Here is a 55898-nt window from a genome sequence, read left to right as displayed (position 1 = left end):
AAGGAGACCTTCGGATGCAGGATCACCCTGCTGGCGGCGTCTGCTTCCGCGGACATCGCGTCCCTTACGGGCCTCATCGACGCCGTTATCGTCTTCAACGCGCCGTGGAACCGCGAGGATACCGATCCTGCGGAAATCTTCAGCGTGCTGGAAGAAATAAGGTCCCGTCGTTTTGATGCGGCGGTGATCTTTACGGTATACAGCCAGAATCCCCTGCCTGCCGCCCTTTTTGCCCTGATGGCCGGCATTCCGAAACGCCTGGCCTATTGCCGGGAAAATCCCTACGGACTGCTTACCGGCTGGATCCCCGACCAGGAACCCTATACTTTTATCCGGCATCAGGTAAAACGCGATCTCGACCTTGTCGCCAGCGTAGGGGCCGTCACCAGTCGTCAGCAGCTGAGCCTCTGTGCCGGACCGGATAGCTGGAAGGCGGCACGGAACAAAGCCCTGCGTCAGGGTATCCGTTTTGAAGCGCCCTGGATGGTGGTGCATACCGGTGTGAGTGAAAAGAAAAGAGAATATCCCACTGCCGAATGGGTAGCTGCCGGCCGGAAGATCCGGGAAGAGCTTGGCCTGCAGCTGCTCTTTACCGGCACCGCCGGAGAATGCGGGCACGTTCGCTTCCTCATCCGCGAGATCGGAGAAGGCGCTTTCTCCCTGGCGGGCCTTCTTTCCCTTGATGAGCTTGCCGCTCTCATCGGGCATGCCCCGCTGTTGTTGTCGGTAAACACGGTCACCATTCATATGGCCGCCGCCCTGGGCACGCCGGTGGTGGTGCTTTATGCCCTTACCAATCCCCAGCACACGCCCTGGAAGGTCAGCAGCCGGGTGTTGACCTTTGACGTTCCCCCTTTCCTGCGGAGCAAAAATGAGGTGGTGCGGTATGTTCATCAGCATCACCTGAGCAACATATCCGGGCGCGCCACGCCGGACGATATCCTGCAGGCTGTCCGGGATCTGCTGTCTCCCTGACGGAAGCAGCAGATCGTATTCCCTTCTCCGTTGGGGTATCCTTCTTCTCTCCGGACCGGTTTGGCTGTGCTGCAAGCGGCGGCTGCCGTATTACGGTGACGGCTACTTTAAACTCTCCTGTATAGCCTTGGCGGAATCGAGGTGCGTCCTCAGCACCGGCAGGGTCTGGGTGATAAAGGCCTGGATATCGGGGTCCTTCACATTTTGTGCACCCTTTTCAAATTCATCGATATCCTTTTCGTGGTCTTTTACCATATCGTCGATATAGGCCTTGTCGTATCCCTTGCTCATACTACTCAGCTTATCCACATCCGAACGGTGGGCCTGGTCCAGCGAGTCGGGCAGGGTAATGCTTTTCCGGGCCGCCAGGGTCTTCAGCGAATCGTTGGCCTTGCTATGGTCGTTTACCATCATGGCCCCAAAGGCAGATACACGGGGATTGGTGGCTTTCTGCTGGGCCGTTCTGCCCATTTCCACTTCAGACATGCCCCCTATAGCGGCGGATACCATAAAGTCTGCATCCGATTTTTCTACCGGCGCGCTTGCCGCGTTCATGGAATCCGCGGTGTCCACATTGGAGTTGCCGTTTCCGGTCCCGCTTCCGTTATTGCAGGCCTGTGTCAGCGTCAGTAGCAGCACGGACCCTCCCAGGACAAAAATCTTTTTCATAATATACGGTTTTATATCAGAAAATAAATTTGAAGGGCTTTCTGTCCCCTCGTTTTATGAAGTATAAAAATCAAGCCAAGTCACAGCGCGTACGACCGGGAGGCCTGTACTTGTTGTCTGCGCCGTAAAGGGCTCCGGCAGGGCGATACAGCGGCCGCGCTTCCGGCCGGGGAGAGAGGGTTTTTTAATGAGGCCTGATTTCCACAGGTTGGGGAAGGAAAATCGGTATTTGTTTTTTTTATCCGGCGAAAGAAGTAGTTTTAGAACAAATACGACATATGGCCCTGACCGGAAAAAGCGAAGTGGCGCAAGCCACGGCAAAAGGAATCAGGCTGACATCCCTGGATTTTTTCAGAGGCTTGATCATGGTGCTGCTCATGCTGGAGAGCACAGGCCTCTATGAGCATCTGCACGATATGACCAGGGGAAGCCTTGCAGAAGGGTTTTTCCGGCAATTCTCTCATCATCCCTGGCATGGCCTGCATTTCTGGGACCTGATACAGCCGGGCTTTATGTTCATCGCCGGCGTTGCCCTGGCTTTCTCCCTGAACAAGCAACGCGCGCATGGCAGCACACGGCAACAGCAGCTGAAAAAAGCCCTGAAGCGGAGCGCCTGGCTTTTTTTCTGGGGGGTGCTGGATTATGCCGTCAGGGGCGATCATCTGTCTTTCGAGCTTTGGGATGTGCTCACCCAGCTTTCCTTTACCATGCTGGTGGCTTTCTTTATCTTTCCCTGGAAGGCGGGGTGGCAGCTGCTTTTCAGCATAGGCCTGTTGTTGCTTACGGAATGTCTTTACCGGCTGATCCATATCCCGGGGTTCGATCAGCCGTTTACCGATCAGCACAACTTTGGAAATTATGTGGACCTGCTGCTGATGAATAAGATCAATCACGGCGGGTGGGTGGCGATCAACTGTATCCCGACAGCCGCCCATACCATCTGGGGAGCTGTGGCCGGTAAGTGGCTGTGCACACTCCCTGACCATAAAAGCAAGATAAAGCGTATCGTGCTGCTCGGCCTGGTGACGCTGGCTGCCGGATATCTGCTGGACTGGACCGGCGTCACCCCCATTATAAAACGCATCGCCACCAGCTCCTTTACCCTGGTGTCGGGCGGATGGTGCCTGCTGGCCCTGGCCTTGTTTTATACCTGGATCGACGTGCGGCAGCACAAACGCTTCCTGCAGTTTTTTCTGATCGTGGGGATGAACTCCATTTTTATTTACCTCTTTTTTGAGATCGTGGTGAGCCGCTGGCTGCGGGAGTATGTGGAGGTAATTGTAAACGGCATACTGACATGGACCGGGATCGGGCAGGGCGTTATCGCCGTTATGGCCGCCCTTGCCCTGTTTGCCCTCCAGTGGTTTCTCTGCTTCTGGCTGTACCGGAAAAAGATATTTTTTAAGCTGTAAGCTCCGGCTTAAAAGCTTCTGTCGTCTGCCGAAGGACCGTAGATAGACGGCACGGGAATGTTGTTGAGCCGCATATACACGGTAAGCTGTCCGCGGTGATGCACAAGATGATTGATGGAAGAGAAAATGTTTTCCTTTTTGGGTGAGGTGTAAAGCACCTGTCCCTGACTTTTTAGCGAGAAGGGGGCCATGATTTCTTCGTTTGAAATATCCTGCAGCGCATTCTCCGCCTCCCGCATGTTTTCCTCGAAATGGCTGACCAGCTCCGCCGTGGTCTTGGGCCGGAAATGTTCAAAAGTGGCCAGATCGAGGTCCGGCTTTTTGGCCATGTGGGCGATCCATTTGGGGATCTCTGCCACCAGCAGCGCCAGATAGCCCATGGTCATTGACTTCTCATGGGGTTTCCAGTCAAACAGGCTTTCCGGGATGCTTTCGAGGCATTTCCGCGAAGCCCGGGCTTCGCTGTTGAGTTCTTCCCGGTATTCGAGACCGAATCTGATGTCTTCCATGGTTTGGGTTTTTAAAAAAGGGTTATAAGATATCGCAATATAAACCGCCTGACCCGGATTACCAAGTCGGGCGGCGGTGCCGTCCGGGACCGGCCCGGCATATCATAGTACCCGACAGTATCATAGTAAAAGTATGTCCGGAATTGTTGTATATTAACGGCGGATTAATACATCCATTCCACGACGCATAACATGGGACAGACACGTTCAGGTATCATTCACTTTGTTTTGCTGATTGCTTTTGCAGCGGCTATCGTGGTGGCTATCGATCCGTTCCATCCGTTCAGCAGTCCCGATCCTAACTTCAGGGGTCTGAACCTTTTCAGCTTCTTTACGGTGCAGAGCAATCTGATCGCGGCGGCTACCCTCCTGGCGGAAGCCTGGATGCTGGTTACCGGCAGGCGTCCGGGTCCGGGCTTCGGGATGTTAAGGGGAGCTGCGGTACTGTATATGCTGCTAACGGCGTTGGTCTATGCCCTGCTTTTACAGGGGGTGGTGGATGCGAACAGCGCACTGGCCTTCAACTGGAAGAATTTTATCCTGCATCAGCTTGCGCCGCTCTTTGTACTCGTGGAATGGCTGCTATGGCCGCCGGCCCTGAGCGTCTCATCCGGCAGGTCCCTCACCTGGCTGATCTTTCCCATTCTGTGGCTGGTATATACCCTCACGCGTGCCGCGCTGACCGGCTGGTATCCTTATCCTTTTCTGAATCCTTCCTGGGCCGGCGGCACAAAAGGGGTTATTATATATGTGGTTTGTATCACCATAGGTCTTGTGCTGATGTGTCTGATCCTGGCCTGGGTCAGCCGGGAAAGAAACCGGGGGAACAAAGCCGGGCCGCGATATGTATGAGCCGTAAAAAAATAGAATATCATGGATAAACAATTTGCGCATGTGGTTAATTTCTGGTTGCGGGAAGGTCTCAGCACAGCGGAAAGGCAACAGTTTGAAGCCGGGGTCCGCTCCCTCGGCACTATTGGTACGATAGCCCGTTTTCATATAGGCACGCCAGCCTCTACCGACCGGGAGGTGATTGACCGGAGCTATGACTACTGCCTGCTTTGCCTGTTTAAAAACCAGGAGGACCACGATGCCTATCAGGTCGATCCCGTGCACGACCGTTTCCGGGAAACCTGTTCCCCCTTTTGGGAAAAGGTGGTGATCTACGATTCGGTAGCATGCTGAGCTGTGCGGGCGCACCTTCCTATAACCATGTCCGTTACCCGGGTTAAACCCCTGTTCCATAAACAGGCATGTCAATCCGGCGATCCTTTATCCCTTTGTTGCTGATGAAGTAGTATATGGGAAGACCTGTAAAAAAATATTGACGGATGAAACCGATTGTCCAGATATCGCTTGATCTTACCCACATCGACGAAGCGCTTGAAACAGGCGCAATGGCGCTCCGCGCCGGGGTGGACTGGCTGGAAGCCGGCACTCCCCTTATCCTGGCCGAAGGCCTGCATGGGGTGAAAAAGATGCGAAAGGCTTTCCCCGGAATTCCTATCGTGGCGGATCTCAAGACGATGGACGGAGGCTACCTGGAAGCCGAGATGATGGCCCGTGCCGGCGCCACGCATGTGGTGGTCATGGCCAGGGCGCATGCGGAAACCATAAAATGCGTGGTACAGGCCGGGCGCGATTTTGGTATAAAGGTGATGGGAGACAACCTGGGCTGTTCCGACAAGATAGCGGCGGCCCGCCGGCTGGAAGAGCTGGGCTGTGATTTTGTGATCCATCATATCGGTTATGACGAACGGCGCGGCATTGCCGCCCGCGGAGAACGAATGCCGAGCCCGCTGGATCAGCTGCGCGAGGTGGTGGAGGCGGTGCAGGTGCCGGTACAGGCTGTCGGAGGACTCAGCCTCGAGCAGGCTATCCTTTGTCCCGCCTACGGCGCTCCCCTGGTAGTGCTCGGCGCCCCGCTGACCATAGATGCCGACGCCTTTAAGACGGCAGACGGTAATCTGGAGGGCGCGCTCCGGCTGATCTGCGAAAAGGTACATGCCGGCGGAAATTCCTGACGCAGGGGCGGCGCCGGTTTTAAAAAAACGATAAATAACCTGTTAAGATGAAATCTGCAGCGGTGGTTAACTATGCCCCCGAAAAGGGAGCGGTGGAATTGCGGGAAATGCCCCGTCCGGAAATCGGGGAAGACGAGGTGCTGCTTGAGGTGGCCAATGTAGGCGTCTGCGGCAGCGATCTGCACCAGTGGACGGCCGATCATAGCTGGCCGGTGAATTACCCGGTGGTGCTGGGTCATGAATTCGGCGGCCACATCGTACAAACGGGAAGCCGGGTTGCCGCATGGAAGGAAGGGGACCGTGTGGTGAGCGAAACCGCAGCCATCATCGATCCGCACAATCCCATGACGCGTGCCGGGCTGTATAACCTGGACCCCACCCGCAAGGGGTTTGGCTACGGGGTCAACGGGGCCATGACGCGTTATGTATCCGTGCCGGCCCGTTGTCTGCATGCCGTCCCTGCAGCGCTGCCTTTTGAGGAAGCCTGTCTTACTGAACCCTGTTGCGTTGCCTTTAATGCCGTAGTGGAAAATAGCCGGCTGCGGCCGGGCGACCGGGTGGTGGTACTCGGGCCCGGCACCATCGGCATCCTCTGCGCAGCCGTTGCCCGGCTTTGCGGCGCCGAGGTAGCCGTGGTGGGTCTGGAAGCGGACCGTCGCCGGCTGGACATTGCCGCAGGATACGGTTGTACGGCCATTGCCGGCGATGCCGGGACATGGGCCCGCGAACGGGACGGGTTGGGCGCCGACTGTGTAATCGATGCCGCCGGTACCAGCATTACCCTGAAGATAGCCATGGACCTGGTACGCCCCAACGGCAGGATCACCAAGGTAGGGTGGGGGCCTCAGCCGCTTCAGTATTCCCTGGACCCGCTGGTGCAGAAAAACATCACCCTGCAGGGGAGCTTCAGCCATAACTGGCCCGTATGGGAAAGGGTCATCGCCCTCCTGGCAGGAGGGCAGCTGGATGTAAAGCCGATCATCGGCGGCGTCTGGCCCGTTACCGAATGGAAGGAAGCCTTTGAAAAAATGCACGGTGGGGAGGTGGTAAAAAGCGTGCTAAAACCGGTATAACCTATGCGGTTGCAAGATAAAGTTATCATTGTTACGGGCAGTACCACCGGCATCGGAAAGGCCATTGCGCTGCGTTGCGTGGAGGAGGGCGCCCGCGTGGTCATCCACGGTCTGGAGCAGGAGGAAGGCGAGGCGGTGGCAAAAGAGATCGGTGCGGACAAGGCCACGTTATTGATCGGGGATATTACCATGGAGGACATGCCGCAGCGGCTCACCGAAGCGGCCCTGACCGCCTTCGGCAGGCTGGATGCCGTAGTGAACAATGCTGCGCTGGTGGTCTCTTCCAATATCCATACAACGGATAAAGATTTCCTGCGCCGGGTCCTGGAGGTGAATACCCTCGCGCCCTACGCGCTTATCCGCGCCGCCCTGCCGCACCTGAGCGCAGCGCACGGCTGCGTGCTGAACATCGGGTCGGTGAATGCCTGGAGCGGCGAGCCCAACCTGCTGGCCTACAGCATTTCCAAAGGGGCGCTGATGACCATGACGCGCAACCTCGGCGACAGCCTGCACCGGGAAGAAGGCGTCCGGGTAAATCAGATCAATCCGGGCTGGGTGCTGACCGAAACCGAGATGAAACGGAAGCAGGAACACGGGCTGCCGCCGGACTGGTATACGAAGGTGCCGAAGGTATACGCCCCGGCCGGCCGTATCCTGATGCCCGCAGAGATCGCTGCTGCCGCCGTGTACTGGCTGGCCGATGAAAGCGGCCCCGTAAGCGGGCAGGTCACCGATCTGGCCCAGCATCCCTTTCTCGGGCGCAACCCGCCAAAAGATACCACTACCATCCCTGTATAAAAACATTTGCTATGCCCAGATTGGCCGCCTTCCCCAAAGCCTTTATGCATGCCCTTTGCAAGGACGGAACGATGAAGGTTTCCGAATGGATCGGTCTTGCCGCCGGGCTGGATATCGACGGGCTGGAGTGGTATGCCGGCTTTCTCGAAATGGAGGACCGCTCCAATTGGCCGCTGTTCCGCCGCCAGGTAGAAGATAATGGCATGGTCATCCCCATGCTGTGCTGCTCCCCCGACTTTACCCATCCCGATGCCGCCTTCCGCAAACGGGAGATCGACAAGCAGAAAGGATGGATAGAGATGTCCCGTATCCTTGGGGCCGCCTATTGCCGGGTGTTGTCCGGACAGCGGAGACCCGGCCTGCTCGTGGAGGAAGGCATCGACCTGGCAGCGGGCTGTATCGAAGCCTGTCTGCCTTATGCGCAGGAACGGGGCATCACCCTCATCCTGGAAAATCATTATAAGGACGATTTCTGGGAATATCCCGAATTTGCCCAGCAGATGGATGTGTTTTGCGCGCTGGTATCCCGTATCCACCATCCCAGTTTCGGCGTGAATTACGATCCCAGCAATACCTATCTCGCCGGTGAAGATCCCCTTGAGCTGCTCAGCCGCGTTGCCCCCCGGGTGGTGACGATGCATGCGAGCGACCGCTTTCTGACGGAAGGTACGCTTGAAGACCTCCGCCGGGAAGAAGCCGGGGTGGCCGGCTATGCCCGGCGCCTCAGCCATGGAGAGATCGGGAAAGGTCTCAATGATTATGATGCCATCTTTACCCTTCTGAAAGCAGCGGGCTTTGACGGCTGGATCAGCATCGAAGACGGTATGGACGGTATGGAGCAGCTGGCCCGCAGCGTAACTTTTCTCCGGGACAAGATCGGTCAGCACTGGCCCGGCTTCTGACCCCGCCTTTATACCGCCATCAGGCTGCAGCCCCGCAGCGCGCTGTTGTCCATCCGACCCAGCACTTCAAAACTACCGTCAGGGTACAGCTTCCCGATGTCCTCCGTGGACAGGAAGGCGCAGGAGTAAATATTGGCCAGGTCGATCACGTTGATCAGGCCCCGTTGCGCCGCGCCCTCCTGAGGTGGAGAGGAGAGGGGGTCGTTTTCATCCCGCAGGGTGACCCGCATCCAGGGCGGGCAACGAAAGATGCCCTCCTGCGCCGCATAAGCCTGGCTCAGCAGCTCCGTCATGCCATACTCGGAATGGACCTGCTCCAGGCCGAGCCGTTCCTTCAGCAAGGCATGCACGGCGGGACGGGTCAGCTCTTCCCGCCGGCCTTTCATTCCGCCGGTTTCCATCACGAGGGTATGCTGTAGCTGCATCCGGTATTTTTCGGCAAAATCCAGCAGCGCAAAGGTCACCCCGATCAGCAGGGTGCGCCGGCCCTGTTGCTCCAGTTCCAGCAGCCGCAGATGCAGCTTTTCGTGCTCGTACAGATAAAAGCCGCTCTCCGGCCGTCCGCTGTATTGGATCAGCTTATGCACCATATATACCAGCGAGGAATGCTGTCTTTCCAGGTAGGAAGGTAAAAGTCCGATAACCGCGTAGCCGGACACCGGTCCGTAAAACCGTTCGAAGGCCTGCAGAAAGCTTTGCTCGTAGAGCCTGGGTTCCCGGACCAGGTGCCGGCTGTTGACCGTGCCGGTGGTACCGCTGCTTTCGAATATCAGACCGGGTTCCCCTTCCCCGCTGTACACCCGGTGGGTCTTGAAGAACCCTATGGGCAGCCGGGGAATGGCGGCGCTATGCCGTATGCTGCGGGGGTCGATGCGCAGCGCATCCACATAGGAACGGTAGCAGCTGTTGTACCGGTACTGATAAAAAAAGAGCTCCAATGCTAAAAACTCAAAATCTGCGTTATTGGACAGGGAGAATATCCTTTTTTCGAAATCTGTATTTATTTGCATGTCGGAATACATGGAAACATTAAATTTGTACGCATGAAGCATAGGATACTGCCGGCCCTCCTGGGCGGTTTGCTGCTCACCTCCTGCGGGAAGGATAAAAATTTCCCTTCCACGCCGCAAATTACATTCAAATCCATTTCCCCGCTGGAATATCATGGCAAAACGGATCAGCTCTCCATCGTTGTGGGGGTAAAAGATGCAGAGGGGGATCTGGGGGACAGCGTGTTTTATCGACAGCATATTTCATCCGACACGCTGCCCTGGGGATCATTGCTCATGCCTCAGGGATTTCCCAAACAGGAAAACCTGGAAGGTAATATTATCCTGCAGCTGCAGTCCCAGCTGATTACACTCCCTACTAATCCGGGCGTTCCCGATACGGGCTATTTTGATGTTTTCGTAAGGGACCGGGCGGGCCATATCAGCGATACCATACAGACCGACAAAATTCTGCTGATTCTCGATCAATAACATTTCTCAGGGTAACAAAGCCGTTTTCGATATTCCGAATAAGAAATGGCCTGCGTTTATTGAAGAATAGCGGGGAGGAAATCTGTTTTTGATTTACCTTAGATAAAAAATTCCGGCCGCGTTGTCGGCGGCCAGGGTATTACATGCGCTCGCTGATCCACACCCTTGTTTACGGGTCTTTTTTCATATCCTGCTGCGCCGTGGCCTTTTGTATGGAAACGGCCTGGCTGCTGGGTCTTCCCCTGCAGCGGCCCGCTTTCTATATCCTCGTTTTCTGCACTACCCTCGTACAGTACAACCTGCATTACCGGATCAAAAAGACCGCCAATCCCGGATCGGAACGTTTTCGGTGGTCGCAGTCCCATAAGCACCTGCATCTGGCTTTTATGCTGACCGGCCTGGCCGGTGCGGCGGTGGCGCTGTGCTTTCTCAGCCTGCGGCATTTCCTTGCCCTGGCGGCGATCGGCTGCGTCAGCCTGCTTTACTCCCTGCCCCTGCTCCCTTTCCGGCAGCGGAAACGGATCAAGGATTTCGGGCTGCTGAAAATCCTGGTGCTTTCGTTGGTATGGACGCTCATCACGGTATGGTTCCCTTATGTAAATGTGCGGTCGTCGTTTAACACCGAATTCTGGCTGGTGTTCGGCCGGCGCTTTGTCTTTATGTTTGTATTGTGCCTGGCCTTTGACATACGGGATGCGGATACCGACCGGAAAGACGGTATCCATACCCTGCCGGTGATGTTGAGCCGCCGGTTCTGTTACCGGCTGATAGGGGTGCTGTTGCTCCTGTTCCTGGCCCTGTCGGTGTGGGAGCTCCGGAACGGCGGGGGACTGTTGCGTTTTAATGCCATGCTGCTTTCCATGTTGGCCACCTGGCTGATCATCGGCTATTCCCGGAAGCAGGACGGAGACATGCTTTACCTGGCGGGTATAGATGGAATGATGCTGTTGCAGGCGGTTTTAGTGGGAATAGGAACATTATAATCCTTACTTTTGACCTTCAATTCAAGGAAAATGGCAAAAAAAGACAAAAAGGAAAAAGCTGTACTTACCCCCGCATCGCGTGAATTTCTGAAAACATATCTGAACAATCCTTCTCCCACCGGCTTTGAAAGCAAAGGCCAGAAGCTGTGGCTCGAATACCTGCAGCCGTATATCGACGAATACCTGACCGATCCCTATGGTACCGTAGCGGGTATCATCAATCCCGGCGCTCCTTTTAAGGTGGTCATCGAGGCCCATGCGGATGAAATATCCTGGTTTGTAAAATATATTACCGCTGACGGGCTGATTTATGTCTGCCGTAACGGCGGATCTGACCACCAGATCGCGCCCTCCAAGAGGGTGAACATCCATACGGACAAAGGCGGTATGGTAAAGGCGGTCTTCGGATGGCCGGCCATCCATACCCGTAACCGTACCGACGGAAAGGAGACCCAGCCCAAGATCGAAAACATTTTTCTCGACTGCGGCGCCCGTTCGAAAAAAGAAGTGGAAGCCCTGGGTATTCACGTAGGCTGCGTAATCACCTATGAGGATGGCTATGAGGAGCTGGCCTATAATAATGTGATCTGCCGGGCGCTGGACAACCGCGCCGGGGGCTTTATGATCGCCGAGGTGGCCCGCCTGCTGCATGAAAACAAGAAAAAGCTGCCTTACACCCTCTATATCGTCAACGCGGTGCAGGAGGAAGTGGGTCTCCGCGGGGCGGAGATGATGGCCCGGCGCATCCGTCCTGATGTGGCGATCATTACCGATGTAACGCACGACTCTACCACCCCCATGATCAACAAGGTGCTCGAAGGCGAGATCGCCTGCGGAAAGGGGCCCGTGCTCAGCTATGCGCCCGCGGTGCACAACCTGCTGCTGGAGCTGCTGAGGACTGCGGCGGACAAAAACAAGATACCTTACCAGCTGCTGGCCTCCAGCCGCTACACCGGTACGGATACCGATGCCTTTGCCTATGCCAACGACGGCACCCCCTCTGCGCTGATCTCCCTGCCCCTGCGCTATATGCATACAACAGTGGAAATGATCAACATGGACGATGTGGAGCAGACCATCCTGCTGATGTATCATGCCCTGCTGCAGATCACGCCAAAGACAAAGCTGAGTTATTTCTGATCGTCTGAAACCGACACAGGGAGCGCATGATTGTGCACTCCCGGAACCATATCATTTTGTAAAATCAATTATTATGTGCGAAGCCATCCGTCATGACTGGACCAAGGAAGAGATCAGCGATATCTATCATACTCCCCTGCTGGAGCTGGTATACCGGGCTGCGACCGTCCATCGGCAGTATCAGGATACGGCGGAAGTGCAGGTATGCACATTGCTTTCGGTAAAAACAGGCGGTTGTCCGGAAGACTGTGCTTACTGCCCCCAGGCAGCCCGTTATCACACCGATATCCGTGTTCATGGCCTGATGAAAACCGAAGAGGTGCTGGAATATGCCCGTCGTGCCCGGGAGGCCGGCTCCACGCGTTTCTGCATGGGCGCCGCCTGGCGGGAAGTACGGGACAACCGTGATTTTGACCGGGTACTGGAAATGGTCCGGGGTGTGAATGCCATGGGCATGGAGGTATGCTGTACCCTGGGCATGCTGACGGAAGACCAGGCCCGGAAGCTGCATGATGCGGGTCTGCATGCTTATAATCATAACCTGGATACCTCGCCCGAATATTATGACGAGATCATTCATACCCGTACCTACGATGAGCGGCTGCGTACCCTGGAGCATGTACGCAATGCCGGGGTAACGGTCTGCAGCGGCGGCATCATCGGATTAGGAGAGACCCACGAAGACCGTATCGGCATGCTGCATACCCTGTCCACCCTGCCGCGTCATCCCGAGTCGGTGCCCGTGAATGCTCTGGTACGGGTAAAAGGCACGCCTCTTGAAGACCAGCCCCGCGTGGATGCCTGGGATATGGTAAGGATGATCGCCACCGCCCGGATCATTATGCCGGGGTCTATGGTAAGGCTCAGCGCCGGTCGCACGGAAATGACTATAGCCGAACAGGCCTGGTGCTTCATGGCCGGCGCCAACTCTATCTTTACCGGCGATAAGCTGCTGACCACGCCCAATCCTTCCTTCGACGAGGATCATGCTATGTTTGAATTGCTGGGTTTGAAGGCCCGTAAAGCATTCAAAAACGATCCGGTAAGCGAACCTGCAGTTACCGAAGCCGGATAAAAAATCCTAAAGAAAAGTTAAAGGCAAAAACCGCTTTTCAGGAGTGGTTTGAAGGAATTGTGTTTCATAGACATAACACTATCTTGTTGGAATAAGTCTTTGGGTGAAAAGTAGTGATTATATCACCGAAAAGGCCGTTTGACAAGGCTTTACGGCCGCTCTTCGCGGAAGGTGGTATAGTATTTGCACTTTTCAGGGTGAAATTATTTTTTATCATATTGTCACCCTAAAAGTCCTTTGTCATGAAAAAATTATTTGTAGCAGCTTTTATCGTTGCAGGCTTTGGCATCACCGCCTTTGCCCAGTTACAGCCCAATCAGGTAGCCAATCAACAGGCAGTTCTTACGGACACCGTTCCTACGGACAGCAGCAGCAGTATAGGTGTGCCGTCGGGTACGGATACCACAGCAGCACCCACGGACCAGGCCGCTCCTGCTGACCAGTCAGCACCTACGGATCAGAGCGCTCCTGCTGACCAGGCTCCTGCAGCACCGGACGCATCCGGACAGTAATATCGTATATCCGTAAGCGTTAAGCTTACCCTAACGGTTATTTTTACATGCGGGCGGGTACCCGTATGCCGAGAAGCATCAAAGCTGCTTTCAACACATGAGCAGTGAACATGCAGATGAGCATACGGAGTACCCGTTTCGCATTATTTTCGGCTTTGCTCACCGAGTGTTCGGCATAGAATGAATTGAAGGTCTTGGCCAGGGTATACGCATAGTTGGCTATGACCGACGGGTCCATTTCCGCTGCCGCTGTGCTGATGGCGGAGCGGAATTGCTCCAGCTGGATCAACAGGGCCTTTTCGAGCGGCTCAAGCGGATAATAAGAATCGCCGGTTTTATCGGCGGTGATTCCGGTTAAATCATTATCCGCCGTCTTTCTGAAATCTTCCAGTTCTTCTGCAGTGGGAAGCGGACCTCTTCTCAGGATCGATTGTATCCGTGCATAAGTATATTGTATAAAAGGGCCTGTAAATCCGTGGAAGTCGATAGAGGCCTCCGGGTTAAATACCATTTTCTTTTTGGGGTCCACCCGCAGGAGGTAGAACTTCATCGCACCCAGCCCTATCGTTTCGTAGAGACGTTCCAGCTCCTCTTCCGTGAAGTCGCTTACTTTCCCCAGCTCCCGCGTATGGCGGGCGGCGGTCTGGATCATTTCATCCACGAAGTCGTCAGCATCCACTACGGTGCCCTCCCGGCTTTTCATCTTGCCGGTAGGTAGCTCTACCATGCCGTACGACAGATGATACAGGCCTTCGGCGCCCGGTTCCTGCAGCTGCCGCAGGATCAGCTCCAGCACCCGGAAATGGTAATTCTGCTCATCGGCCACCACGTAGATGCTCTGTTCCATGTGGCAATCCTCGTATTTCACCCGTGCCGTACCCAGGTCCTGCGTGATGTAGACCGAGGTGCCATCTGCCCGGAGGAGGAGCTTTTCATCCAGCCCTTCCCCGGTGAGGTCGATCCATACGGAACCGTCTTCTTTTTTATGCAGGACCCCTTTTTGCAGTCCTTCGGTCACCAGCTCCTTGCCCAGCAGGTAGGTATTGCTTTCATAGTATACCTTGTCAAAATCGATCCCGAGCCGCCGGTAGGTTTCGTCGAACCCTTCGTATACCCAGCTGTTCATGGTTTCCCAGAGCTCCCGTACCACGGGATCGTGCTGTTCCCACTTGCGGAGCATTTCCTGCGCGGCCTTCATGATCGGCGCTTCTTTTTCCGCCGTATCGCCATCCATCCCCCCGGCCGTAAGCTCCGCCACCTGCTCTTTGTATACCTCGTTGAACTTTACGTAATAGTCTCCCACAAAATGATCGCCTTTGATGCCCGTAGAGGCGGGTGTGGCCCCGCCGGCAAACATCTCCCAGGCCACCATGGACTTGCAGATATGGATGCCGCGGTCGTTGACCAGGTTGGCCTTGATGACCTCGTTGCCGTCGGCTTTGAGGATTTCCGCCAGGGCATAGCCCAGGAAGTTGTTCCGCAGGTGACCGAGGTGCAGCGGCTTGTTGGTATTGGGGGAGGAGTATTCGATCATAATCCGGCGGGCGGGCGACGGGGATACGCCTTCCTGCCCGGAGCGGCCCCCGTCAGCCGGCGCTTCTGAAGGCTTCCGCCCGAAGCGCTCCTCATCAAAGTTGTCCCATAGCAGCTTCAGCCAGTAGTCATCGCTGACGGTAAGATTCAGGAATCCCTTTACCACATTATAATGGCTGAACAGGTCGCCATGCTGCCCGGTCAGGTAGTCGCCCAGCTGCCGGCCGGTTTCTTCCGGGCTTTTCCGGCTAAAGCGGGTGAGGGAGAACGTCACAAGGGTGTAATCGCCCTCAAATTCGGGCTTGGTGGTATTGACGGTCAGGTCCACGGCAGGAATGGCCTGCCCGAACAGGGCGGTTATTGCCTTGGCAGCGGCTTCCCGTATCTCCTGAATGAGTGTCATGCGTCGTTTTATTGAGCTGCAAAAATAAGGATGTCGCCCTAAAGATGCCTATAAATAAAGAAAGCCCCGGGATTTTTTGAGGCTAAGCGATTAATCAGGATATTTGTATATATACCTTAATTGCTGAAAGCCATGAGAAGAAATGATCGGAAAGCCCCTGGGGCGGGGGGGACGGGCTTGCTTATTGCCGCCCTGTTTTGGGTTTCCTGCGGTCAGGGAGGACCTTCGGACAATAGCTCCCTGGCTTCGGCGGGTCAGCAGGGCATGGATTCGATCGCCTGGCCGATGGACAGCCTGAGCGGGGCCGGGATGAGGGCGGAGCTGAAATCTGTGGAGATCAGCGTCGATACCGGGGGCACCTATCTTCAGGGAAAGGCCCTGGAGGGCAAAAGCATGCACCTGGACAAAGTGCTGGAGCAGCTGCTCGTGGCGCAGTGGCAGCGCTACGGATCCCTGCCGGATACCCTGAAGCTGCATTTCTCCGACGATATCCTCATGGGCGGGCGGGGAGCCGTGCAGGATAAAATAGACCAGGCCCTGGAAATCCTGCGCGATACGGTTTCGCTGAGCCGGTACCAGATGACCTACCGGAAGACGGGAAACAATCAGAAAGCCCGCCTCCGGCGCGAATACCCCCTGCTTTTTCCGCGGAAAGCCGGGTACTGACAAAATTGCAGCAAGCGGGGCGTTGGCATAATGATTGACGAACCAAGAGAAACAACATTCTTTTATAGGAGGTAATAAAAACTATGGGAAAAATAATTGGCATAGACTTAGGAACTACAAACTCTTGTGTGGCAGTGATGGAAGGCAATGAGCCGGTCGTCATTGCAAATGATGAAGGACGCCGTACCACTCCTTCTGTGGTGGCTTTTCTGAAGAACGGGGAACGCAAGGTGGGGGACCCCGCCAAGCGGCAGGCGATTACCAACCCGGTAAACACCATCACCTCGGTAAAGCGTTTTATGGGGCGGCATTTTGATGAAGTAGGGAACGAGATACCGCACTGGAGCTATAAAGTAGTACGGGGGGATAACAATACCACCCGTATCGATATTGACGGCCGGCTGTATACGCCGCAGGAAATTTCCGCCATGGTGCTGCAGAAGATGAAAAAAACGGCGGAAGACTTTCTGGGACAGGAAGTAACGGAAGCGGTGATCACCGTGCCCGCTTATTTTAACGATGCGCAGCGACAGGCCACCAAGGAAGCCGGTGAAATTGCCGGTCTGAATGTACGCCGTATCATCAACGAACCTACGGCCGCATCCCTGGCCTATGGCCTGGACAAAAAGCATAACGACAGCAAGATTGCCGTGTTTGACCTCGGCGGCGGCACCTTTGATATCTCTATCCTGGAGCTGGGCGACGGGGTATTCGAAGTAAAGTCTACCAGCGGCGATACGCACCTCGGTGGCGACGACTTTGATAAGGTGATCATGGACTGGCTGTCCGAAGAGTTTAAAAAAGACGAAGCGGTGGACCTGCATAAGGACCCTATGGCCTGGCAGCGGCTGAAGGAAGCTGCAGAAAAGGCCAAGATAGAATTGTCCTCTTCGCATGAAACGGAGATCAATCTGCCTTATATCACGGCGGTGGACGGCGCTCCGAAACACCTGGTGCGGAAGCTGACCCGTGCAAAGTTTGAGCAGCTGAGCGACAGCCTTATCGAACGTACGCTGGGTCCCTGCCGTCAGGCTTTGAAGGATGCCGGCCTGAACACTTCCGAGATCGACGAAGTAATCCTCGTGGGCGGTTCCACCCGTATCCCCAAAGTACAGGAAACGGTAGAGCAGTTTTTCGGTAAAAAGCCCAATAAAGGGGTAAACCCCGATGAGGTGGTCGCTGTGGGTGCCGCCATCCAGGGCGGTGTGCTGACCGGGGAAGTAAAAGATGTGCTGTTGCTGGATGTGACCCCCCTGAGCCTGGGCATCGAAACGATGGGCGGCGTGTTCACCAAGCTGATCGAATCCAATACCACCATCCCGAGCAAGAAATCGGAAACCTTTTCCACTGCCTCGGACAACCAGCCCAGCGTGGAGATCCACGTGCTGCAGGGCGAACGGCAGATGGCAAAAGATAACCGTACGCTGGGACGTTTTATCCTGGACGGCATCCCCCCCGCTCCGCGCGGCATGCCCCAGGTGGAAGTAACCTTTGACATCGATGCCAACGGCATCCTGCATGTGACCGCCAAGGATAAGGGAACCGGAAAATCCCAGAATATCCGTATCGAAGCCGGCAGCGGCCTGACCAAGGAAGAGATCGAAAAGATGAAGAACGAGGCCAAGGCCAACGAAGAAGCCGATAAGAAGCAGCGGGAGCAGATCGAAAAGCTGAATCAGGCCGACGGTCTGATCTTCCAGACCGAAAAGCAGCTGAAAGAATATGGCGATAAAGTGCCTGCCGATAAGAAATCGGCTATCGAAGCTGCGCTGACCAAGCTAAAAGATGCGCACAAGCAGCAGGATGTAGCCGCGGTGGATACGGCCATGAACGAGCTGAACCAGGCCTGGACCGCCGCCTCCGAAGATATTTACAAAGCTTCGCAGCAGGCGCCCGGCGCTGAACAGGCCGGTCCTGAACAGGGCGGCGGTACCGATACGGCCGGCAATAACGGAAACGACGGCGACAATGTTACCGATGTGCCTTTTGAAGAAGTGAAGTAAGTATTTTTTCAGCCATATATTATCCAAAAAGCCGGTCCTGCCTGAAGCGGGACCGGCTTTTTTATTCGTTTGGCTTTTCTCTATTCTTCAGCCACCAGCGCCGACAGGGATAACAGCTCTTCATATTTATAAGCTTCCTTTTCGGCGGTAAAGCATTTGGCGGCTTCTTCCAGCAGCGTGCTGATGATCTGCCGGTTGTCCAGGGGGTGGAAATAAGCGGAATCCGGCACCATGGAGATACGTTTCAGGTATACTTCCACATCTTTTGGGGTATATATCTGTCCCTGAAGCGGATCAATATAAAACCGGGCATGGGAAGAGGCAGTTCCGGCGCTTCCACCCATATCGGCCGCAGGCAGGTCGAAATATCCCAGGATGAACTGCCGGGGGATGTTGACCGCATACACGGGCAGATCCAGCATCTCGCAGAGCACCTGGTAAAGGATGCCGATGGTAACGGGATTGCCCTTACGGGATTCGATCACCTGGTTGATAAAAAAATGATTGCGGTGCTGGTAGGATATTTCGGTTCCCTTGATGCCGAAATAGCTATAGACCATGCTGTTGAGCACATTCACCTGTTCCAGCGGGGTCAGGTAATTGTTCAGCTCCAGCCATATGTTGCGCTTGATCTTGTCGATTTCGTTGCGGACCTGGCTGACCGAAAAATCCGGGAACTGGTAACGGGCCATCAGCAGCGCGCCCTGCAGCAGGTCCGGCTGCTGCCGCCAGGAGCGGAAGCCGGCCTGCAGATCCTGGTAGTGCACCCGGTGGATCAGCAGTTCGATGCGTTCCTGCACGGTCTCCTCGAGGGTATGCTCCCAGAGGTCTTCCAGGTTGGGAATGATCTCTTTGCCGTAGTGCAGTATCTTATCCGATACGGTATCAAAAACCTCCTGGTCCGGGTCGTCGATCAGGTGAAACAGCGCTGATATTTCCTTATTCTGCTGCACGTTATTCCACTTTCTTTTTTCTGGGCGCCTTCCGCTTGGGCGGGTTGGCTTTTGCCTCCTCGATAATGGCCTTGCATTCTTCCAGGGTCAGGTCGGCGGCCTGCTCGATCCGGTCCTTCGGTATCCTGTAGTTCCGGAGTCCCTGCTTGATGTAAGGGCCGTAAGGACCGTTCAGTATCTGTATTTTCTCTTTTTCAAATACCTTGATGGTACGTTTGTCCTTGGCTTCCCGCTTTTCGGCAATTAAGGGGGCTACCTCATCCAGCTCCACCGAATAAGGATCCATGTCCTTACGCAGCGAGTAGAATTTTTTGTCGTGCAGGGCATAGGGTCCGAAGCGTCCGATATTGATGGTTACCTCCTGTCCTTCAAACAATCCGATGTTGCGCGGCAGCTTGAAGAGCTCCATCGCTTCGTCCAGCGAAATGGTTTCGATGCTCTGATCCGGTTTCAGCTTGGCAAAGCGGGGCTTCTCCTCGTCTGTGGCCTGGCCGATCTGCACCATGGGGCCATAGCGGCCCATCCGGGCAAAGACGGGTTTCGCGGAAGCGGGATCTTCGCCGAGCAGGCGTTCTCCCTTGACCCGTTCGGCCTTCTCGAGCGTGTTTTCCACATCGTCATGGAAAGGGTGATAGAATTCGTCGATCATCTTGTTCCACCCTTTTTTACCGCGGGCGATCTCGTCGAATTCTTCCTCGATCTTGGCCGTAAAGCCATAGTCCATCACCAGGTCGAAATACTGGTTCAGGAAATCCGTCACCAGCATGCCCAGGTCGGTGGGGAACAGCTTGTTCCGCTCGGCTCCCGTGGTTTCGGTAGCGGTTTCCCGGGTGATATCGTCTTCCTTCAGCTTCAGGATGTGAAAAGTACGTTGCACGCCTTCGCGGTCTTTCTTTTCGACGTATTTTCTTTTCTGGATGGTAGAGATGGTAGGGGCGTAGGTGGAGGGACGGCCGATGCCCAGCTCCTCGAGGCGTTTTACCAGGCTGGCTTCCGTAAGACGGGGAGCGGGACGGGTAAATTTTTCGGTAGCGGTCATCTCCCGGAAGTCCAGGGTCTGGCCTACCGTCATCGGCGGCAGCATACCTTCGTTGTTTTCCTCGCTTTCTTCCTCTTCGTCTTTTCCTTCGAGATACACCTTTAAGAAGCCGTCGAACTTCATCACTTCGCCCGTGGCGCTCAGTATTTCGTGGTTGGTGGAGATGTCGATCTGGGCGATCGTTTTCTCCAACTCGGCATCGCTCATCTGGGAAGCGATGGTGCGTTTCCAGATCAGGTCATACAGCTTGCGGGTATCCGAATCGGCGATGCTGCTGGTACCCATATAGGTCGGGCGGATGGCCTCGTGGGCTTCCTGGGCCGACTCATTCTTGTTTTTGTACTTGCGGGCCTGGTAGTATTTATCCCCGTAGCTTTCCCGGATCACGTTTCTGCAATCCTCCATGGCAGTATCCGACAGGTTTACCGAATCGGTACGCATATAGGTGATCTGCCCGTTCTCATACAGCTTCTGCGCCAGCAGCATGGTTTTTGAAACGCTGTAGCCGAGCTTGCGGCTGGCCTCCTGCTGCAGGGTGGAGGTGGTAAAGGGTGCAGAGGATGACTTGCGGGCGGGCTTTACCTGTATGTCCTTAACGGTATAGGCGGCTTTCCGGCAGGATTCGAGGAAGGCTTCCGCAGACTGGAGGTCGTCGAAGCGGCGGGGGCCTTCGGCTTTAAAGACCACCGGCTTGCCGTTGATATCGCTGGCCGTGAACCAGGCTTCCACGCGGAAGCTGCTGACGGGTTTGAAGGCGTTGATATCCCGTTCCCGTTCCACGATCAGCCGCACTGCCACCGATTGTACCCGTCCGGCGGACAGTGAATTTTTGACGCTCATCTTCCGCCACAATACGGGAGAAAGCTCAAAGCCCACGATACGGTCCAGCACCCGGCGGGCCTGCTGTGCATTGACCAGGTCCATGTTGAGCAGGCGGGGTTCCTGCACGGCGGCCTGGATGGCCGGCTTGGTGATTTCGTGAAAAACGATCCTTTTCGTGGTGTGGGGATCCAGCCCCAGTACCTCGCAAAGATGCCAGGAGATGGCTTCCCCCTCCCGGTCCTCATCCGTGGCCAGCCAGACTTCCTCGGCGCTTTTCGAAAGCTTTTTCAGCTCTTTTACTACTTTTTCCTTTTCTTCGGGAATGATATAAGAAGGGGTATAATTATTTTTCAGGTCAATGCCCATATCGCCCTTTTGCAGGTCGCGGATATGACCGTAACATGATTTTACCTCGAAATCCTTGCCCAGTATTTTCTCAATCGTCTTTGCCTTAGCCGGCGACTCCACGATCAGCAGGTTTTTTGCCATTTTTTGCCATTCTGTTTGTGCAAGTATATAATAATACCCTCAAAATAAAAAATCAGGTTGACCAGCGGCGCCCGCTCCGGTTCCCCCGGCCGCGCATTTGACATAACAATAGTATATTCGTCCTCAATTCTTTTGTTTATGGATATTGTAATTATCGGCTCGGGTAATGTAGCGCATTGTTTCAGCCACCGGCTGCAGCTCAACGGTCACCAGATCCGGCAGGTGATCAGCCGGAACAGGGAACATGCCCGGGAGCTGGCCGAGCAGCTGAATACGCCCTACAGCGATGATCTGCTGGATATTGACATGAATGCGGACGTATACCTTATCGCCATACAGGACGACGCCATCCCGGCGGTCAACCAGGAGTTGCGGCTGGGCAAGCGCATCGTGGCCCACACCGCCGGAGCGGTGCCGCTGGATGCCATCCGGAACATATCGGTAAACACCGGAGTGATCTATCCCCTGCAGAGCCTGCGCAGGGAGATGCGTGAGGTGGAAAAGATCCCGCTGCTGCTGGAAGCCGCCAATGAAATGACGCTCCGGCGCCTGGGAGCGCTGGCGGAAGCCCTCTCGGAACAGGTGGTGACCGCCGATTCCGAAAAAAGGCTGCAGCTGCATCTTGCCGCCGTATTGTCCAATAACTTCACCAATCACCTCATCGCCCGCTGTGAGGACTATTGCGAAAAACGGGGACTCGATTTCGGGTTGCTGCGGCCCATCCTGCACGAAACCTTCCAGCGGATAGAACGCAATGATGCCCGGCAGGTGCAGACCGGACCCGCCTACCGCAACGATGTCACTACCCTGGAGCTGCACCGCGGTCAGCTGAAGGATAATCCGGATCTTTTACAGCTTTACGAAGTATTGAGTAACGACATCCGTCAGTTTTACGACGTGGAGCGGAAAGCGCCTTAAAGCGTTCTTCCTGCATTTGGGATTGGCCGTTTAACCGTGGCATCGTAATTTGCAGCCGGTTCCGGCGATATCCGCCGTTTACCGATGAGCCTGCTGTCTTTTGCTTTAAGTATTTCTGAATGAACGTACTGGAACTTTTTCGGACGGTCCGCACTTTTGCTTTTGATGTGGACGGCGTAATGACCGACGGCACCCTGCAGCTGCTCGAAAACGGGGCGTTGTCGCGGAAAATGTATATCCGTGACGGTTATGCACTGCAGCTGGCGGTGAAGAAAGGATACCGGGTAGTAGTGATCTCCGGGGGAAGCGCCGGCAGCGTCAGGAGCAGGCTTGAGAGCCTGGGGATAAAAGACATTTTCCTCGGTGTTCAGGATAAGGCTTCGGTGCTGGCCGGCTATGTGGCGGAGCACGAGCTGGAATGGTCTTCCCTGCTCTATATGGGCGACGACGTGCCGGACTATACCGCCATGCAGATGACCGGTATACCGGTATGCCCTGCGGATGCGGCGCCCGAAATAAAGGCGATATGCCGCTATACATCCCCCTTCAGCGGAGGAAAAGGATGCGTCCGGGATGTGATCGAAAAGGTGCTGAAGCTGCACCATCACTGGGAGGTAAACTAAAAAAACGAATTTAGGATGAACCCGTTGTCCGCCTTCCTGAAACTGATCCGGTATCCCAACCTGATCTATATATTCCTTACGCAGTACCTGCTGCAGTACGCCGTTATCCGCCCCGTATATCTGCGCAGTGACATGCAGGCGACGCTGGGCCACGGCGCTTTTTTTCTGCTGTCTCTGGCCACCGTGCTGATTGCTGCCGCCGGCTATATCATCAATGATTATTTTGACGTCAATATCGACCAGATCAATAAGCCCGATAAGATCATCATTGACAAATACATCAGCCGCCGCTGGGCCATGCTCTGGCACACCTTGCTGAACGTTGCCGGCGTGGGGCTGGGGTTTGCCATTGCCTGGTCCATCGGCCGGCCTTTGCTCGGCTTTACCCAGCTGATGTGCACGGGGCTGCTGTGGTTTTATTCCACGGCTTACAAGCGTCAGTTGCTGATCGGGAATGTGGTCATCTCGCTGCTGACGGCGCTTACCGTAATGGTGGTAGGCTTTTACGAACCGCAGCTATACAGCGGGGTAACGCCACAGTCGGCGGTGCCGGCTTATCTTTTACTGCGGGTCATCCTGGCGTATGCTGTTTTTGCCTTCCTGCTGTCGCTGGTACGGGAGATGGTAAAAGACCTGGAGGATATAAAGGGCGATGATAAGGAAGGCTGCCGTACTTTTCCGATCGTATACGGGGTGAATGCCAGCAAAGACTTTGCCGCTGCATTGCTGTGGCTGCTGATCGCTGCCATCGTTTATGCACAATTCAGGGTCGTTCAGTGGGGATGGTATGCCGCCGCTGCTTACCTGCTGGTACTGGTTCAGCTGCCGGCAGCCGCGGTCATCTACCGGCTCCGCCGCGCGTCCGGCCCCGCAGGGTTTCACCGGGTAAGCAACCTCATCAAGCTGGTTATGCTGACGGGTATCCTGAGCATGTTGTTTTTTAAAATCCATTTTTAATGCGTCAGCGCAGCGTTATACTTGCGTCGCAATCGCCCAGGCGCAGCGCCCTGCTGGAACAGGCAGGTATTGATTTTACCATTCGTGTAAAGCCGGTTGCAGAAGTTTTCCCGCCCGGCATGCCGGTGACGGAAGCCCCTGCTTATATTGCGCGAAACAAGGCAAAGGCGGTGGAGCCGCTGTGTCTGCCGGAAGAGGTTATCCTGGCGGCGGATACGCTGGTGGAGCTGGAAGGGCAGCCGCTGGGCAAGCCCCGCGACGGACAGGAAGCCCTGGAAATGCTGACGCGCCTCTCCGGAAAAACCCACCGGGTGATTACCGGCGTATGTCTGTCGTGCGGCGGTAAGGAAAAGGTATTTTCGGAGATCACGGCCGTTACCTTCCGGCGGCTTTCCGAAGCGCAGATACGTTATTATGTCGACCGTTACCGTCCTTTTGATAAAGCAGGGGCCTATGCTATCCAGGAGTGGATCGGGCTGATCGGCGTGGAGCGGATTGACGGGGATTACTACAATGTCATGGGCCTTCCGGTGGGCCGGGTGGCGGAGGAGCTGCGGGCTTATCGCTGAGTTCAAATAAAAGTTTCACTTTAGGGCAACTTTTTGTACCTTTGCTGTACATTAACCTATAGCGCTGTGCCGAAAAGGCGAACGATTATTTTTTACAAAGACTATTTCCAAACTTTCTTTGAAAAACAGCGGGACAAGGTAAAAGATAAAATTATCTGGACCCTTGAGCTGATTGAAGAAATGGAAAGGATTCCGGAAATTTATCTGAAGCATATTGAACAAACGGAAGGACTTTTTGAAATAAGGGTACAGCAAGGCAGTGATATTTTCCGGATTTTCTGTTTTTTCGATAAAGGACAACTGATTGTCCTGACAAGCGGTTTTCAGAAGAAAACGCAAAAAACACCCAAAAAGGAAATAGAAAAGGCCCTTAAAATAAAAGAAGAATATGAAAGCGAAGGCAAATAACCGGACGACCCTTGAGCAGTTTAAGGATAAGAACTATGGAAAACGGGGTGCGCCCCGACGTGAGGAGCTTGAGGCAGGCTATAAAGATTTTAAAATCGGAGCTTTAATTCAGGAAGCCCGTCTTGAGAAAGGATGGACACAGGAGGAACTTGCTGAGCGGGTAGGTACCACCAAATCGTATATTTCAAAAATAGAGAACAACATAAAAGAGGTACGCATCTCAACGCTTCAGCGGATCGTGGAGCATGGATTAGGCGGAAAATTACAACTCCAGATCAAGCTCTGACCATTTGGTTCGCGCTGAGTAAATTCATCACTCCAGCACCAGCAGGTTCACCCCTTTGTTTTGCAGCCAGGCGGCATTTTTCAGCTTTTCCAGGTTGATCATTCCCACCACGTAGTGGTTGTCCGGCGATTCATATTTCTCGCTGATGGTATAAAAATCCGCCAGGTCCACCTGCCCCGTTTTTTTATACCGCAGATAGATCTTTAGCTGGATATCGTTGGTCAGGGCGAGAGAGTTGCGCTGGGCGATCTTTTTGTATTCGTAGTGGTAGTTGTAGGTCAGCGCCGAGATGTCCGACAATACCGCGCTGCCGGTGGCGGTGCCGCCGGCCCCCTTGCCGACGAAAAACTGGTTTTCCGAGAAAGAGCTTTCCACGAGTATGCCGTTGTATTCGTTGGATACGTCGCTGAGCAGGTGATGCCCGGTGATCAGGTGGGGCAGCACATAGGTGACCACATGCCCGTTCTGCCGCCTGCATTTGGCGATCAGCTTGATGGTGCCGCTGCGCTGCCGCGCATAGTTGATGTCAAAATCGTTGAGGTGGCTGATGCCGAAGTTGAACACCTCGTCCGGTTGTACAAAGGTACCGAAGGCATGCAGCAGCAAGATGCAGATCTTGAACTTGGGGTCAAACCCCTCTATGTCCAGCGTGGGATCCGTTTCGGCAAATCCCTTTTCCTGTGCCTGCCGCAGGGCCGTATCGAAATCCAGCTGCTCTTCAAAGATCTTGGTAAGAATATAATTCGTAGAGCCGTTGCAGATACCTTCCACGGCATTGAGCAGGTCGTTGTCGTAGTATTCCTCCAGGTTGCGGATAATGGGTATGCTGGCGCAGCAGGCGCCTTCATACAGAAAGGGTACGTGGTATTGCTGCTGCAGGGTGTACAGCGTGCCCAGATTCTCGGCGATCATCCGTTTGCTGGCGCTTACCACCGCTTTGCCGTTCCGCAGGGCAGTGGCCACGATGTCGAAGGCGGCCGCGGTATCGTTGATCAGCTCCACGACCACGTCGATGGAAGGATCGCTGAGGATATCTTCCTTGTCGGTGGTAAAATAGCTCTGGTCTATGGGCCGTGGCTTGTCGGGATCCTTGATGCAGATCTTTTTGATTCTGGCATTGATGCCCCGGGTTTTGTTCAGCACTTCATACAGTCCCTGTCCTACACAGCCAAATCCGAATATGCCCAGGTTGATCAGCTTTTTTTCCATAAAATCGTTTTTATGCGGTAGTCTTTTTATGGCTTTTATAACTCTTCTTCAGAGGTGGAATAATCCTTCAGCAGCTGCCGGTAACGGTTCAGGAGACTGGACTTGGATACAAAGCCCAGGAATTTCTTTCCATTGGTCACAGGAAGGTTCCAGGCTCCTGTTTCATCGAACTTCTTCATCACCTGCTGCATCGGCTCCTGTACGTCTATGAAGGCCGGCGGATTTTTCATCAGCTGCCGGATATGGGTGGAATCATACAGTTCGGTGTTGAACATTACCTCCTTGACGTCGTCCAGTACAATAATTCCTTCCAGCTCCCCGGCGTCGTTTACCACCCCGAAAAGATTACGGCTGCTGATCTTGATCAGCGCTACCAGCTCCCGCAGCGTGGCTTCGGGGGAGATGATGCGGATATCCTTTTCGATGATATCGCCGGTATGCAGCAGGGACAGCAGGTTGCGGTCGTGCTGCCGGGTAAAGACCTGTCCTTTGTCCACCAGCCTTTTTACCTCCAGCGAATAGGGGGAAAAGCGCCGCACGATCAGGTAGGAGGTGGTGGATACGATCATCAGCGGGATAAACAGATCGTACCCGCCGGTGGCTTCCGCGATCAGGAAGATGCTGGTCAGCGGCGCATACATGATGCCGCTCATGGCGCCGGCCATGCCTACGATGGCAAAATTGGCGATGGGCAATTCCACCCAGCCGGCCATAGAAAGGGCATAAGCAAAGCAATAGCCGAGAAAGGCGCCCGCAAAAAGGGAGGGGGCAAAGTTACCCCCGTTGCCGCCACTCGAGATGGTAACGGTGGTGGCAAACACCTTGGCCAGGCAGATCAGTCCTACAAAGACCAGGACGGCCCAGGAATGCTGGATCAGGTTTACATAAAGGCTGCCCGTCAGCAGGCTGGCCCCGCTCTGGTCCACCAGCACCTTGATGCTTTCATAGCCGTCTCCGAAAAGCGGCGGGAAGAAGAAGCAGAGCAGCGACAGGGCAGCGCCTCCGATGATGCCCCGGAGAAAGACCCGCCCCCGGTACCGCTCGAAAAAATGATCCACGCGGTTGGCCATCAGCATATAGTAGCGCGAGTATAAGCCGCTCAGCACCCCCAGCGCCAGGTAAAAGGGAACATTCCAGTAGTTGAAGTCCTGCTTGAGCCGGAAATGCAGGATGATCTCATCGCCCAGGATGATCTTGGACAAGAGGGCGCCGCAGACCGAGGCGATGATCAGGGGGATAAAATCCGAAAATACCACGCCGGCCAGCAATACCTCCATGGCAAACATCACACCGGCAATGGGAGCGTCGAAGGCGGCGGCGATACCTGCCGCTGCGCCGGCGGCCAGCAGGAGGGTGCGCTCTTTGTAATTCAGCCGGTAGGTGCGGGCATAGTTGGAGCCGATGGCGGCGCCGGTAATGGCGATCGGGCTTTCCAGGCCCGCAGAGCCCCCCAGTCCCACGGTCACCGCCCCCTGGATGATCTGCGAATACATCTTTCGCGGGTCCACCATACTCGATTTCTGCGCGATCTCCGAGAGCACTTTCGGGATGCCTTTACCATCCTTTCCCTTTAACACAAAACGTACGATCACCACCGTGAGGAGGATGCCGAGAAAGGGAAAGATCAGGTAAAAAAGCAGCTGATAGGGAAGGTGATAGTCCTGTGTGATAAACAGGTGGATGAAATGGACCAGCGCCTTCAGCAGCACCCCGGCCAAGCCGGCCGTGCATCCGACCAGGATACCGGAAAGGGTGAGGAACTGGTTGCGCCGCAGCTTTTTATGGAGCCATTCCAGGGGCACTTCGTGGTGGCGGATAACTTCGGCGCTTTTTTCTTCCAGATCGCGGAAGCTGCGCAGAAACCGGTAGTATTTTCGGATGTTTTGCAAGACGGCATTGTAGGTGAATGCCTTGCAAAATTACAGGGAATGCGCCAAACGGACAATCGGACGGGCATAAATTTGTCTAAAAGCCGGGAAAGGATTATATTTAGAATGAATTATATTTAGAAATGCTCCTCTCCGAAAAACTGCTCCAGTACTGCTGGCGTTACCGCCATTACAATGCCCGGTCGCTTTGTACCGCAGCCGGAGCGCCGGTAGAGGTAATACAGCCGGGGCTGCCCAATACTGACGCCGGTCCCGATTTTATGCAGGCCCGGATCCGTATCGGCGACGCTGTTCTGGCCGGCCATGTGGAGATCCATCTCAAAGCGTCCGACTGGTACCGGCACCGCCACGGACAGGATCCTGCTTATGGAAATGTGATCCTCCACGTCGTCTGGGAAAACGACCGCCCCGTAACCGAGCTGGAAGAAAAGGGCATACCTGCGCTCGAGCTGCGGGACCGTATTCCCGGTCTGCTGCTGGAAAAATACGAACGGCTGATGGAGCATCCGGGTTTTGTACCCTGCTCCGCCCAGCTGGGACAGGTCGATGAACAGGTATGGCTGGGATGGAAAGAACGGCTGGTGATAGAGCGGCAGGAGGTAAAGACGGAGTTGCTGGAGCGCTGGTTGGAGGAAACGGCCAATGACTGGGAAACGGTTTTCTACCGCGCCCTGGGCCGGAGCCTCGGAGGGCCGGTAAACGGCGATGCCCTGGAAGGAGTGTGCCGTGCGCTGCCCCTGAAGATACTGGCGCGGCACAGGGACCAGCTGTTGCAGCTGGAGGCCCTGTTCTTCGGACAGGCCGGCCTGCTCGAAGCCAAGTTTTCCGACGCCTATCCGCGCCAGCTTCAGCAGGAGTATCGCTTTTTGCAGCGGAAGTACAGCCTCCTGCCCGTATCGGGATATTACTGGAAATGGCTGCGCATGCGGCCTTCCGCCTTTCCTTCGCTCAGGATCGCCCAGCTGGCAATGCTGATGTATACGACGGATCACCTGTTTTCCGGGATGCTCGAAGCCGGCACCGCGGCGCGACTGGAACAGCTGTTGTCCGTACAGGCCGGCGGTTACTGGGATACCCATTACCGGTTTGACCAGCTCTCGCCCCGACGGGAGAAGAAGCTGGGGCTGACCAGCGTGAGGATGCTGATCATCAACACCGTGGTGCCCATGCTGGTCCTGTACGGACGGCTGAAAGGGATGGACCGGTATACTGAAAAGGCGCTTGCGTTGTTACAGGTGCTGCCTGCGGAGCAGAACCGCATTACCCGGCGCTGGCAGGAGCTGGGCGTAACACACCGCTGCGCTTCGGACAGCCAGGCCCTGCTGCACCTCAAGAAACATTATTGCGACGAACGGCGTTGTCTGGACTGCCGGATAGGCATACGCCTCATTCATGAACCGTAGCTTCTTCCGCCGGATGCCAGTTGAAGACCACCGACTGGCGGATATCCGGGTGAATGCTTTTGGCTACCGGGCAATTGAGCGCCGCCTGTTCCAGCCGGGTACGCTCTTCCGGAGAAAGGTCAAGGTCCGGGGGGAAATCGATCTTCACCTTTACTTCGGTGATGCGGCGCGGGTCGGTACCCATAACCTTTTCGATGCTGATCCGGGTATTTTCGAGCGGGAGCTGCCTTTGCCGGGCCACAATGCCCATGATCGTCATCATACAGGAACCCAGGGCCGTGGCCACCAGATCGGTAGGGGAAAACCTTTCTCCTTTGCCGTTGTTATCGGTGGGCGCATCGGTTTCGATAACGCTTCCGGAGCGCAGGTGCGTGGCCGTGGTGCGGAGCGCTCCCTCGTAGACGATTTTTGAAGTCATTTATATAAATTTGCCTAAATTTACGTTAAGAGTACCAGACCAACAATATAACCCGTGCGTAAACCGATACTTGTACTTGCGTTGTTGCTGCTTGCGGCAACAGTACATGCCCAGGACGCCGCCAGCCGGCGGGATAAGAAAGAGCAACGGAAGCTACAGCAAACCCGGGTGATGCGCCGGGAGGAAGAAGGCGATTTTATTTACCAGCATGAGTTTAATGTCGCCGGACGTCTGAATACAGACGGATGGAGCGCCTATCTCGAATATGGCAGAAGGGTTAGCAATACCACCACCACCATGCTTCAGTTCGAGGCGGGGGAACGCAAGGACCCGAAGGAAGATAAGACGGCGCGGACCTATTTTGACCAGTATGGGTACGGCTCCTCCGGGGTGCCTTTTGTATATGGAAAGGAAAACATCTTCTACCAGCTGAAGCTCGGGCTGGGGCAACGCCGGATGATCGGAGGCAAAGGCAACAAGAACGGGGTAGAGGTATCCGCGGTTTATCTGGGCGGTCTGGCATTGGCCATGCTGCGTCCTTACTACGTTCAGGCCGAAGACGCCGGCGGCATCCGATATGTAAAATATACCGAGGAAACCAAGGAGCTGTTTCTGAGTCCCGTCGGAGGCAGCGGTCTCAAGCGGGGCTGGGATGAGCTCAAGGTGGTGCCGGGCCTCCATGGAAAATTGGGGATGCGGTTCGACTGGGCAGAATTTAACAAGGTGGTGAGCGCGCTTGAGGTGGGGGTCAACGCAGAGGTATATTCCAAAAAGATCAACATCATGGTGGGGCATCCCGGCAAGCAGTTTTTCTTTGATGCCTACGTCAGCCTGATACTGGGAAAACGCTGGTAACTTTTGTGCCGGATATTTGTTAAAGAAGCAGCCGAAGATAAAAAGGAGATTTATGGAAGCACCGACAGTCCCGGAGCAGCAGGAGCAGCAGAAAAAACCGAACTGGCTGCGGGTACGCCTGCCGATAGGAGAGAACTACAAACAGGTACGCAGCCTGGTCGATACCTATAAGTTACATACCATTTGCGAAAGCGGCAACTGTCCCAATATGGGAGAGTGCTGGGGAGCCGGAACGGCTACCTTTATGATCCTGGGAAACGTCTGTACCCGGAGCTGCGGATTTTGTGCGGTGGCGACGGGGCGCCCGGAGGCGGTGGACTGGGATGAGCCGCAGCGCGTGGCGGAAGCCATTTACCTGATGAAGGTCAAGCATGCCGTAATTACCTCGGTAGACCGCGACGAGCTGGCCGATGGGGGCTCGGTGATCTGGGCCAATACGGTGCGGGCCGTGCGGGCGCTGAATCCGGAAACCACCCTGGAAACGCTGATACCTGATTTTAAGGGCAACCATCCCAATATCGACCGCGTCATTGAAGTAGCGCCGGAGGTGGTGTCGCACAACCTGGAGACCGTGGAACGGCTGACCCGGCAGGTACGGATACAGGCAAAATACCACCGCAGCCTGGAGGTGATTCGCTACCTGAAAGCCGGCGGCATGCGTACCAAAAGCGGGATCATGCTGGGACTGGGCGAGACGCGGGAAGAAGTGATCCGGTCCATGGAAGACCTCCGGGATAACGGCTGTGATGTAGTTACGCTGGGGCAATATCTTCAGCCCACGCGGAAGCATCTGCCCGTAGCGCGGTTTATACATCCCGATGAATTTGCGGAATACCGGGAGATAGGTTACGCCCTCGGTTTGGATTATGTGGAAAGCGGCCCCCTGGTACGCTCTTCCTATCATGCCGAAAAGCACCTTTTCAGCGGCCGGCCGGAGAAAAGCCGCTGAGCCGCGGCACATTTTTCTGCTTTTCTTTTTACCGCTTCAGCAGCTGCCTGCCCCGCAGGATGACCCGGATACCTTGTCTTTTTAAGGAGATAGCCTGTTTGTAAAGCGCATCTTCATCCCGTCGTTTCCGGTAAGCGGCAAAAATGTTCTTGTGAGAAAGAATGCCGGTGACTTGCTTGCGGGCATCGTGTGTGACGACCGGCAGCACGTCCGTATGGTATTTGTCCATGATGTCCACGGCGATGCTCAGCTCATTGTCTTCGTAGATATAGGGTACATTGCCTTTGATCAGCGATTCCACCGGTGCGTCATCCGCATATTGCTTTCCAAAGATATCGGCCCGTTTGATCACGCCCAGCAGATGGCCGTCGTGGTCCACCAGCACCAGCGTGGTGCTTTCTTCCTGGCTGGCATTGGCCTTGATCCATTCCCGCGCTTCCTTGATGCTGTTCTCCCCGCTCAGCACATTATGATCCCCGTGCAGCACTTCTTTGACCCGTACTTTCTGCAGGATATCGGGTTCGTAGGAGTCGGGGGCGTGGACGCCGCGTCGCTCGATCTTCTCGGTCATGATGCTGCCCCGCTTCATGAGGAAGAAGGATACGAAATAGGCGGCCGTGCAGGCGCAGAGCAGCGGCAGCAGCCCGTGTGTCTGGCCGGTGGTCTCCAGTGCGAATACGATAGAGGTGAGCAGGGCGCGGGAAGCGCCGGCAAACATCGCGGCCATGCCGATCAGGGCGGCGGTGGCGATGTTGATATCGCTTCCGGGAAAGATGTTCAGCGTAAGCATGCCGAGCAGCGCCCCCATGCCTCCGCCGATGGTAAACAAGGGGGCCAGGGTACCGCCCGAAGTGCCGCTCCCCAGGGAGATGGCCCAGGAAATATATTTCAGGATACAGAGGGCCAGCAATACTTTCAGGGAAAGCGAGCCGGTCAGCAGGTGACGGATATTGTCGTAGCCAACCCCCATGGTTTCGGGGGCGAAATAACCGATGACGCCTACCGCCACCGCGCCGAGGGCGGGCCACCACATCCAGTGTATGGGCAGCCGTTCAAAAAGGTCTTCTATGGCATATACGCTTTTGGATATAGCCGCTGCAGCCACCCCGACCAGCAGACCCATAATAGTATAGGTCAGCAGCGCCATGCTGTCCGGCGAGGGAATAGCGGGCATCTGGAAAACGGGGGCCGATTCGAAAAAGACGAAATGTACCCCGGCGCCGGTAGCGCAGGACAGCGCTACGGGGATGATGGAACGGGGGGAAAACTCAAAAAGCAGGAGCTCGATGGCCAGCAATACGGCGGCGACCGGACTTCCGAATATGGCGGCCATGCCGGCGCAGGCGCCCGCTGCCAGCATGATCTTTCTTTCAGCCGCCGTGATCCGCATGATCTGACCGGTAAGCGATCCCAGCGCTCCCCCGGTGGCGATGATGGGACCCTCCGCCCCGAAGGGACCTCCCGTGCCGATGGATATGGCCGAGGATATCGGTTTCAGAAAAGTGATCAGGGGGTTGATACGGCTTTCGTTCAGCAGCACCTGCTCCATCGCTTCCGGAATGCCATGCCCGCGGATGCCGGCATGCCCGTAGCGGGCCATGATACCTACGATGATGGCGCCCAGCACCGGCACGACGATCACCAGCACACCGAGGTGTACGGTTGAAGGCGCGGCGGAGGCAAAGGTCCATTCCCCGTAAAAGGAGATATTGGTAATAAGGTTGATGAGGGCGACCAGTATTTTGGCGATGACCCCGATGATCAGGGCGTTGAAGATGGCCTGCAGGCTAAGGTAAAATATCCGCTTGTTTACAACAGGCTCTTTGGTTTGCAGGTCTTTATCCAGGAAATTGGTATCTAATGATAAGCTGACAGGGATAGCGTCTTCCCCCTGTCCGGGAACTGAATTTTCAGGCATGTACAAAAAATGATTTTAAAAGGCTTCTGCCTTGGCGCTGTTGCTTCCCAGATAGCAAGCATGAGCAGCATGCGCGACCGGATGTCTTCAGGGCAAAAACAGGTGAATATGGTCCTGGATGGATTATTCCTCCGATCTTCCGGCAGAATTGCACTGCAAAGTAACGACAATAGCGGTAAAAAAGCAAATCATCCCGCTTCAGGGGACTCGGGAGAAGCATCCCGCTCAAGCTTCCGCCGGAGCGCCTGGTATTTTTCCTCGTTGCGCTCCCAGCGGAACCGGCCCCGGAAGATGCTGTAGAAAAGCGCGATAAAAAAGGTGCCGGTACAGATCAGCACGAGGTCTGTTTTGCCGATCATGGCTTTGTTGCGTGCGCCCTCCATGAGGAAGAACAGGATCATGGGCAGCGCAAACAGCAGTCCTATCGGAAGGCTGTCAAACAGCTGACTGGTCCATTTCCGCTTTTTTTCCCGGTGAGCTTCCCAGTAATCGTAAAATCCTTTTTCCTGCGCGTTTAGCATAACATATGGTGGTAAGACCAGCAAAGATACGAAGGAATACAGCTTAATCCCCCGATGGGGGAGCCTGCTTTCCGGAATCGGCATGGGCAGCGGTATGATGGAGGCTTTCCCGATAGGCTTTTGCGCTCAGGGGCTCCTTCCTGCGATTGCCTTCTTCATCGAACTGCCGGGAAAGATACCATTCCGTTTCGCCCCGCAGCAGCATGACCGCGATGATCACCGTGCCGGCGGTAAGCAGGTAAAACCAGTAGCTTTGCGCATCGAATACATAACCCGCGCCCAGGCCAAGCAGCAGCAGGAAAAGGGCCAGCTTCACCGAAAAAAGGGCGGCAAAGCGGTTGGCGCTGCGCCAGGTATCGGCGTTTCTCCGGGCCAGGTAGCTGTGGTAGCCGTAAAAAGCTCTCCGGTTTCGCGGGGGAAAGCAGAGCATCAGCCCGCCCAGGCATAATAACAGCAGGCCTGCCAGTATATCGGCATTAAAGAAGGTGCTATGCCATATTTTTTCCATGGCCCTTGTACTTGAGAAGTAATTTACGAAATTATTTTGATTTTCGGGTTATCGTATTTTTGTGCCTCTAAACCGATCACGCCATGACGCCGGAACGTATAAAACGATTGACCACGGTGCTGGATAAACGCCAGCAAAACCTTACTGTGGTGCTGGAAAATGTAACCGACCCGCATAATATCTCAGCAGTAATGCGTACCTGCGATGCCGTGGGCATCCAGGATATCTATGTGCTCAACACCCGCATACCGCCCCATCGCAAATGGGGTGCCAAGAGCTCGTCCAGCGCGGCAAAATGGCTGACCATTCATCAGTATACGGATATGGAAACCTGCCTGGGCGACTTGCGGAAAAGATACGAAAAGATATATACCACCTGTCTCTCGGAAGATTCTGTTCAACTGTATGATATGGACCTTACGGGTTCGCTGGCGCTTGTGTTTGGGAATGAGCATGACGGCGTAAGCGCGGAGATAAGTGCGGCAGCCGACGGTAACTTTATCATTCCGCAGGTGGGCATGATCCGCTCCCTCAATATATCGGTGGCCTGTGCGGTGACCCTTTATGAAGCTTTTCGCCAGAAAAGCGCCGCCGGACATTACCGGGAGCCGGCGCTCTCACCGGAAAACTATGCACAGCTCAGGAAGCAGTGGGAAGCGTGAATTCATATCCTCTCTTTTTCCTCCGCCGCAATCCGCCGGTCGGCTGTAGCTCTGACCATCTCTATGCTGGCGTTGAGCTCGAAACCGATGAGCAGCACCAGCGAGTTCAGGAATATCCACAGCATCAGTACGAGAATGGACCCGATGGATCCGTAAATCCGGTTATAGCTGTTGAAGTGATTGACGAAATAGGAGAAGCCGAGGGTGGTCAGGATGATCAGGATGGTGGCCAGCGTGGACCCGGCGGTGATGAACTTCCAGCGTTTCTGTGTGGCCGGCCCGTAGGTATAGATGGCGGATATAATGGTAAAGAACAACAGGATAATGATCAGCCACCGGGTCAGGTTCACAGAAAAGATGAAGAGGGTGTTGGTGACGCCGAGCCAGTCGAACAGGTATTGAAAAATGGCCCGTTGGCCGATGATCAGGCAAAGGCTTACCACCACCACCAGCAGGAGCAGCAAGGTAAGCCGGATGGCCATCCAGCGGCGCTGAAAGGCGGTACGGGTCCGGAAAGTAATATGCCCCTTGTCAAACGAATGCATGATGCCGATGACGGCATTGGAAGAGGAAAAGATACCCAGGAAAAAAGCCAGGGAGAGCAACCCCGTACGCTGGGTATTCAGAAAATCATACACCACATCGTGGATGATCTGGTAAGTGCTCATATTGGGCGTAATATCGGCCAGCACCTGGTAGATGGTGGATTCGGTATTTTTAAGCGGTATATAGGGCAGGAGGGTAAACAGAAACATGCAGGTAGGGGGGATGGCGAGCAGGAAATTGAAGGAGATGGCTGCCGCACGGTCCGTCAGCCGGTCTTTTTTTATTTCCTGAAAAAAGAAGCTTATCGCATCATACAGGGGAATACCTTCAAAGCCCGGTAATACCAGTCGCTTGCTTTTTTGTACCACGCCATACACGGGTTTCCAGCCGAGCAGTATTTTTTTGAGATTGAGCATAAGGCAAAGCGTACTGTTTTCCGGTTGCGGTCCTCAATGAATAGCCAGGCTGTCCAGGGCTTTCTGATAACGCCGGGCATTCCTCAGGTGTTCCGCATAAGTGGCGGCAAACACATGCCGCCCTGAGAAATCCGCGCTGGCGCAAAAGTAAAGATATTCCGTATGGGAGGCCCGCAGCACGGCATCAATGGTTTTGATGGAAGGGGTGCAGATGGGTCCCGGAGGCAGCCCGGCATAAAGATAGGTATTATAGGGAGAGTCGAAACCTGTTTGTTTGCCGGTGATCCTGCGCAGTGAAAAGTTGCCTACGGCAAATTTTACAGTAGGGTCTGCAGAAAGACGCATGCCGCTGCGCAGCCGGTTGAGGTATACGCTTGCGATCAGGGGTTTCTCTCCGTTGTTGTTGGTTTCTTCTTCTATGATGGAGGCCAGGATATATACCTGCGGGATCGTCAGACCCAGGGAGTCGGCTGCCGTTTTGCGTTTGTCGGTCCAGAACTTGCGGGCCTCCTTTGCCAGACGGTCATATAGGTCCTCGGCGCCGGTATTCCAGAAAAACTCGTAGGTATTGGGGATGACAGCGCAAAGGGCGGTGTTGGTATCCAGACCGTACCGGCGCAGGTATACCGGATCCCGGAGCAGGACCCGCAGGGTATTGGAATCTGCTTCCAGCCGGGTGCTGACGAAGGCCACAAAATCTTCGCGGGTGCGGAGCTTGTTGATGACCAGCTTTACGGGCATTTGTCGTCCCGAATGGAGGAGCTTTACAATTTCCAGGTTGCTCATCCCGGTTTTTATTTCGTAACGGCCCGCCTTTACGTGTTCGGGATAATCCGCCTGCCTCGCCAGCCAGTCGAAGCTGTTGATGCTTTTCACGATATCCTGGTCTTTCAGGGCCTTTAATACCTGGGCATAGGAGGAGCCGGTATGGATATAAAAATAGCGCTGGTCATGGAAAGGGGCCGTATTGGGGGCCAGGATGCGGTAGGCGAAAAAGATACCGGTAGCGATGATAAGACTGAGTACGGAAAACAGGACGATTGTTTTCCATGGTTTTCCGGGTTTTCTCTTTCTGCTGCTTTTTTTTGCCATACGGATCGGTTAGGCGTGTCCGGTTTATCGGGTGATTTGCTAAAATAGTTAAAATACCGCAGAGGTTCAGAGAGGCAATAAAAAACCCCGTCTTCGCGGACGGGGTCATGACCGGGATACCCGGAAGATTATTTTTGATCGGAAGCGGGCGCTGCAGGTTGTGCGCCGTTGCCGTTAGCGGGTTGTGCAGCCGGCTGCGATCCCTGCTGGGGCTGGGCGGCTCCCGGGAAAGGAGCGGCGGGCGCCTGTGCGGGAGCAGGCAGGCTGTTTACATTTTTCTCCATGATGCTTTTCTGCTGTACGCCGGTTCCCGCGCGAGGCAGGAAAAAGGAAGACGCCAGGCAGAGCGCACCGATAATGACGGCCAGGATCCAGGTACCTCTCTCCAGGATATCGGTAGTCTGGCGCACCCCCATCACCTGATTGCTGAATCCGCCGAAGGTGCCCGAAAGGCCGCCTCCCTTGGGATTCTGTATCAGCACAAACAAACCCAGCAACACAGAAGCCACGATAATCAGGATGCCAAAGAATATCAACATAATATCAATGCGCTTTTTTTAAGGACTCGATTTTGGCGGCAAAGTAACTCTTTTTTCCGGGATTGAGCAAACTTAATTTTTCATAGATGGCAATGGCCCGGGCGGGCTGCCCCTGCCGGATGCGCACCTCCGCCATGGCCTCGGTCACCACGTCGTCGCGGGAGGCTACCGAGGAATCTGCCATGGCCTTTACATGCCCGGAAGCCTGGTTTTCGCGGGTCATCGCTGCTTCGCGTTCTTCGGGCTGCAGGTCGGGGTCCACCGCGCCCTGGGGCCGTTTAAGGGTGCGCAGCCAGTCCGTAAAGCTGAGCAGCTGGGCCATGGTCGGCTTTTTGCCGTCGGCCGCCGCCGTATCGGAAAGCTTTACACCCGCATAGGCAAAGTAATCTTCTGCATACAAAGGCTGTATCAGGGCGTCGGTTTTGTCTTTCCCGCCCGGTCCCTCCAGCACGGGGGCATGGACAAAAACCCGCAGCAGCAAAGGGTAGCAGCTGAAGAGACTGGCCCTGCCGAGGGATTTGCCGCCGTCTGCCGTCTCCCGGCTTTTCCGGGCCAGCCACCAGTATGCCGGCGCAAAATAAGGATACTGCGCTATGGTCTGTTCCAACGCGGCGGAAGAAATATCCCCGTCATTACGGGCATCCAGTATCTGTTCGGCTAATTCGGACATGGCGGGCTTATTCTGAATGCTTTGTTCAAAGTTAAGAAAACGGAGCGGTTACCAGTTGACAAAAGCTTTGTTAAAAATGTCGTCTACCAGCTGTTTGTTGATATCCGTCACCAGGTTATCCTGTACCTCCGTTACCGAGCGGCTGGCCGGAAAGTCGGCGGAGCGGGAGAACGATTGCGAGAAGTTGGCTTTGGGATTCAGCTTTGACTTGAAATCGATATTTACCGTAATGGTCAGCCGGGAGGTGGCGGCCTGTTCCACATTGGTGACGGCTGCATTCGATACGGCATAACCGGTAATGGCGCCGCTGAAGATGTAATCGGCTTCGTCTGAATTTACCTGCGCCAGCCTGGACTGGGAGGTGATCTTGGTACGCAGCCCCTCGGTCAGCTTCTGGCTCAGGGTGGGGTTGTTGTAGGGCGCCTTGTTTTCGATAAAATGCACATTTACCGTCTTGGCAGCCGGGTCGATGCTGGCGCCGTTAAAGCTGTATATCCCGCAGGACGAAAGCAACATTAATATGCCGGCCAGGAATATAGCGGGGCCCGTGTAAAAGAGACGCGGATTTATCTTCATTATGCGATTTCTGGTTTGAGGTTGCCGGTACTGTTGTTTAAGGTTTGAGGTCTAAAGTACCGTTCCGGGCAGATAAACCTTAGACTTTAGACCTTGAACTTTAAATTTTCTATGATTACTTCATCAACAAATCTCCAAATCATCAAATTATCAAATGCCTTTCATTCGGCAATATCGTATTCTTTCAGCTTGCGGTAGAGGGTTCTTTCGGAAATGCCCAGGTCGGATGCTGCATCTTTCCGCTTGCCCCGGTGCTTTTTCAGCGCCTTGACGATCAGCTCTTTTTCCTTGTCTGCTATGGAGAGGCTTTCTTCCACCTCCTCGTGCTGGTCTATCTTGTCCTGCGGAAGAATAATGGGCCGGGAGGAGCTGAGGGCGGCCGGCGGCGTTTCGCCCCCTCCCTGGTGATACGCATGCTCGGGCATGAGCCGCTCGGGATGGAAGTCCTCCTGCTGCACGATCTGGGGGTTGCGGATGATGTCGAAAAACATCTTTTTCAGTTCCGTTACATCCTTTTTCATGTCAAAGAAAAGCTTGTACAGGATATCCCGTTCGGAGGAGAAGGTGCTGTCCTGCTTGTCGCGGTGGGTAGAGAGCACCGGAAGCCGGCTGGCATATTCCGGAAGGAAATGCCGGAGCTCTTCGGCGGTGACGGTCTTGTCCCGGCTGAGTACAGATATCTGTTCGGCGATATTTTTCAGTTCCCGGATGTTTCCCGGAAAGGGGTAGTTCACCAGCAGCTGCATGGCTTCTTCATTGAGCTGCACGGGTGCGCTGTGATAGCGTTCGGAAAAATCCACGCAGAACTTGCGGAACAGCAGCGGGATATCTTCTTTCCGCTCCTGAAGGGCCGGTACGCGGATGGGTACCGTGCTGAGCCGGTAGTAAAGATCCTCCCTGAATTTCCCCGCCTGAGTCAGCTCCAGCAGGTCTTTGTTGGTGGCGGCGATGACGCGGACATCGGTCTTCTGCACCTTGGAGGACCCTACGCGGATATACTCCCCGGTTTCCAGCATGCGCAACAGCCGGGCCTGGGTGCCGAGGGGCATCTCACCGATCTCATCCAGAAAGATGGTGCCGCCGTTTACCGTTTCAAAATATCCCTTCCGGCTGTCCAGCGCTCCGGTGAATGATCCCTTTTCGTGACCAAAAAGCTCCGAATCGATCGTGCCTTCGGGGATGGCGCCGCAGTTGACCGCAATAAAAGGATTATGCTTACGGCCGCTGAGCGTATGAATGATCTGCGAGAACGCTTCCTTTCCCACCCCGCTCTGCCCCATGATCAGTACGGTCAGGTCGGTAGCGGCTACCTGCATGGCCACGCTGAGCGAATAGTTCAGCGCGGAGCTGTTGCCGATGATGCCGAAGCGGTTCTTTATGCTTTGAAGGTCTGACATTAAATGGATAAGTTATGGATAATGGCCTGAATTTCTTCTTCCAATCGGGGTAGATGCTTTGTCACAATGATCCAGATTGTAGCATGATCTATCAGATCATAATCATGAACCAGGATATGCCGAAGTCCGATAATCTTCTTATGGTCGGATATTCCTGTCAGAGAGCTATCTTTTTTTTTAATTTGGTGCAGCGCCTCGCCTATAATGGCCAGCCGTCTTTCAACAGCATCGGTGACCGTTGGATTATGCATAAACAGTTTTAAGGAAGGTGTATCTTTTATATGATGCGTGATCGCATGAATTGAATCGAGCACATCATATAAATATTTAACGGCCTCAGGCTTCATAAAGCTTTACCTTTTCCTTGTTTACTGTTTCCAGAAAGTATTTGTTCAGTATCCTTTCTTCGGCGACCAAGTCTACTTTTTTATCAAGGATTTTCTCCAGCCGGAATAACAAATCAAAATAGTCATAAGTTGTCTGAGGCAAACCGGTTTCATCTTTTTTAAAGCTATACAGAAAATCCAGATCACTTTCCTGGTTAAAATCCTTTTCCCGGGTGGCCGATCCGAATAGATATAAGGAACTTACCTGTAGCTCCTTACAGGTCTGAATAATGGCGTCGAGATTATTTTTTACGATATTGACCATGGTTATGCTTTTATCATCTCTCCGATCAGGGTGGCGCCGGTGCAGCCGGTGATTTTTACCTGCACATAGGTTCCTTTTCCGGTACCTTCCGCTTTGGGGAACACCACCATCCGGTTCTGGTCGTTGCGCCCGCACCAGTCGCCTGCGCTGCGCTTGGAATCCCCCTCGATCAGCACCAAACAGGTTTTCCCTATTTCCTGCTGCATCTTTTCGAGCGCCCGCTGCCGGTGCAGCTCCACGATTTCGGCAAGTCGGCTTTTCTTGACCTCCTCCGGGATATCGTCCGCATAGCGCCGGGCGGCAAGCGTGCCGGGCCGTTCGGAGTAAAAGAACATATAGGCGAGATCGTAGCCCACCGTTTTCATCAGGCTGAGCGTCTCGCGATGATCTTCCTCCGTTTCGGTACAGAAGCCCGTGATGATGTCGGTGGATATGCCGCAGTCCGGCATGATCTCCCGGATCCGCTTTATCTTGGCCAGGTACCATTCCCGGGTATAGGTGCGGTTCATCAGCTGCAGTATCCGTGTGCTGCCGCTCTGGACGGGCAGATGGATGTATTTGCAGATATTGCCGTACTGCGCCATGGTATGCAGCACTTCGTCGGTGATATCCTTGGGATGAGAGGTGCTGAACCGTACGCGGAGCAGCGGATCGATCTCCGCCACCCGGGCGAGCAGTCCCGCGAAGGTGAGCGTTCCGTCCCAGTAATAAGAATCCACATTCTGCCCCAGCAGGGTCACCTCCCGGTAGCCTCTGTCAAACAGCTCGCGGCATTCGCGGATAATGGATTCCGGATCGCGGCTGCGCTCCCGCCCGCGGGTAAAGGGCACCACGCAGAAGCTGCACATATTGTTGCACCCCCGCATGATGGATACGAAGGCGGTAACACCGTTACTGTCCAGCCGTACCGGGCTGATATCGGCATAGGTCTCCTCCCGGCTCAGCAGCACATTTACCGCTTTCTGCCCCCCGCCGGCTTCCTCTACCAGCGCGGGGAGGGTACGGTAGGCATCCGGCCCTATTACGAGGTCTACCAGCTTCTCCTCCTCCAGCAGGCGGGCCTTCAGCCGTTCGGCCATGCAGCCCAGCACGCCGATGAGCATGCCGGGATGCTCTTTTTTTACGGTATTAAAAGCCTGCAGCCGGTTGCGTACCGTCTGTTCCGCCTTCTCGCGGATGGAGCAGGTATTGATCAGTACAAGATCGGCTTCCGTGTAGTTGACCGTGGCCCCATAGCCCTGCTGCTGCAGGATGGAGGCTACGATCTCGCTGTCATTGAAGTTCATCTGGCAGCCGTAGCTTTCTATATAAAACCTTTTACCGGCCGCTACAGGTATCTGTACGCCCTCAAAAGCTTCCCCCTGACGGCGCTCGTCTATATTTTTTGTCGGAATCTCAAACATGCTTCACCGTTAAACCGTGTGCAAAGATACTGGAAAATATGAGGAAATGACAGAATGGCAGGGTGTTTTTGGGCCGACAGGCGTTGAACCTGTCGGCCGGAAGGCTTTTGGGAATAATCGCTGTAAAAGATGATATTAATACGGGGAAGCCGTTATTTCCGCATCTGTTTGTAAGCGTTGATCAGGCCATTGGTAGAGGAGTCGTGGGAGCTGACCGCTTCGTCCTGCAGCAGCTCGGGCAGGATCTTTCCCGCCAGCTGTTTGCCCAGCTCCACGCCCCACTGATCGAAGCTGAAGATGTTCCAGATCACGCCTTGCACAAAGATCTTATGCTCATACAGCGCAATCAGGTTCCCCAGGGTATAGGGGGTAATCTCTTTGAGCAGGAAAGAGTTGGTCGGGCGGTTGCCGCTGAACAGCTTGTAGGGCAGCAGCTGCTCGATCTCCGCTTCGGTCTTTCCCAACTGCTCCAGCTCGGTACGCACCTCTTGTTCCGTTTTGCCATTCATCAGCGCTTCGGTCTGGGCGAAAAAGTTGGCCAGCAGCTTGGGATGATGATCCCCGATGGGGTTATGGCTGATGGCGGGAGCGATAAAATCGCAGGGGATCAGCCGGGTGCCCTGATGAATGAGCTGATAAAAGGCGTGCTGTCCGTTGGTGCCGGGTTCCCCCCAGATGATAGGGCCGGTGGAATATTCTACCGGATGCCCGTTGCGGTCTGCGCTCTTACCGTTGCTTTCCATGTTGCCCTGCTGGAAATAGGCTGCAAAGCGATGCATATACTGATCGTAAGCCAGGATGGCTTCCGTTTCCGAGCCGAAGAAATTGCTGTACCAGATGCCCAGCAGCGCCATGATGACGGGGATGTTTTCGGCGAAAGCGGTTTCCTGGAAATACCGGTCTACTGCATGTCCGCCCCGCAGCAGCTGCTCGAAATGATCATAGCCGATGGTCAGCACGATGCTCAGACCGATGGCCGACCATAGGGAATAACGGCCGCCGACCCAGTCCCAGAACTCAAACATGTTCTCCGGGTCGATGCCGAACTTCTCCACTTCCGGCCGATTGGTGGAGAGGGCCACAAAATGCTTTTTGATCATAGACTCGTCTCCCGCGCTTTCGAGAAACCAGCGCCGGGCCGTATGGGCGTTGGTCATCGTTTCCTGTGTGGTGAAGGTCTTGGAAGCGATGAGGAAAAGCGTTTCTTCAGGATTTATCTTTTTCAGCGTTTCCGCAATATGGGTGCCGTCGATGTTGGAGACAAAATACGGCTGCATATCTGCTTTCCAGTAAGGCCGGAGCGCTTCCGTCACCATTACCGGGCCGAGGTCCGATCCGCCGATGCCGATATTGACGATATATTTTATTTTTTTGCCGGTATACCCCTTCCATTCGCCGCTGTGGACTTTTGCGGAGAAGGTCCGCATCTTTTGCAATACGGTGCGGACGGCGGGCATCACATCTTCGCCGTTATCATAAACGGGAGTATCCGAAAGGTTGCGGAGGGCGGTATGCAGCACGGCGCGGTCTTCGGTGCGGTTGATATGTTCCCCGCCGAACATGGCGGCGATGGCCTCTTTCACCTTGCATGCTTCCGCCAGCTCCAGCAGCAGCTCTATCGTTTCTTCGGTATGGATATTTTTGGAATAGTCAAACAGGATATCTTCAAACCTGAGGGTATATTTCTCAAAGCGCTGCGGGTCCTGGGCAAACAGCTTACGGATGTGCGCGCCGTGCATCCAGTCGGCGTGTTCTTTCAGCTTTTTCCAGGCGTCGGTGCGGGTAGGGTCTGTGTTCGGGAACATAGCTATTGATTTTTGCGATGATAAAGGTAAGCGGTGTAAATTTAATATGGAATAGAAATCAGCGGGCATTGTCAAAATAACAAATGATTTTTATAAATTGACGGCATATAAAAGGGAGGGTTATGAGAAAGCATGTTTTGATACTCGTATATGTTGTCTTTGCGCTGACGCCGCTGACCGCTCAACGCCGGATGCCCGGGGTGAGGACGGATATTCCTCTCGACTCCATCCGTCTGAGCGATCCTTTTATTCTGGCGGACAAACCGACAGCGACCTACTACATGACCGGCACCGGCGGGATGATATGGAAAAGCCGTGATTTAAAGCGGTGGACCGGCCCCTTCCGTGCGGTGAGCTTCAATCCGCATTCGTGGATGGGCGCCCGCCCCATGATCTGGGCGGCGGAGCTCCACCATTATCACGGTAAATATTATTACTTTGCCACCTTCACCAACGCTGCCATCAAGATCGACACCTTCAGGGGAAGGGTAATTGATCGGCGCGCCTGTCATATTCTGGTCAGCGATCGCCCCGACGGCCCCTATGTTCCCATGGCGGATTCCATATATCTGCCGGCCGATAAATCTACTTTGGATGCAACATTCTGGATCGAAAATGACATGCCTTATATGATCTACTGTCATGAGTGGCTGCAAAACTGGAACGGTACCGTGGAGAAAATCCGGCTCAAACCTGATTTAAGCGGTTCCGTGGGCGAAGGGAAAGTGCTGTTCAGGGCAAGCGATTCTCCCTGGAGCCGGGAAGAGCTGAACGGTAAGGTTGTTCCCAACCGGGTCACGGATGGGCCGTTTGTCTTCCGTACGCAAACCGGCAGGCTCGGGATGTTGTGGACAAGCTGGGTGTTCAATGTTTACACCCAGGGGGTGGCCTATTCGGCAAGCGGTACCTTAGCGGGTCCCTGGATACAGGAGAAAGCGCCCATCACCCCGCCCAACTTTGGTCACGGCATGCTCTTTCGCAGTTTCGACGGAAAGCTCCTTATGGCGATCCATAGTCACCGGGTAGATGAAAAAGGCCATACTATCCGCATTCCCTGTCTTTTTGAGATGGATGATTCCGGGGATAAGCTGGTGGTAAAAAAACGGTATCAGCCAAAGTGATCGTCCGGCGATGCAGAGAGAAAAAATATCGCTCATGATTCAAATAAGATTTCTATGAACAAGTATACATCATGCTTACGCCGGAACCGTTCCTGGCGTTTTGGGGCTGTTCTTTTGCTTTTCACGGGCGTATATAATGGATATGGTCAGGTAAGCCAGCAGGATTACCGGCTGGTATGGTCCGATGAGTTCAACGATGACGGGGCTCCCGACACCACCGTATGGGGATTTGAACATGGGTTTGAGCGTAATCACGAAGACCAGTGGTATCAGTCCGAGAACGCCCGTTGCGAAAACGGCAAGCTGATCATTGAAGCCCGGCGTGTTCATATCCCTAATCCGGATTACAGAGCAGGAAGCCGCAATTGGAAAACCAACAGAAAATGGATTGATTATACTTCTGCAAGCCTGAATACACGCCGGCATAAAAGCTGGCAGTACGGGAGGTTTGTGATGCGGGCAAAGATCGATACGGCAGACGGCCTGTGGCCTGCGTTCTGGACCCTTGGCATAAGTAAGCCCTGGCCGTCCGATGGCGAGATCGACATTATGGAATATTACCGCCGGCATCTTTTGGCCAATATTGCCTGCGGCACAGACCGGCCGGGTGTGGCCAAATGGTATAGCGTCAGAAAATTGATAAGCGATTTTCACACGAAAGACTGGAGCAGCCGATTTCATATCTGGCGGATGGACTGGGACGAAAAGGAAATTAAATTGTATGTGGATGATCTGCTGATGAATCAGGTGCCGCTGGACAGCCTGTATAATCCGGATGGAAGCAATCCGTTTATGCAGCCGCATTATATTTTAGTGAACCTTGCCATTGGCGGCGACAATGGCGGGAATCCGGATCGCACAGCATTCCCGAAACGATACGAGATTGATTACGTCAGGGTATATCAAAAAGAATAAGTGCTTTTTATTGGCTAATTTTATACAGAGCGTTTTAGCCGGATAACTTATGTCAGGATCATACAGCCAGCTGAAGGCCATGACCGCCATTGCCAGGGCCAGTCTGATCGCTACCTGGAGAAGTCCTACCTCGGTGGTCTTTGCCCTGCTTTTCCCGCTGATATTTGTCACCGTATTTGGCGCCATGGTGGATAGCGCTGCGGTAAAGGTAAAAATAGGGATATCTCCCGGGGCGGATACTACCGGTCCCATGTATAAGGCGGTGGAAAAGATCGGACTGTTTGACCTGCAGCGGGGAAAGGAGACGGCAGCGATGACGGAGGACCTGAAAAAGGGACGGCTCGACGGCATTCTCGATATTCGCACCGATACCGTTTCTTTTGGCGTTCCGCACTATACCTTCCGGCTTCAGCATTCCGAGGCAACGGTTTCCCGTTTGCCGCTGATCAGGGCTGCGCTGGAAGCGCTGACCACGCGGATCAACCAGCGGGCCTTTCCGCTGGCGCCTTCGGTAGCCTCCCTGCAGATAAGCCGTGTGCCGGGCCGTATCTACCGGCAGATCGATTTTATATTACCGGGGCAGCTGGGTTTTTCGCTGCTGATGGCCGGCGTTTTCGGATCGGCCTTTCTCTGGTTTAACCTGCGGGAGACGCTGGTGCTGAAGCGTCTTTTTGTTACGCCCGTCCGGCGTCCCTACCTTATAGCCGGAGAGATGCTGAGCCGGCTTTTTTTTCAGGTGATGTGTTTTATCATTATCGTGGCAGTCGGTCGTTTCGGTTTTCATTTTACCCTGGTGCACGGGTTATGGACTTTCCTGGAGATGCTGCTGGTATCGCTGTTCGGACTGATTATCTTTACCGGTACCGGGTTTATCATCAGCAGGATGATCAAAAACGAAAGCTCTATTGCGCCCGTGGCCAATACCCTGACGGTGCCGCAGATACTCCTCTGCGGACTGTTTTTCCCGGTTGAGCAGTATCCGGCCTGGCTGCAGTCTTTTTGTCATCTTTTGCCGCTGACCTTTTTTGTGGACAGCCTGCGCAAGATTGCCTTCGAAGGCTTACATATCTGGCAGATGCCGCTGGAGCTAACCGGCCTGGTAGCATGGACCCTGCTGGTAGCCGTGGTCACTGTCCGCGTCTTCCGGTGGGAATAAGGGCGGTCCGGCGGAATATTTATTTCCCGGAAAGTAAGGCGGTCTTTACAGAATCATATTCGTGCTGGGTTACCGCTCCGGCGTCGAGTAATTTTTTCCATTTCAGCAGTTCATCCGCTGTGCTGACCGCCGCCTGCGGAGCCGCTGCTTCGGAAGCTTGAGCTCTTCCGGAAAACTGCGACGGCGGGACGATCTCTCCCGCATTCACAGCATTGTCTATTTCAGCGGCAAAACGGCTCAGTTCGCCCAACTTCAGGATGGCAACAGCCTGCCAGCCGGCCCGCTTACTCCCCAACGGTTCAATGCTTTTTACAATGCCGTATCCGTTGGAGTATTGCGATTGCAGGTAAGCGCGATGTTCCATATCTGCAGAGGTGAGGCTGAAAAGATTGCCGGGATTCTGATAGATGAAGGCAAACCTTTTGGTGGGCAGCGAGCCCGTGCCGAAATGCAGGGTGTCTCCCTTTCTGATGGTCCAGCCCGAAGCCGTCGTATAGCCATGGGAGAGGACTTCTGCAGCCTCGTTTATACGCATGCCCTGTTTCAGCACAGTAGGCTGCGGATTGTCCTGGGCCCGGCAAAAGAAGGGGAGGAGGAGCAGTATAAGCAGAGGGCACATTTTCATAGCATAGGATTTGAAATAACGAATCTTGTTTTGTAAATATACTGAATTGGAAGAAGCGTGATATATTCCCGGGAGGGAAGGGGTAATTTGGGTCTCAAAGGGTAAAATATATTTGTTTTCAAAATGAAAACTTTTGCTATCTTTGTGGTATGAATATCATTGTTAAAAGGGCCATCCTGTACTACATAGATAAGTACCCGGAGGCAAGGACGCCCTTATTGACATGGTATAACGAATTTTTGAAGCATAATTTCAGTCATTTTAATCAACTAAAAGAAGTATACCGTAATGCCAGTATAGTGGCAAATAGCCGGGTGATTTTTAACGTTAAAGGTAATGATTACCGGTTAATAGTATCGGTGAACTTTAAGCAACAAGCTGCTTACATCATCTGGTTTGGAACCCATAGGGAGTACGACAGGATAAATGTCGAAACAATTAAGTTTAATGTGGCTATATTAAATTATAGAGAAAAGTAATGAACTGGAAAGTATTAAAAACGGAAAGTGCATACAAGAAGGCAGCTAAACGTGCCATGGCGATCTTTGAGGTTGGGGACGGAACGCCAGAAGCCGATGAATTAGCCCTGCTGCTGGTCCTGATAAAGGATTATGAGGATAAGCATATACGGATACCGGAAGTAAATCCGCTTGAAGTGATAAAGCTGAAAATGGAGGAAAGGGGTATGAAGGCCAAGGACCTGGAACCGATTATAGGCTCCAAAGGGCATGTTTCGTCTATTCTTTCCGGCAGGAGGGAGATAACCCTCAAAATGGCACAGCGGCTAAAAGACTTCTTTCAGCTCCCCGCTGACATTTTTTTCTCGGATACCCTGGACAATTTCACGCAGCAAAATGCGGGGGCCTTGTAATTACATCGTGCTAACAGAGCGGAAAACGAGATTCGAACTCGCGACCCTCAGCTTGGGAAGCTGATGCTCTACCAACTGAGCTATTTCCGCTTATTTGACTTTTGTTCAACTCCTGCAAAAAAGATATCCTGCACTTTTGCGACTCACCCTCTTTGTCTGCACAAAGATAGGTGATTTTGGGAATTTTCATATTCCGGAAACGTCCGGGAAAAAACTGCCCGTCGGGTCTTCCATGTCCTGCCAGTGGCAGGGGACAAACCCTCAGGAGGCCGTTCCCAGCGCAGCAGGTTCCTGCAGCCGCGAAGCCAGCCAGCTGTCTTTGACGGGCACCAGCCAGCGGCTTTCCAGCTCCTGCTTGCTCAGCACCGTATTGTTGAAGAAGAGCGTATTTTCGTCGATAAATCCCCGGCTGAAGGCATAGGCCACCTGCGACAGGGGCAGCATCTCGATCTGCTCTTTTACCCAAAAAGCGATCAGCAGACGGTCGAACAGGGCCGCCTCATACTGCCGGGCAATACTTTTGATAAGACGTACCGAACTGTCCGTACTGCAGCCGCTGACCCCGGTCCGGGATTCATCCGCCATCAGGATGATAAACCGGCCGAACAGCAGCTTTCCCCAGCCTTTCACGGAATCGCCGTGGGCATTCCATTGGGCGGTGAAGTGCAGGAGCTGCTCATTGATCTCCTTTTCCTCCTGTGCATTGAATGGCCGGTTGCTCTGGTATATCCACACCCGGGAGGCCGGGTGAAAATCCTGCGGCAACAGTGCCGTAATATCCTGGTTCATACCGCAAAGGTACGAATACCGGGCAGATAAGTCAGCCGCCCGGGAAGCGGTAATTTCCGGCTGCCCCGGGCTGGCGGACGGCTTTCTTGCCCGGACAGGACGGCGCAGGATGAAAGAATGCCGTTTTTTTGTATTTTTAGCCGTTTGCATCGGTTCCCCTGATTCGCCTGCCGGCAACCCGGCTGCAAATTATTCCCGTGGCGGGGATTTAAATGCACATGCAAAATGCAGACCTGCCTGTTGCGATTTTAGAAACGAAAAAAGAAATATTGGTAAAAGCGGTATAGATGCACGCTGATGTTACTCTGAACAAGGTATACCGGGAATATTATCCGTATCTTGCATCCATCGGACGCAAGCAGGGGTTTGATGCCGAAACCGTCAAGGATGTCATCAACCAGACTTTTCTGGTGCTGCTCGAAAAACAGGTGGAGCTCTCCGCCATTTATAACCTCAAATCTTTCCTCGCCACTACCTTCAGAAGAAAGCTGATTGATCTTTATCGCAGCGGACGGGTGCAGCAGAAGCGCCTGCACGGCTTTGCCGAAACTGCGGTACAGCCTTCCGTCGAATCCGTGCTCATCGAGGACCAGGCGTTTGCCGAGCTAAAGCTACAGCTGAAAACGGCTTATGAAAAGCTGCCGCGGCGCTGCAAGATGGTGATCTTCCTGAAATTTTACGAAGGGCTGGACAATGCACAAATTGCCGAACGAACCGGCTTGTCCATCCGGAGCGTATATAATAATCTTTCCCTGGCCATCCGCCTGCTCAGAGGAGACATGCAGGTGAGCAGAAACGATACCCGGACCCTTCTCCTGCTCCTTCCCTTGCTTTTTTTCTGAAAATCTTCAAAAAAGGTTGGTAAAAAATGCGCACCGCTCCGTCTGGTATGAAACAGCCGGATGAAAAAGTCGTACATGTTTGAAGAATTGGTGACCGATGATTCCTTTATCCGCTATGCGCTGGAAAAGGATGCCGCCGATATTCGGCAATGGGAACAGTTTATCGCGCATCATCCTTCCCAGGCCGCCACGATTCGCGAAGCCCGGGAATGGGTGCTTGCCCTCACGGCGGCAATACGGGAAAAGCAGCTCCAGGACCCGGAGCAGGCGTTCGAGGAACTGCTGGCCACCGCTCCCTCCGGCATTGGGCATGATACGGTTATCCTGCCTATGCACAGCCGGCCGCGAAGCCGCACACGCCTGAGGATAGCCGTGTATGGCGCCGCTGCAGTGCTGTTGCTGGCCGGCGGCGTTTTGTTCCTGCGGGAAAAAAACAACCGCCGGGGAATACCCCCGCCGGGGATATCATCCCGGAAAGATATGGCCCGGTTTACAACGTACCGGTCGCCCGCAGATATCCGGCGTGTGCTCACGCTGCCGGACAGCACGCGGGTGACCCTGAATGCCAATAGCTGCCTGAAGGTGCCGGCCGACTATAATAAATCCGAAAGAAAGCTGATGCTGGAGGGCGCGGCTTTCTTTGAGGTGGCCGCGGATGCGGGAAAGCCCTTTGAGGTAAGCTCGGACAACCTGTCCGTAGATGTGCTGGGAACATCCTTTTATTTCCGGGCCTATGCTCATGAGCACCGGGAGGAAGTAAAGCTGGTAACCGGTAAGGTAAAGGTGGCATCCTCCGGCGATTCCCTTACCGGGAAGAAAGAAAATGTCCTCGCCCCGGGAAAGATGATTGACCTGGACAAAGGCGATCATGCCATACGGGAAAAAGGATTTGATATCGACGCGCTCATGAACTGGAAGGCAAACCGTCTGGTATTTGATAATGCGGACGTTCGCACTTTTGTCCGGCAGATGGAGCGCTGGTACGGAATAACGCTGGAAGTAAAAGCCAAAAGCCGGCCTTCGGCCCGGTTTAACGGAACCTATGAGCGGGCCGCCCTGGAAGAGGTGCTCCAGACCTATTGTTTTGCTACCGAAAGCCAATATGAGATCCGGGACGGAAAGGTGATAATATGGTTTTAAATACTCCTTTATGATACGATTTTTTCCACTCCTCCTTTTACACAGGCAATATATATGGCGCATAGCCGGCGGCATGCTCCTCCTTATTTTCTGTTTTCCCCTCCGGGTTGTGCCGCAAACCAAGACGCCGGATAGTATAAGCCTGCAGGAAGCTTTCAAAACAGCTGAGCATGAATATGGCGTTCAGTTTTATTTTGATGCGGCCAATGTAAACATAGCGCAGTCTGTGCCGCTTGCGGCAAAGGGGAAGTCGCTGGACGAGTTTCTTTATCATCTTCGGCGGGAGGTCAACGTGGAGTTTAAGCGTATCGGTAAGAAGATCGCTGTCAAATCCCGCCCCGCCTCCGCGGAGAAGCAGCCTGATAAAAGGATGAGCGGCCTGGTTACCGACAGTACCGGCGCTCCCCTTCCCGGTGTAACGGTTACCGTAAAGGACAAGCCGAGCATCGGCACCACTACCGACCTCAACGGTAAGTATATCCTGGATGTACCGGAGGATGCGGTGCTGGTTTTCCGGATGATCGGTTTTGACCAGCAGGAATTTTCGGTGCGCGGGCGGGAGGTCATCGATGTAAAGCTGAAGCCCGCCTCCAATTCGCTTGATGAAACAGTAGTGGTGGCCTTCGGAACCCAGAAAAAGGAGGATGTGGTAGGGGCGGTAACCACGATCAATCCTTCCGAGCTGAAGGTGCCGGCCAGTAACCTCACCACGGCCCTTGCCGGGAGGCTGGCCGGCGTGATCGCCTATCAGCGCAGCGGCGAGCCGGGCCTGGATAATGCTGATTTCTTTATCCGCGGGGTGACCACCTTCGGATATAAAAAAGATCCGCTGATCATGATCGACGGCATCGAGGTCACTACCACCGACCTGGCGCGGCTGCAGCCGGATGATATCGCCAGCTTTTCCATCATGAAGGACGCCACGGCCACTGCGCTATACGGTGCGCGGGGCGCCAACGGGGTGATCCTGATCACCACCAAGGAAGGGGTTGAAGGGAAGGTCAAGATATCCGTACGGTTAGAAAATTCCATGTCCAGCCCGACCCGGAATGTGGAGCTGGCCGATCCGGTTACTTATATGAAGCTGGCCAACGAAGCCGTTTTGACCCGGGACCCGCTGGGGATACTGCCTTATTCACAGAACAAGATCGACAATACGGCCAAAGGGCTTAACCCCTACATCTATCCGGCCACCGACTGGCGCAAGGCGCTTTTTAAGGACTATACCATGAACCAGCGGGCCAACGTCAATATGACCGGCGGCGGTAAGGTGGCGCGCTATTATCTCTCCGGTACCTTTTACCAGGACAACGGCGTGCTGAAAGTCGACAAGCGGAATAACTTTAACAGCAATATCGATCTAAAGACCTACTCCCTGCGTTCTAACGTCAATATCGAGCTTACCAAGTCTACCGAGGTCATCGTGCGTTTGTCCGGCACCTTTGACGATTATACCGGACCCATAGACGGCGGCGCCGCCATCTATAGAGAGGTGATGCATACCAACCCCACTTATTTTCCGGCATACTATCCCCCGGACAAGGCAAACCTGACCACCCAGCATATCCTTTTCGGGAATTACGACCAGGGACAATATATCAATCCCTATGCAGACCTTGTCAAGGGGTATAAGAATTATTCCCAGTCAAAGGTGCTGGCGCAGTTTGAAGTAAAGCAGGACCTCTCCTCTCTTACGGAAGGGCTGTCTGTAAGGGGCCTTGCCAATACTACCCGGTCGTCCTATTTTGATGTAAACCGGTCATACAAGCCTTTCTGGTATAATATAGGCGGATATGATAAATTCACGGACTCCTATATTTTAGCCCCGCTGAATGAAGAAGGGGGTAGCGAATACCTCGATTACTCGGAAGGGTCCAAGAAAGTGAGCTCCACCGTTTACCTGGAAGCCGCGGCAAACTATAACCGCACCTTGCATGACAGGCATAACCTCAGCGGGATGCTGGTCTTTATTATGCAGAACAATCTCACCGGTAATGCCGGTTCCCTGCAGACTTCCCTGCCATCGCGCAACCTGGGGCTCTCCGGCAGGTTTACCTATGCTTATGACGGGCGCTATTACGGCGAATTCAATTTCGGGTATAACGGCTCGGAACGGTTTTATAAAAACCACCGCTTTGGTTTTTTCCCCTCCATGGGTGTGGCCTGGCATCTGTCCAAAGAAAAGTTCTGGGAACCGCTGAATCATGTCATCTCCAACCTGAAATTCAGGGCCACCTACGGATTGGTCGGTAATGATGCTATCGGCACACCGGAAGACCGGTTCTTCTACCTGTCGCAGGTGAGCCTCAACGATGCCGATAAAAGCGCGATTTTCGGCCGGGACAATACCTACTCCCGTCCCGGCGTAACCGTAAGCCGTTATGCCAATACCGACATCAGCTGGGAAACCGCCTATAAAACCAATATTGGCTTCGATATGGGATTGTTCGATAAGGTAAATATAGAAGCCGATTTTTTTGACGAATACCGTACCAACATCCTGATGACGCGCTCTTATATTCCCACCTATATCGGCTTGTCCGCCCCTGTCCGGGCCAACGTCGGGAAAGCGGCTTCACGGGGGATAGATGCCTCGGTGGATTATTCAGAGTATTTCGGGAAAAACCTTTGGCTGAAAGGCAGGGCGAACTTTACTTATGCCACCAGCGAGTTCAAGGTATATGAAGAGCCGGACTATGATCAGAAATGGCTGTCGCATGTCGGTTATTCCCTGTCCCAGCAATGGGGATATATTGCCGAACGACTGTTTGTAGACGACGAAGAAGCGGCCAATTCGCCACATCAGAATTTTGGAGAATACGGAGGTGGGGATATCAAGTACCGCGATGTGGATGGGGACGGGCAGATCACCACGCTGGACATGGTGCCGATCGGTTATCCCACCGATCCGGAGATCGTTTACGGATTCGGGCTTTCCGCAGGATATAAGCAATTTGATCTTTCCTTCTTCTTCCAGGGGCTCGCCCGCGAATCGTTCTGGATCAATACCCAGAAATACAATGCCACGAGCAATCCGGGGTCTACCATTCCTTTTGACCAGGAAGGAGCGCTGCTGAAGGTCTACGCAGACAGTCACTGGTCTGAAGATAATCCCGACGTATATGCCCTCTGGCCCCGCTTAAGCTCAACCGTTAATGGAAATGATACCGAAAGAAGCACCTGGTTTCAGCGCAACGGAACTTTTCTCCGCCTCAAACAGGTAGAGATAGGCTACTCGCTGCCGCCGCAGGCGATCAAAAGGATCCATGTGGAGAACCTGCGGATCTATATGAATGCCACCAACCTGCTCACCTTCAGCAAATTCAAGCTCTGGGATGTGGAAATGGGGGCCAACGGGCTTGGTTATCCTGTACAACGGGTCGTGAATATCGGAGCCCAGGTATCCTTTTAAAAATAAAGCACATGAAGCACTTGAAGATAACTGCCGTTTTATGTATCGGCATATTATGCGGATGCAACTACCTCGATATTGTTCCCGATAACATCGCCACCATCGACTATGCCTTCCGGATGCGGAATGAAGCGGAAAAATATCTGTTCACCTGCTATTCCTATATGCCTGCTCAAAGCAGCCCGTCTGCCAATCCGGCGTTTACGGCCGGGGACGAGTTCTGGTTTTCTTACCCTTTTCTGGGCTTTTCCGCGCCGGCCTGGAATATTGCCCGCGGGAATCAGAATATCGTAGATCCGTACGCCAACTTCTGGGACGGGGCGCAGGCGGGAACTCCGCTTTTCAAAGGGATACGCGATTGTAATATCTTTTTGGAAA

The 55898-nt window shown here is 54.2% G+C and carries 58 protein-coding genes and 1 tRNA gene (2 of these 59 cut by a window edge); 34 read left to right on the top strand and 25 right to left on the bottom strand.

What is annotated here, in order from left to right:
• On the top strand, positions 1–975 hold the 3' portion of the coding sequence (locus ABD851_RS10980; RefSeq protein ID WP_344979146.1) for a glycosyltransferase family 9 protein. It extends 93 nt beyond the left edge of the window; the window shows 975 of its 1068 coding nt (coding positions 94–1068); the start codon falls outside the window, past its left edge; its stop codon occupies positions 973–975.
• A gap of 102 nt (positions 976–1077) precedes the next feature.
• Here ABD851_RS10980 and ABD851_RS10975 read toward each other — a convergent pair whose 3' ends face one another.
• On the bottom strand, positions 1078–1644 hold the full coding sequence (locus ABD851_RS10975; protein WP_344979144.1) for a DUF4142 domain-containing protein: 567 nt from the start codon (positions 1642–1644) through the stop codon (positions 1078–1080).
• Positions 1645–1922: 278 nt separating this feature from the next.
• Between ABD851_RS10975 and ABD851_RS10970 the strand changes: the two genes are divergently transcribed.
• Positions 1923–3056: an acyltransferase family protein gene (locus ABD851_RS10970; RefSeq protein ID WP_344979142.1), complete on the top strand. Its 1134-nt coding sequence runs from the start codon at positions 1923–1925 to the stop codon at positions 3054–3056.
• An 8-nt stretch (positions 3057–3064) separates the two neighbouring features.
• On the opposite strand, the gene ABD851_RS10965 is transcribed toward ABD851_RS10970, so the two are convergent.
• Entirely contained in the window at positions 3065–3565 is a 501-nt protein-coding gene (locus ABD851_RS10965) for a DinB family protein (protein ID WP_344979140.1), read from the bottom strand.
• 192 nt (positions 3566–3757) lie between these two features.
• On the opposite strand from ABD851_RS10965, the gene ABD851_RS10960 reads away from it, so the two are divergent.
• The 6 genes from ABD851_RS10960 to ABD851_RS10935 all read left to right on the top strand — a co-directional run bounded on the left by ABD851_RS10960 (position 3758) and on the right by ABD851_RS10935 (position 8362).
• Positions 3758–4417, top strand: a complete 660-nt coding sequence (locus ABD851_RS10960; RefSeq protein WP_344979138.1) for a Pr6Pr family membrane protein — start codon at positions 3758–3760, stop codon at positions 4415–4417.
• 21 nt (positions 4418–4438) lie between these two features.
• Positions 4439–4750, top strand: coding sequence for a Dabb family protein (locus ABD851_RS10955; RefSeq protein WP_344979136.1), 312 nt, complete (start codon positions 4439–4441; stop codon positions 4748–4750).
• Positions 4751–4896: 146 nt separating this feature from the next.
• Positions 4897–5589: an orotidine 5'-phosphate decarboxylase / HUMPS family protein gene (locus ABD851_RS10950; protein WP_344979134.1), complete on the top strand. Its 693-nt coding sequence runs from the start codon at positions 4897–4899 to the stop codon at positions 5587–5589.
• A gap of 47 nt (positions 5590–5636) precedes the next feature.
• Complete coding sequence (locus ABD851_RS10945; protein WP_344979132.1) at positions 5637–6662, top strand: zinc-binding dehydrogenase; 1026 nt, start codon at positions 5637–5639, stop codon at positions 6660–6662.
• A gap of 3 nt (positions 6663–6665) precedes the next feature.
• Complete coding sequence (locus ABD851_RS10940; RefSeq protein ID WP_344979130.1) at positions 6666–7460, top strand: SDR family NAD(P)-dependent oxidoreductase; 795 nt, start codon at positions 6666–6668, stop codon at positions 7458–7460.
• 11 nt (positions 7461–7471) lie between these two features.
• Entirely contained in the window at positions 7472–8362 is an 891-nt protein-coding gene (locus ABD851_RS10935; protein ID WP_344979128.1) for a sugar phosphate isomerase/epimerase family protein, read from the top strand.
• 8 nt (positions 8363–8370) lie between these two features.
• Here ABD851_RS10935 and ABD851_RS10930 read toward each other — a convergent pair whose 3' ends face one another.
• Positions 8371–9372: a long-chain-fatty-acid--protein ligase gene (locus ABD851_RS10930; RefSeq protein WP_344979126.1), complete on the bottom strand. Its 1002-nt coding sequence runs from the start codon at positions 9370–9372 to the stop codon at positions 8371–8373.
• A gap of 33 nt (positions 9373–9405) precedes the next feature.
• Between ABD851_RS10930 and ABD851_RS10925 the strand changes: the two genes are divergently transcribed.
• The 5 genes from ABD851_RS10925 to ABD851_RS10905 all read left to right on the top strand — a co-directional run bounded on the left by ABD851_RS10925 (position 9406) and on the right by ABD851_RS10905 (position 13553).
• Entirely contained in the window at positions 9406–9843 is a 438-nt protein-coding gene (locus ABD851_RS10925) for a hypothetical protein (RefSeq protein ID WP_344979124.1), read from the top strand.
• A 143-nt stretch (positions 9844–9986) separates the two neighbouring features.
• Complete coding sequence (locus ABD851_RS10920) at positions 9987–10826, top strand: UbiA family prenyltransferase (RefSeq protein ID WP_344979122.1); 840 nt, start codon at positions 9987–9989, stop codon at positions 10824–10826.
• 30 nt (positions 10827–10856) lie between these two features.
• A complete protein-coding gene (locus tag ABD851_RS10915) occupies positions 10857–11966 on the top strand; it encodes a M42 family metallopeptidase (protein ID WP_344979120.1) in 1110 nt (369 codons plus the stop codon).
• A 73-nt stretch (positions 11967–12039) separates the two neighbouring features.
• Positions 12040–13041 (top strand): biotin synthase BioB, encoded by a 1002-nt coding sequence (gene bioB, locus ABD851_RS10910; protein WP_344979118.1) that lies wholly within the window; start codon positions 12040–12042, stop codon positions 13039–13041.
• Positions 13042–13283: 242 nt separating this feature from the next.
• Entirely contained in the window at positions 13284–13553 is a 270-nt protein-coding gene (locus ABD851_RS10905; RefSeq protein ID WP_344979116.1) for a hypothetical protein, read from the top strand.
• Positions 13554–13596: 43 nt separating this feature from the next.
• Here the strand turns inward: ABD851_RS10905 and argS are convergent, their stop codons facing one another.
• Positions 13597–15489: an arginine--tRNA ligase gene (argS, locus tag ABD851_RS10900; RefSeq protein WP_344979114.1), complete on the bottom strand. Its 1893-nt coding sequence runs from the start codon at positions 15487–15489 to the stop codon at positions 13597–13599.
• Between the two features lie 132 nt (positions 15490–15621).
• Here argS and ABD851_RS10895 point away from each other — a divergent pair, with 132 nt between their 5' ends.
• Both ABD851_RS10895 and dnaK read left to right on the top strand, forming a co-directional pair.
• Positions 15622–16155, top strand: coding sequence for a hypothetical protein (locus ABD851_RS10895; RefSeq protein ID WP_344979112.1), 534 nt, complete (start codon positions 15622–15624; stop codon positions 16153–16155).
• A gap of 83 nt (positions 16156–16238) precedes the next feature.
• Positions 16239–18158, top strand: coding sequence for a molecular chaperone DnaK (gene dnaK, locus ABD851_RS10890; RefSeq protein ID WP_344979110.1), 1920 nt, complete (start codon positions 16239–16241; stop codon positions 18156–18158).
• A gap of 80 nt (positions 18159–18238) precedes the next feature.
• Here dnaK and ABD851_RS10885 read toward each other — a convergent pair whose 3' ends face one another.
• Entirely contained in the window at positions 18239–19111 is an 873-nt protein-coding gene (locus ABD851_RS10885; protein WP_344979108.1) for a transglutaminase-like domain-containing protein, read from the bottom strand.
• 1 nt (position 19112) lies between these two features.
• On the bottom strand, positions 19113–21461 hold the full coding sequence (topA, locus tag ABD851_RS10880; RefSeq protein WP_344979106.1) for a type I DNA topoisomerase: 2349 nt from the start codon (positions 21459–21461) through the stop codon (positions 19113–19115).
• A 138-nt stretch (positions 21462–21599) separates the two neighbouring features.
• On the opposite strand from topA, the gene ABD851_RS10875 reads away from it, so the two are divergent.
• The 6 genes from ABD851_RS10875 to ABD851_RS10850 all read left to right on the top strand — a co-directional run bounded on the left by ABD851_RS10875 (position 21600) and on the right by ABD851_RS10850 (position 25222).
• Complete coding sequence (locus ABD851_RS10875) at positions 21600–22379, top strand: Rossmann-like and DUF2520 domain-containing protein (RefSeq protein WP_344979104.1); 780 nt, start codon at positions 21600–21602, stop codon at positions 22377–22379.
• 119 nt (positions 22380–22498) lie between these two features.
• Positions 22499–23002 (top strand): KdsC family phosphatase, encoded by a 504-nt coding sequence (locus ABD851_RS10870; RefSeq protein WP_344979102.1) that lies wholly within the window; start codon positions 22499–22501, stop codon positions 23000–23002.
• Positions 23003–23017: 15 nt separating this feature from the next.
• Entirely contained in the window at positions 23018–23959 is a 942-nt protein-coding gene (locus ABD851_RS10865) for a geranylgeranylglycerol-phosphate geranylgeranyltransferase (protein ID WP_344979100.1), read from the top strand.
• Entirely contained in the window at positions 23959–24528 is a 570-nt protein-coding gene (locus tag ABD851_RS10860) for a Maf family nucleotide pyrophosphatase (RefSeq protein ID WP_344979098.1), read from the top strand. The genes ABD851_RS10865 and ABD851_RS10860 overlap by 1 nt, the downstream gene beginning before the upstream one ends.
• Before the next feature lie 66 nt (positions 24529–24594).
• Positions 24595–24936, top strand: a complete 342-nt coding sequence (locus ABD851_RS10855; RefSeq protein ID WP_344979096.1) for a type II toxin-antitoxin system RelE/ParE family toxin — start codon at positions 24595–24597, stop codon at positions 24934–24936.
• On the top strand, positions 24917–25222 hold the full coding sequence (locus ABD851_RS10850) for a helix-turn-helix domain-containing protein (protein ID WP_344979094.1): 306 nt from the start codon (positions 24917–24919) through the stop codon (positions 25220–25222). Before ABD851_RS10855 ends, ABD851_RS10850 begins: the two co-directional genes overlap by 20 nt.
• A 27-nt stretch (positions 25223–25249) precedes the next feature.
• Here ABD851_RS10850 and ABD851_RS10845 read toward each other — a convergent pair whose 3' ends face one another.
• Together ABD851_RS10845 and ABD851_RS10840 are read right to left on the bottom strand one after the other, a co-directional pair.
• Positions 25250–26431, bottom strand: coding sequence for a homoserine dehydrogenase (locus ABD851_RS10845; RefSeq protein ID WP_344979092.1), 1182 nt, complete (start codon positions 26429–26431; stop codon positions 25250–25252).
• Between the two features lie 35 nt (positions 26432–26466).
• Positions 26467–28320: a chloride channel protein gene (locus ABD851_RS10840; protein ID WP_344979090.1), complete on the bottom strand. Its 1854-nt coding sequence runs from the start codon at positions 28318–28320 to the stop codon at positions 26467–26469.
• Between the two features lie 122 nt (positions 28321–28442).
• Between ABD851_RS10840 and ABD851_RS10835 the strand changes: the two genes are divergently transcribed.
• Complete coding sequence (locus ABD851_RS10835) at positions 28443–29723, top strand: DUF2851 family protein (RefSeq protein ID WP_344979088.1); 1281 nt, start codon at positions 28443–28445, stop codon at positions 29721–29723.
• On the opposite strand, the gene ABD851_RS10830 is transcribed toward ABD851_RS10835, so the two are convergent.
• Positions 29707–30141: an OsmC family protein gene (locus ABD851_RS10830; RefSeq protein WP_344979086.1), complete on the bottom strand. Its 435-nt coding sequence runs from the start codon at positions 30139–30141 to the stop codon at positions 29707–29709. The two genes, ABD851_RS10835 and ABD851_RS10830, sit on opposite strands and share 17 nt — an antisense overlap.
• A gap of 54 nt (positions 30142–30195) precedes the next feature.
• Between ABD851_RS10830 and ABD851_RS10825 the strand changes: the two genes are divergently transcribed.
• Entirely contained in the window at positions 30196–30996 is an 801-nt protein-coding gene (locus ABD851_RS10825; protein WP_344979083.1) for a hypothetical protein, read from the top strand.
• 52 nt (positions 30997–31048) lie between these two features.
• On the top strand, positions 31049–31945 hold the full coding sequence (gene lipA, locus ABD851_RS10820) for a lipoyl synthase (RefSeq protein WP_344979081.1): 897 nt from the start codon (positions 31049–31051) through the stop codon (positions 31943–31945).
• Between the two features lie 28 nt (positions 31946–31973).
• On the opposite strand, the gene ABD851_RS10815 is transcribed toward lipA, so the two are convergent.
• The 3 genes from ABD851_RS10815 to ABD851_RS10805 form a co-directional block, all read right to left on the bottom strand.
• The gene (locus tag ABD851_RS10815) at positions 31974–33863 is read right to left on the bottom strand and encodes a chloride channel protein (RefSeq protein WP_344979079.1); all 1890 of its coding nucleotides are present in this window, start codon (positions 33861–33863) and stop codon (positions 31974–31976) included.
• Between the two features lie 188 nt (positions 33864–34051).
• Entirely contained in the window at positions 34052–34384 is a 333-nt protein-coding gene (locus tag ABD851_RS10810; protein ID WP_344979077.1) for a hypothetical protein, read from the bottom strand.
• Positions 34385–34427: 43 nt separating this feature from the next.
• Positions 34428–34892, bottom strand: coding sequence for an SdpI family protein (locus ABD851_RS10805; protein ID WP_344979075.1), 465 nt, complete (start codon positions 34890–34892; stop codon positions 34428–34430).
• A gap of 83 nt (positions 34893–34975) precedes the next feature.
• On the opposite strand from ABD851_RS10805, the gene ABD851_RS10800 reads away from it, so the two are divergent.
• On the top strand, positions 34976–35554 hold the full coding sequence (locus tag ABD851_RS10800) for a TrmH family RNA methyltransferase (protein WP_344979073.1): 579 nt from the start codon (positions 34976–34978) through the stop codon (positions 35552–35554).
• 2 nt (positions 35555–35556) lie between these two features.
• Here ABD851_RS10800 and ABD851_RS10795 read toward each other — a convergent pair whose 3' ends face one another.
• The 10 genes from ABD851_RS10795 to pgi all read right to left on the bottom strand — a co-directional run bounded on the left by ABD851_RS10795 (position 35557) and on the right by pgi (position 44649).
• Entirely contained in the window at positions 35557–36516 is a 960-nt protein-coding gene (locus ABD851_RS10795) for a YihY/virulence factor BrkB family protein (RefSeq protein ID WP_344979071.1), read from the bottom strand.
• A gap of 33 nt (positions 36517–36549) precedes the next feature.
• Positions 36550–37608, bottom strand: a complete 1059-nt coding sequence (mltG, locus tag ABD851_RS10790) for an endolytic transglycosylase MltG (protein ID WP_344979069.1) — start codon at positions 37606–37608, stop codon at positions 36550–36552.
• A 128-nt stretch (positions 37609–37736) separates the two neighbouring features.
• On the bottom strand, positions 37737–38147 hold the full coding sequence (gene secG, locus ABD851_RS10785) for a preprotein translocase subunit SecG (protein WP_344979067.1): 411 nt from the start codon (positions 38145–38147) through the stop codon (positions 37737–37739).
• 4 nt (positions 38148–38151) lie between these two features.
• Positions 38152–38817, bottom strand: a complete 666-nt coding sequence (locus ABD851_RS10780) for a hypothetical protein (protein ID WP_344979065.1) — start codon at positions 38815–38817, stop codon at positions 38152–38154.
• A 48-nt stretch (positions 38818–38865) separates the two neighbouring features.
• On the bottom strand, positions 38866–39393 hold the full coding sequence (locus tag ABD851_RS10775) for an LptE family protein (RefSeq protein WP_344979063.1): 528 nt from the start codon (positions 39391–39393) through the stop codon (positions 38866–38868).
• Between the two features lie 161 nt (positions 39394–39554).
• Positions 39555–40790 carry a sigma-54 interaction domain-containing protein gene (locus tag ABD851_RS10770; RefSeq protein WP_344979061.1) on the bottom strand — a complete coding sequence of 412 codons (1236 nt, stop codon included), beginning with the start codon at positions 40788–40790 and terminating at the stop codon, positions 39555–39557.
• Positions 40790–41137 carry a HepT-like ribonuclease domain-containing protein gene (locus ABD851_RS10765; protein WP_344979059.1) on the bottom strand — a complete coding sequence of 116 codons (348 nt, stop codon included), beginning with the start codon at positions 41135–41137 and terminating at the stop codon, positions 40790–40792. The genes ABD851_RS10770 and ABD851_RS10765 overlap by 1 nt, the downstream gene beginning before the upstream one ends.
• Entirely contained in the window at positions 41127–41441 is a 315-nt protein-coding gene (locus tag ABD851_RS10760) for a nucleotidyltransferase family protein (RefSeq protein ID WP_344979057.1), read from the bottom strand. Before ABD851_RS10760 ends, ABD851_RS10765 begins: the two co-directional genes overlap by 11 nt.
• 2 nt (positions 41442–41443) lie before the next feature.
• Positions 41444–42844: a tRNA (N6-isopentenyl adenosine(37)-C2)-methylthiotransferase MiaB gene (gene miaB, locus ABD851_RS10755; protein WP_344979056.1), complete on the bottom strand. Its 1401-nt coding sequence runs from the start codon at positions 42842–42844 to the stop codon at positions 41444–41446.
• 152 nt (positions 42845–42996) lie between these two features.
• Positions 42997–44649 carry a glucose-6-phosphate isomerase gene (gene pgi, locus ABD851_RS10750; RefSeq protein WP_344979054.1) on the bottom strand — a complete coding sequence of 551 codons (1653 nt, stop codon included), beginning with the start codon at positions 44647–44649 and terminating at the stop codon, positions 42997–42999.
• A 122-nt stretch (positions 44650–44771) separates the two neighbouring features.
• Here pgi and ABD851_RS10745 point away from each other — a divergent pair, with 122 nt between their 5' ends.
• Genes ABD851_RS10745 through ABD851_RS10735 form a run of 3 tightly spaced genes read left to right on the top strand, consistent with a single transcriptional unit; the run spans position 44772 to position 47841 of the window.
• Positions 44772–45770, top strand: a complete 999-nt coding sequence (locus ABD851_RS10745) for a glycoside hydrolase family 43 protein (protein WP_344979052.1) — start codon at positions 44772–44774, stop codon at positions 45768–45770.
• A gap of 54 nt (positions 45771–45824) precedes the next feature.
• The gene (locus tag ABD851_RS10740) at positions 45825–46685 is read left to right on the top strand and encodes a glycoside hydrolase family 16 protein (protein ID WP_344979050.1); all 861 of its coding nucleotides are present in this window, start codon (positions 45825–45827) and stop codon (positions 46683–46685) included.
• A gap of 49 nt (positions 46686–46734) precedes the next feature.
• Positions 46735–47841 (top strand): ABC transporter permease, encoded by a 1107-nt coding sequence (locus tag ABD851_RS10735; RefSeq protein WP_344979048.1) that lies wholly within the window; start codon positions 46735–46737, stop codon positions 47839–47841.
• Between the two features lie 19 nt (positions 47842–47860).
• Here ABD851_RS10735 and ABD851_RS10730 read toward each other — a convergent pair whose 3' ends face one another.
• Complete coding sequence (locus ABD851_RS10730; RefSeq protein ID WP_344979046.1) at positions 47861–48466, bottom strand: hypothetical protein; 606 nt, start codon at positions 48464–48466, stop codon at positions 47861–47863.
• 149 nt (positions 48467–48615) lie between these two features.
• On the opposite strand from ABD851_RS10730, the gene ABD851_RS18030 reads away from it, so the two are divergent.
• Together ABD851_RS18030 and ABD851_RS10725 are read left to right on the top strand one after the other, a co-directional pair.
• On the top strand, positions 48616–48945 hold the full coding sequence (locus ABD851_RS18030; protein ID WP_425549951.1) for a type II toxin-antitoxin system HigB family toxin: 330 nt from the start codon (positions 48616–48618) through the stop codon (positions 48943–48945).
• On the top strand, positions 48945–49337 hold the full coding sequence (locus tag ABD851_RS10725; protein WP_344979044.1) for a helix-turn-helix domain-containing protein: 393 nt from the start codon (positions 48945–48947) through the stop codon (positions 49335–49337). Before ABD851_RS18030 ends, ABD851_RS10725 begins: the two co-directional genes overlap by 1 nt.
• 17 nt (positions 49338–49354) lie before the next feature.
• Here the strand turns inward: ABD851_RS10725 and ABD851_RS10720 are convergent.
• Both ABD851_RS10720 and ABD851_RS10715 read right to left on the bottom strand, forming a co-directional pair.
• Positions 49355–49427 (bottom strand) — tRNA-Gly (locus tag ABD851_RS10720).
• 171 nt (positions 49428–49598) lie between these two features.
• Positions 49599–50126 (bottom strand): hypothetical protein, encoded by a 528-nt coding sequence (locus tag ABD851_RS10715; protein WP_344979042.1) that lies wholly within the window; start codon positions 50124–50126, stop codon positions 49599–49601.
• A 287-nt stretch (positions 50127–50413) separates the two neighbouring features.
• On the opposite strand from ABD851_RS10715, the gene ABD851_RS10710 reads away from it, so the two are divergent.
• The 4 genes from ABD851_RS10710 to ABD851_RS10695 form a co-directional block, all read left to right on the top strand.
• Positions 50414–50968, top strand: coding sequence for an RNA polymerase sigma factor (locus tag ABD851_RS10710; protein WP_344979040.1), 555 nt, complete (start codon positions 50414–50416; stop codon positions 50966–50968).
• A gap of 60 nt (positions 50969–51028) precedes the next feature.
• Positions 51029–52108 carry a FecR family protein gene (locus ABD851_RS10705; RefSeq protein WP_344979038.1) on the top strand — a complete coding sequence of 360 codons (1080 nt, stop codon included), beginning with the start codon at positions 51029–51031 and terminating at the stop codon, positions 52106–52108.
• Between the two features lie 73 nt (positions 52109–52181).
• On the top strand, positions 52182–55520 hold the full coding sequence (locus ABD851_RS10700) for a SusC/RagA family TonB-linked outer membrane protein (protein WP_344979036.1): 3339 nt from the start codon (positions 52182–52184) through the stop codon (positions 55518–55520).
• Positions 55521–55531: 11 nt separating this feature from the next.
• Positions 55532–55898, top strand: partial view of a RagB/SusD family nutrient uptake outer membrane protein gene (locus tag ABD851_RS10695; RefSeq protein WP_344979034.1) — the start only. It continues 1532 nt past the right edge of the window; 367 of the gene's 1899 nt are visible here — the first part of the coding sequence; the start codon lies at positions 55532–55534; its stop codon lies off the right edge, out of view.

It is taken from the genome of Compostibacter hankyongensis (assembly GCF_039541075.1).
GTDB classification, from domain to species: Bacteria; Bacteroidota; Bacteroidia; order Chitinophagales; family Chitinophagaceae; genus Compostibacter; species Compostibacter hankyongensis.
Note: the sequence above shows the minus strand (reverse complement) of the source record. Positions and strands in the feature narration are given on the sequence as shown.

Coding starts and splice junctions, on each gene's coding strand:
- ABD851_RS10745 (WP_344979052.1), top strand. CDS start 44,772: ATGAGAAAGCATGTTTTGATACTCGTATATGTTGTCTTTGCGCTGACG.
- ABD851_RS10935 (WP_344979128.1), top strand. CDS start 7,472: ATGCCCAGATTGGCCGCCTTCCCCAAAGCCTTTATGCATGCCCTTTGC.
- miaB (WP_344979056.1), bottom strand. CDS start 42,844: ATGTTTGAGATTCCGACAAAAAATATAGACGAGCGCCGTCAGGGGGAA.
- ABD851_RS10780 (WP_344979065.1), bottom strand. CDS start 38,817: ATGTCCGAATTAGCCGAACAGATACTGGATGCCCGTAATGACGGGGAT.
- ABD851_RS10700 (WP_344979036.1), top strand. CDS start 52,182: ATGCTCCTCCTTATTTTCTGTTTTCCCCTCCGGGTTGTGCCGCAAACC.
- ABD851_RS10760 (WP_344979057.1), bottom strand. CDS start 41,441: ATGGTCAATATCGTAAAAAATAATCTCGACGCCATTATTCAGACCTGT.
- ABD851_RS10955 (WP_344979136.1), top strand. CDS start 4,439: ATGGATAAACAATTTGCGCATGTGGTTAATTTCTGGTTGCGGGAAGGT.
- ABD851_RS10725 (WP_344979044.1), top strand. CDS start 48,945: ATGAACTGGAAAGTATTAAAAACGGAAAGTGCATACAAGAAGGCAGCT.
- ABD851_RS10805 (WP_344979075.1), bottom strand. CDS start 34,892: ATGGAAAAAATATGGCATAGCACCTTCTTTAATGCCGATATACTGGCA.
- lipA (WP_344979081.1), top strand. CDS start 31,049: ATGGAAGCACCGACAGTCCCGGAGCAGCAGGAGCAGCAGAAAAAACCG.
- ABD851_RS10920 (WP_344979122.1), top strand. CDS start 9,987: ATGCGCTCGCTGATCCACACCCTTGTTTACGGGTCTTTTTTCATATCC.
- ABD851_RS10860 (WP_344979098.1), top strand. CDS start 23,959: ATGCGTCAGCGCAGCGTTATACTTGCGTCGCAATCGCCCAGGCGCAGC.
- ABD851_RS10930 (WP_344979126.1), bottom strand. CDS start 9,372: ATGCAAATAAATACAGATTTCGAAAAAAGGATATTCTCCCTGTCCAAT.
- ABD851_RS10795 (WP_344979071.1), bottom strand. CDS start 36,516: ATGCTCAATCTCAAAAAAATACTGCTCGGCTGGAAACCCGTGTATGGC.
- secG (WP_344979067.1), bottom strand. CDS start 38,147: ATGTTGATATTCTTTGGCATCCTGATTATCGTGGCTTCTGTGTTGCTG.
- ABD851_RS18030 (WP_425549951.1), top strand. CDS start 48,616: ATGAATATCATTGTTAAAAGGGCCATCCTGTACTACATAGATAAGTAC.
- argS (WP_344979114.1), bottom strand. CDS start 15,489: ATGACACTCATTCAGGAGATACGGGAAGCCGCTGCCAAGGCAATAACC.
- ABD851_RS10940 (WP_344979130.1), top strand. CDS start 6,666: ATGCGGTTGCAAGATAAAGTTATCATTGTTACGGGCAGTACCACCGGC.
- pgi (WP_344979054.1), bottom strand. CDS start 44,649: ATGTTCCCGAACACAGACCCTACCCGCACCGACGCCTGGAAAAAGCTG.
- ABD851_RS10835 (WP_344979088.1), top strand. CDS start 28,443: ATGCTCCTCTCCGAAAAACTGCTCCAGTACTGCTGGCGTTACCGCCAT.
- ABD851_RS10895 (WP_344979112.1), top strand. CDS start 15,622: ATGAGAAGAAATGATCGGAAAGCCCCTGGGGCGGGGGGGACGGGCTTG.
- mltG (WP_344979069.1), bottom strand. CDS start 37,608: ATGGCAAAAAAAAGCAGCAGAAAGAGAAAACCCGGAAAACCATGGAAA.
- ABD851_RS10845 (WP_344979092.1), bottom strand. CDS start 26,431: ATGGAAAAAAAGCTGATCAACCTGGGCATATTCGGATTTGGCTGTGTA.
- ABD851_RS10710 (WP_344979040.1), top strand. CDS start 50,414: ATGCACGCTGATGTTACTCTGAACAAGGTATACCGGGAATATTATCCG.
- ABD851_RS10765 (WP_344979059.1), bottom strand. CDS start 41,137: ATGAAGCCTGAGGCCGTTAAATATTTATATGATGTGCTCGATTCAATT.
- ABD851_RS10905 (WP_344979116.1), top strand. CDS start 13,284: ATGAAAAAATTATTTGTAGCAGCTTTTATCGTTGCAGGCTTTGGCATC.
- ABD851_RS10950 (WP_344979134.1), top strand. CDS start 4,897: ATGAAACCGATTGTCCAGATATCGCTTGATCTTACCCACATCGACGAA.
- ABD851_RS10770 (WP_344979061.1), bottom strand. CDS start 40,790: ATGTCAGACCTTCAAAGCATAAAGAACCGCTTCGGCATCATCGGCAAC.
- ABD851_RS10735 (WP_344979048.1), top strand. CDS start 46,735: ATGTCAGGATCATACAGCCAGCTGAAGGCCATGACCGCCATTGCCAGG.
- ABD851_RS10965 (WP_344979140.1), bottom strand. CDS start 3,565: ATGGAAGACATCAGATTCGGTCTCGAATACCGGGAAGAACTCAACAGC.
- ABD851_RS10915 (WP_344979120.1), top strand. CDS start 10,857: ATGGCAAAAAAAGACAAAAAGGAAAAAGCTGTACTTACCCCCGCATCG.
- ABD851_RS10705 (WP_344979038.1), top strand. CDS start 51,029: ATGAAAAAGTCGTACATGTTTGAAGAATTGGTGACCGATGATTCCTTT.
- ABD851_RS10850 (WP_344979094.1), top strand. CDS start 24,917: ATGAAAGCGAAGGCAAATAACCGGACGACCCTTGAGCAGTTTAAGGAT.
- ABD851_RS10730 (WP_344979046.1), bottom strand. CDS start 48,466: ATGAAAATGTGCCCTCTGCTTATACTGCTCCTCCTCCCCTTCTTTTGC.
- ABD851_RS10975 (WP_344979144.1), bottom strand. CDS start 1,644: ATGAAAAAGATTTTTGTCCTGGGAGGGTCCGTGCTGCTACTGACGCTG.
- ABD851_RS10815 (WP_344979079.1), bottom strand. CDS start 33,863: ATGCCTGAAAATTCAGTTCCCGGACAGGGGGAAGACGCTATCCCTGTC.
- ABD851_RS10875 (WP_344979104.1), top strand. CDS start 21,600: ATGGATATTGTAATTATCGGCTCGGGTAATGTAGCGCATTGTTTCAGC.
- ABD851_RS10810 (WP_344979077.1), bottom strand. CDS start 34,384: ATGCTAAACGCGCAGGAAAAAGGATTTTACGATTACTGGGAAGCTCAC.
- ABD851_RS10830 (WP_344979086.1), bottom strand. CDS start 30,141: ATGACTTCAAAAATCGTCTACGAGGGAGCGCTCCGCACCACGGCCACG.
- ABD851_RS10740 (WP_344979050.1), top strand. CDS start 45,825: ATGAACAAGTATACATCATGCTTACGCCGGAACCGTTCCTGGCGTTTT.
- dnaK (WP_344979110.1), top strand. CDS start 16,239: ATGGGAAAAATAATTGGCATAGACTTAGGAACTACAAACTCTTGTGTG.
- ABD851_RS10715 (WP_344979042.1), bottom strand. CDS start 50,126: ATGAACCAGGATATTACGGCACTGTTGCCGCAGGATTTTCACCCGGCC.
- topA (WP_344979106.1), bottom strand. CDS start 21,461: ATGGCAAAAAACCTGCTGATCGTGGAGTCGCCGGCTAAGGCAAAGACG.
- ABD851_RS10925 (WP_344979124.1), top strand. CDS start 9,406: ATGAAGCATAGGATACTGCCGGCCCTCCTGGGCGGTTTGCTGCTCACC.
- ABD851_RS10800 (WP_344979073.1), top strand. CDS start 34,976: ATGACGCCGGAACGTATAAAACGATTGACCACGGTGCTGGATAAACGC.
- ABD851_RS10865 (WP_344979100.1), top strand. CDS start 23,018: ATGAACCCGTTGTCCGCCTTCCTGAAACTGATCCGGTATCCCAACCTG.
- ABD851_RS10970 (WP_344979142.1), top strand. CDS start 1,923: ATGGCCCTGACCGGAAAAAGCGAAGTGGCGCAAGCCACGGCAAAAGGA.
- ABD851_RS10945 (WP_344979132.1), top strand. CDS start 5,637: ATGAAATCTGCAGCGGTGGTTAACTATGCCCCCGAAAAGGGAGCGGTG.
- bioB (WP_344979118.1), top strand. CDS start 12,040: ATGTGCGAAGCCATCCGTCATGACTGGACCAAGGAAGAGATCAGCGAT.
- ABD851_RS10870 (WP_344979102.1), top strand. CDS start 22,499: ATGAACGTACTGGAACTTTTTCGGACGGTCCGCACTTTTGCTTTTGAT.
- ABD851_RS10775 (WP_344979063.1), bottom strand. CDS start 39,393: ATGAAGATAAATCCGCGTCTCTTTTACACGGGCCCCGCTATATTCCTG.
- ABD851_RS10960 (WP_344979138.1), top strand. CDS start 3,758: ATGGGACAGACACGTTCAGGTATCATTCACTTTGTTTTGCTGATTGCT.